General features: G+C 71.9%; 36 protein-coding genes, 4 pseudogenes and 2 CRISPR repeat arrays. Of the genes and pseudogenes, 12 read left to right on the forward strand and 28 right to left on the reverse strand.

Annotation, left to right across the window (positions count from 1 at the left end; genetic code table 11):
* The 6 genes from AB0R04_RS34140 to AB0R04_RS34165 form a co-directional block, all read right to left on the reverse strand.
* Positions 1-342: ricin-type beta-trefoil lectin domain protein (locus AB0R04_RS34140; RefSeq protein WP_363377475.1), on the reverse strand; the 342-nt coding region annotated here is incomplete at its 3' end.
* 365 nt (positions 343-707) lie between these two features.
* Positions 708-1010, reverse strand: coding sequence for a hypothetical protein (locus AB0R04_RS34145; RefSeq protein ID WP_363377476.1), 303 nt, complete (start codon positions 1008-1010; stop codon positions 708-710).
* A gap of 139 nt (positions 1011-1149) precedes the next feature.
* Entirely contained in the window at positions 1150-2568 is a 1419-nt protein-coding gene (locus AB0R04_RS34150) for a hypothetical protein (protein ID WP_363377478.1), read from the reverse strand.
* 65 nt (positions 2569-2633) lie between these two features.
* Complete coding sequence (locus tag AB0R04_RS34155) at positions 2634-6134, reverse strand: hypothetical protein (RefSeq protein ID WP_363377479.1); 3501 nt, start codon at positions 6132-6134, stop codon at positions 2634-2636.
* A 31-nt stretch (positions 6135-6165) separates the two neighbouring features.
* On the reverse strand, positions 6166-8436 hold the full coding sequence (locus AB0R04_RS34160; RefSeq protein WP_363377480.1) for a hypothetical protein: 2271 nt from the start codon (positions 8434-8436) through the stop codon (positions 6166-6168).
* 7 nt (positions 8437-8443) lie between these two features.
* Positions 8444-11635 carry a DUF6603 domain-containing protein gene (locus tag AB0R04_RS34165; protein WP_363377481.1) on the reverse strand — a complete coding sequence of 1064 codons (3192 nt, stop codon included), beginning with the start codon at positions 11633-11635 and terminating at the stop codon, positions 8444-8446.
* Between the two features lie 393 nt (positions 11636-12028).
* On the opposite strand from AB0R04_RS34165, the gene AB0R04_RS34170 reads away from it, so the two are divergent.
* On the forward strand, positions 12029-13498 hold the full coding sequence (locus tag AB0R04_RS34170; protein WP_363377482.1) for a carboxylesterase family protein: 1470 nt from the start codon (positions 12029-12031) through the stop codon (positions 13496-13498).
* A gap of 124 nt (positions 13499-13622) precedes the next feature.
* On the opposite strand, the gene AB0R04_RS34175 is transcribed toward AB0R04_RS34170, so the two are convergent.
* Positions 13623-14354: a cupin domain-containing protein gene (locus AB0R04_RS34175; protein ID WP_363377483.1), complete on the reverse strand. Its 732-nt coding sequence runs from the start codon at positions 14352-14354 to the stop codon at positions 13623-13625.
* A 266-nt stretch (positions 14355-14620) separates the two neighbouring features.
* Here AB0R04_RS34175 and AB0R04_RS34180 point away from each other — a divergent pair, with 266 nt between their 5' ends.
* Complete coding sequence (locus AB0R04_RS34180; RefSeq protein WP_363377484.1) at positions 14621-15871, forward strand: NAD(P)/FAD-dependent oxidoreductase; 1251 nt, start codon at positions 14621-14623, stop codon at positions 15869-15871.
* A gap of 77 nt (positions 15872-15948) precedes the next feature.
* On the opposite strand, the gene AB0R04_RS34185 is transcribed toward AB0R04_RS34180, so the two are convergent.
* The 3 genes from AB0R04_RS34185 to AB0R04_RS34195 form a co-directional block, all read right to left on the reverse strand.
* Entirely contained in the window at positions 15949-16167 is a 219-nt protein-coding gene (locus AB0R04_RS34185) for a hypothetical protein (RefSeq protein WP_063352329.1), read from the reverse strand.
* 67 nt (positions 16168-16234) lie between these two features.
* The gene (locus AB0R04_RS34190) at positions 16235-17662 is read right to left on the reverse strand and encodes an NUDIX hydrolase (protein WP_363377485.1); all 1428 of its coding nucleotides are present in this window, start codon (positions 17660-17662) and stop codon (positions 16235-16237) included.
* 431 nt (positions 17663-18093) lie between these two features.
* Complete coding sequence (locus AB0R04_RS34195; RefSeq protein ID WP_363377486.1) at positions 18094-18837, reverse strand: hypothetical protein; 744 nt, start codon at positions 18835-18837, stop codon at positions 18094-18096.
* Between the two features lie 307 nt (positions 18838-19144).
* Between AB0R04_RS34195 and AB0R04_RS34200 the strand changes: the two genes are divergently transcribed.
* Entirely contained in the window at positions 19145-19450 is a 306-nt protein-coding gene (locus tag AB0R04_RS34200; protein WP_159398696.1) for a hypothetical protein, read from the forward strand.
* A gap of 280 nt (positions 19451-19730) precedes the next feature.
* On the opposite strand, the gene AB0R04_RS34205 is transcribed toward AB0R04_RS34200, so the two are convergent.
* The 4 genes and pseudogenes from AB0R04_RS34205 to AB0R04_RS34220 form a co-directional block, all read right to left on the reverse strand.
* Positions 19731-20219 carry a GNAT family N-acetyltransferase gene (locus AB0R04_RS34205; protein ID WP_363377487.1) on the reverse strand — a complete coding sequence of 163 codons (489 nt, stop codon included), beginning with the start codon at positions 20217-20219 and terminating at the stop codon, positions 19731-19733.
* Between the two features lie 179 nt (positions 20220-20398).
* Positions 20399-20587: pseudogene (locus tag AB0R04_RS34210) on the reverse strand (transposase); the annotation flags it as partial.
* Positions 20588-20713: 126 nt separating this feature from the next.
* Positions 20714-21154, reverse strand: coding sequence for a hypothetical protein (locus AB0R04_RS34215; RefSeq protein WP_363377488.1), 441 nt, complete (start codon positions 21152-21154; stop codon positions 20714-20716).
* Between the two features lie 127 nt (positions 21155-21281).
* Entirely contained in the window at positions 21282-21899 is a 618-nt protein-coding gene (locus AB0R04_RS34220) for a helix-turn-helix domain-containing protein (RefSeq protein WP_363377489.1), read from the reverse strand.
* Between the two features lie 79 nt (positions 21900-21978).
* Between AB0R04_RS34220 and AB0R04_RS34225 the strand changes: the two genes are divergently transcribed.
* Positions 21979-22872 (forward strand): NADP-dependent oxidoreductase, encoded by an 894-nt coding sequence (locus tag AB0R04_RS34225; protein ID WP_363377506.1) that lies wholly within the window; start codon positions 21979-21981, stop codon positions 22870-22872.
* 69 nt (positions 22873-22941) lie between these two features.
* Here AB0R04_RS34225 and AB0R04_RS34230 read toward each other — a convergent pair whose 3' ends face one another.
* On the reverse strand, positions 22942-23592 hold the full coding sequence (locus AB0R04_RS34230) for a tetratricopeptide repeat protein (protein WP_363377490.1): 651 nt from the start codon (positions 23590-23592) through the stop codon (positions 22942-22944).
* Positions 23593-23921: 329 nt separating this feature from the next.
* On the opposite strand from AB0R04_RS34230, the gene AB0R04_RS34235 reads away from it, so the two are divergent.
* Together AB0R04_RS34235 and AB0R04_RS34240 are read left to right on the forward strand one after the other, a co-directional pair.
* Positions 23922-24164 (forward strand): hypothetical protein, encoded by a 243-nt coding sequence (locus AB0R04_RS34235; RefSeq protein WP_363377509.1) that lies wholly within the window; start codon positions 23922-23924, stop codon positions 24162-24164.
* Positions 24089-24699 (forward strand): annotated as a pseudogene (locus AB0R04_RS34240) (TetR family transcriptional regulator). The gene AB0R04_RS34235 and the pseudogene AB0R04_RS34240 overlap by 76 nt, the downstream one beginning before the upstream one ends.
* Here the strand turns inward: AB0R04_RS34240 and AB0R04_RS34245 are convergent.
* The 3 genes from AB0R04_RS34245 to AB0R04_RS34255 all read right to left on the reverse strand — a co-directional run bounded on the left by AB0R04_RS34245 (position 24689) and on the right by AB0R04_RS34255 (position 27381).
* Positions 24689-25069, reverse strand: coding sequence for a CBS domain-containing protein (locus tag AB0R04_RS34245; RefSeq protein WP_363377491.1), 381 nt, complete (start codon positions 25067-25069; stop codon positions 24689-24691). The pseudogene AB0R04_RS34240 and the gene AB0R04_RS34245 sit on opposite strands and share 11 nt — an antisense overlap.
* A 182-nt stretch (positions 25070-25251) precedes the next feature.
* Positions 25252-26805, reverse strand: a complete 1554-nt coding sequence (locus tag AB0R04_RS34250; protein WP_363377492.1) for a DEAD/DEAH box helicase — start codon at positions 26803-26805, stop codon at positions 25252-25254.
* Between the two features lie 372 nt (positions 26806-27177).
* Positions 27178-27381, reverse strand: coding sequence for a cold-shock protein (locus tag AB0R04_RS34255; protein WP_030918248.1), 204 nt, complete (start codon positions 27379-27381; stop codon positions 27178-27180).
* Between the two features lie 462 nt (positions 27382-27843).
* Here AB0R04_RS34255 and AB0R04_RS34260 point away from each other — a divergent pair, with 462 nt between their 5' ends.
* On the forward strand, positions 27844-29898 hold the full coding sequence (locus AB0R04_RS34260) for a transglycosylase domain-containing protein (RefSeq protein WP_363377493.1): 2055 nt from the start codon (positions 27844-27846) through the stop codon (positions 29896-29898).
* A 92-nt stretch (positions 29899-29990) separates the two neighbouring features.
* Here AB0R04_RS34260 and AB0R04_RS34265 read toward each other — a convergent pair whose 3' ends face one another.
* The 4 genes from AB0R04_RS34265 to AB0R04_RS34280 form a co-directional block, all read right to left on the reverse strand.
* On the reverse strand, positions 29991-30806 hold the full coding sequence (locus tag AB0R04_RS34265; RefSeq protein WP_363377494.1) for an ABC transporter permease: 816 nt from the start codon (positions 30804-30806) through the stop codon (positions 29991-29993).
* A 13-nt stretch (positions 30807-30819) separates the two neighbouring features.
* Positions 30820-31674: an ABC transporter permease gene (locus tag AB0R04_RS34270; RefSeq protein ID WP_363377507.1), complete on the reverse strand. Its 855-nt coding sequence runs from the start codon at positions 31672-31674 to the stop codon at positions 30820-30822.
* Positions 31675-31736: 62 nt separating this feature from the next.
* Positions 31737-32996, reverse strand: coding sequence for an ABC transporter substrate-binding protein (locus AB0R04_RS34275; RefSeq protein ID WP_363377495.1), 1260 nt, complete (start codon positions 32994-32996; stop codon positions 31737-31739).
* A 10-nt stretch (positions 32997-33006) separates the two neighbouring features.
* Entirely contained in the window at positions 33007-34062 is a 1056-nt protein-coding gene (locus AB0R04_RS34280; protein WP_363377496.1) for an ABC transporter ATP-binding protein, read from the reverse strand.
* A gap of 432 nt (positions 34063-34494) precedes the next feature.
* Here AB0R04_RS34280 and AB0R04_RS34285 point away from each other — a divergent pair, with 432 nt between their 5' ends.
* Together AB0R04_RS34285 and AB0R04_RS34290 are read left to right on the forward strand one after the other, a co-directional pair.
* Positions 34495-35157 (forward strand): GDSL-type esterase/lipase family protein, encoded by a 663-nt coding sequence (locus tag AB0R04_RS34285; RefSeq protein ID WP_363377497.1) that lies wholly within the window; start codon positions 34495-34497, stop codon positions 35155-35157.
* A 219-nt stretch (positions 35158-35376) separates the two neighbouring features.
* The gene (locus AB0R04_RS34290) at positions 35377-35553 is read left to right on the forward strand and encodes a hypothetical protein (protein ID WP_363377498.1); all 177 of its coding nucleotides are present in this window, start codon (positions 35377-35379) and stop codon (positions 35551-35553) included.
* A gap of 139 nt (positions 35554-35692) precedes the next feature.
* Here AB0R04_RS34290 and AB0R04_RS34295 read toward each other — a convergent pair whose 3' ends face one another.
* Complete coding sequence (locus tag AB0R04_RS34295) at positions 35693-37132, reverse strand: carboxylesterase family protein (RefSeq protein WP_363377499.1); 1440 nt, start codon at positions 37130-37132, stop codon at positions 35693-35695.
* Positions 37133-37212: 80 nt separating this feature from the next.
* Positions 37213-38130 carry an MBL fold metallo-hydrolase gene (locus AB0R04_RS34300; protein ID WP_363377508.1) on the reverse strand — a complete coding sequence of 306 codons (918 nt, stop codon included), beginning with the start codon at positions 38128-38130 and terminating at the stop codon, positions 37213-37215.
* A 198-nt stretch (positions 38131-38328) separates the two neighbouring features.
* On the opposite strand from AB0R04_RS34300, the gene AB0R04_RS34305 reads away from it, so the two are divergent.
* Positions 38329-39222: a helix-turn-helix transcriptional regulator gene (locus AB0R04_RS34305; RefSeq protein WP_363377501.1), complete on the forward strand. Its 894-nt coding sequence runs from the start codon at positions 38329-38331 to the stop codon at positions 39220-39222.
* 316 nt (positions 39223-39538) lie between these two features.
* Positions 39539-40665: a CRISPR direct-repeat array (repeat unit 29 nt; unit sequence GGAGCAACCCCCGCGAGCGCGGGGCCGAT).
* A gap of 65 nt (positions 40666-40730) precedes the next feature.
* Positions 40731-41735: direct repeats of the CRISPR family, unit length 28 nt; unit sequence GAGCAACCCCCGCGAGCGCGGGGCCGAT.
* 327 nt (positions 41736-42062) lie between these two features.
* Here the strand turns inward: AB0R04_RS34305 and hemC (AB0R04_RS34310) are convergent.
* Positions 42063-43001: a hydroxymethylbilane synthase gene (gene hemC, locus AB0R04_RS34310; protein WP_363377502.1), complete on the reverse strand. Its 939-nt coding sequence runs from the start codon at positions 42999-43001 to the stop codon at positions 42063-42065.
* 101 nt (positions 43002-43102) lie between these two features.
* On the opposite strand from hemC (AB0R04_RS34310), the gene hemC (AB0R04_RS34315) reads away from it, so the two are divergent.
* Positions 43103-44065 (forward strand): hydroxymethylbilane synthase, encoded by a 963-nt coding sequence (hemC, locus tag AB0R04_RS34315; protein ID WP_363377503.1) that lies wholly within the window; start codon positions 43103-43105, stop codon positions 44063-44065.
* Here the strand turns inward: hemC (AB0R04_RS34315) and AB0R04_RS34320 are convergent.
* Entirely contained in the window at positions 44026-44676 is a 651-nt protein-coding gene (locus AB0R04_RS34320; protein WP_363377504.1) for a hypothetical protein, read from the reverse strand. The genes hemC (AB0R04_RS34315) and AB0R04_RS34320 overlap by 40 nt on opposite strands.
* Between AB0R04_RS34320 and AB0R04_RS34325 the strand changes: the two are divergent.
* Positions 44611-44955 (forward strand): annotated as a pseudogene (locus AB0R04_RS34325) (transposase); the annotation flags it as partial. The gene AB0R04_RS34320 and the pseudogene AB0R04_RS34325 overlap by 66 nt on opposite strands.
* 66 nt (positions 44956-45021) lie before the next feature.
* Here AB0R04_RS34325 and AB0R04_RS34330 read toward each other — a convergent pair.
* Together AB0R04_RS34330 and AB0R04_RS34335 are read right to left on the reverse strand one after the other, a co-directional pair.
* A pseudogene (locus AB0R04_RS34330) lies at positions 45022-45279 on the reverse strand (transposase family protein); the annotation flags it as partial.
* Positions 45280-45444: 165 nt separating this feature from the next.
* Complete coding sequence (locus AB0R04_RS34335; RefSeq protein WP_363377505.1) at positions 45445-46083, reverse strand: DUF6461 domain-containing protein; 639 nt, start codon at positions 46081-46083, stop codon at positions 45445-45447.
* Positions 46084-46252: the final 169 nt, after the last annotated feature.

Here is a 46252-nt window from a genome sequence, read left to right on the forward strand (position 1 = left end):
GATGACGAAGTTCTGGTTGCCGAAGCCGGGGTTCTGGCACTGCCAGATCTTGACGTGGTCGCCGTTGTTGCGGGAACCGCCCACGTCCAGGCACATCTCTCGGCCGGTTCCGATGGTGTCCTTGACCTTGATCTGGCCGCTGTCGATGACGAAGTTCTGGTTGCCGAAGCCGGGGTTCTGGCACTGCCAGATCTTGACGTGGTCGCCGTTGTTGCGGGAACCGCCCACGTCCAGGCACATGGTGTTGGTGGCCACGCGGGGCGCGGCGACGGCAGCCGTGGGCGCCGTCAGGGCGATCAGGCCGGCGGCCAGGGCAGCGAGCGCGGTGGTGGAACGGGACATGATGTACCTCCGCAGGTGCACCGACGGGTGTCGGCTCTCGGTGGGGTGGTCGGACGTGGGCAGGCCTGCCGGAAGGTGTAGCCGGCAGGTCCTGCCTGGTATGAGCAAGGCTCTCAGCGGTCAGTTGCGACACGCCCGGGTACGAACCACAGTCATTCCATAGGGCGACATATGGTTTGAAACCCGGTCACCACTTGGGCAGAGACCGGAGCGCGACGGCTGAGCGATCCTTCATGGGTGCCGTGGCCTGCGACGGCCGTAACGGAACGTCAGGCCTTCGGCCTGCTCGGTGAAGGTCCGGCGCGGGCGCGCCGGGGTCGAAGCCAAGGCGCGGAGCGGGTGGTGTGCGCCGCGCCGGGGCGCGGCTACGCCGCTTCGGGCCGGCGGGTGTCAAGCCAGGCGCGGTAGCGGCGCAGGGCCTTGCGCTGCTGGAGCTGTTCGACGAGCAGGGCCACGGCCGGGCGGGTGCCGGGGGCGGGAGCCCGGCCGGAGGCGAGGCGGCGCGACTGGTGGCGGACCTGGGCCATGCCGGCGGCGGAGGCGAGCGCCTTGTCGGACCAGGTCACCGGGCGCAGGGCACGGTTGGCCGGTGAGCCGCCCCAGGCATCGGTGCGGGTGTTCACCAGCGGGGAGAGGAACTGGGAGAGCAGCCACCTGACCGGGCCCAACGGCGCGGCGCCCGGCCCCTGGTGGGCCGGGCGCCGCGCGGTTCGTTGCCGCAGGCTATTGCGGCGCCGGCTCAGGAGAGTTCCAGGGACTGTCCGATCGGGAGACAGTCCAGCTGGCTCAACCCGCCCGGCCGTCGGACTACTCGAAAACGAATCGGAACGTCTGCCCCTGGTGTCCCACACCCGGGCTGCCGAAGTCGGCCGTCACGTTGCGGTGGTCGCCCTTACCGTCGTAGACGAAGACGACCGCCTCCTTGCTCTCGTTGTTGTACATGGTGTTCCAGATCTGGAACTTGGCCTGGCCATCGCTGAAGTTCTTGAGCTTGGGCCAGTCGCCCTGGTTGATGGTGCACTTGTTGAAGACGACTAGGCCGGGGAACTTCACGCCGCCGGTGACGCCGGACGTCGTCAGCTTCTGCTGGTTGTTGTCCCTGTACCAGACATCGAGGTCCCCGTTGGCCGTCAGGAGTCCGTTGACGGTGAGGGTGTCAGCGATGGTGACGCTGTTTCCGGTGAGGATCTCGGTGTTGCTGTTGATGCTGAGCTTCACGTTGGAGGGGCCGCGCAGGTCCCGGATCCGGACGATGGCGTCGGCGCCGATGGCGCTGAGGTTGCCGTCGACGGTGAGGTCGCTGGTGACATGGGCGCCGTACAGGGTCACGGACTGGGTGTGGTCGCCGCCGTACACGGTCCCCGCGGCGTGGATCTCACCGCCGACCTCCAGCGTCTGCGCGCAGTGCAGGCCTTGGACGTTGCTCTGCCCGGACACCTGGGCGTCCCCGTTCACCGTCAGGGTGCCGAGTGTGAGGTCGGGCTTGTCCACGGTGACGTTGGTGTGCAGGTAGTGGGTGACGGTGTGGCCGTCGGTGGTGAGGCTGGCCCGCAGGTGGAAGGTGGCGTCGCGGGTGAGCTTCGGGGAGGTCCAGGTGCGGGTGTTGGTGACGTCGTAGGACTTGTTCTCGTGGAGCATGGTGTAGGCGGCGCCGTGGGAGGCGGTCCAGGTCAGGGTGGCGGTGTCGCCGTTGGTCACGGTGGTGCGGCCGTCGTCGAGGAACGCGGGTGTGAGGTCGCTGAACTGGAAACCCGGGAAGCACTTGCCGAGCTGGAACTCGGCCGTTCCCTTGGAGGTGTCGCCCTCGTCGTCCTGGGTCCTCTCCAGGATGTCGAGGGTGGTGACGCCGATCTCGCCGTTGACGGCGATGTTGGTGAGCTCGAACAGTACGGCCTTGTCGGTGACTTCGACGTAGCCCTGGTCGCCGGTGGGAATGGCGAGGAAGGTGCCGTCCTCCCCGTTGGTGAAGGTCCAGTCGGCGCCGGGGGTCACCGTGGCGTGGATCTGGTCCGGGTGTTCCGTGAGGGCGCCGGCGCCGGTGCCTGCGGGGAGGGTGAACTTGACGGAGACGACGCGGACCGGGTCGGGGCCGGGGTTGGCGGCGGTGACGGAGATCGTGGCCGGGGTGAACGTGGTGTCCGCCGGGGTGATCTCCAGGGGCGAAGGTGCGGTGGTGACGAGGTAGTTCAGGGCGGTGGAGGCGCTGGCTCCGGCGCGGACGAACACTGCTGCTCCTGGGTCGGTAATCCGTGGGTCTGTGGTTCGTGGATCGGTGCTGCGTGGGTCGGTGGTCACTGCTCGTCGGCGACCGCGCCGCGCAGGCGCAGGCGCAGGCGGCCGGTGCGGGCGCTGAGCGGGGCGGCCGGGGCCGGGATGTGGCCGGGGGTGCCGGCGGGTGCCAGCGGGCTGTCCTGCCAGCCGGTGGTGGTGGTGGGTTCGGCCCAGCTCCAGGCGCCGTGGCGGGCCGGGGGGCGGGGCAGGACCCAGCCGGTGGCGGGGCTGCCGTCGGCGCCGGTGACGCTTTGCGGGCTGGTCAGGACCGGGCCGAGGCGGAAGGAGACCTCCATCCGGGAGAGCGCGGGGCTGACGAACTCGGCGGGGACGGTGAAGACGGAGACCGGCAGGATGTCGCTGACCGCGTGGACGGCGCCCCGGGGGTCGGCGAGCAGGGTGAGGTACTGCGGGGTGCCGGCGGTGGTGAGCGGGAACCCGGTGCCGATGCCGGCCAGGTAGGACGGGGCGTCCGACGGCGGCTGGACGGTGTGCAGGGTGGTGTAGTCGTCGCCGCTGGTGTAGCCGATCAGGCCGTCGGCGAGGTTTTCCAGCGCGCCGAGCCGCACGCCCCACCGGTAGTCCAGGGAGACCGGCCGGGGCGCGGTGCTGTTCGGGTGCAGGACGTACTGCCACTGTTCCCAGCTGGGGTCCATGACCGGCGGTCCGTCGAGTTCGAGGGCCAGTCGGGTGCGCAGCAGGGCCAGGGGCCGCCCGGCGAGCACGGTCATGGTGGTGTCGTCCCAGCCGCCGAGCGGGTTGACGGTGTAGAGGGTCTCGTCGACGGCCTTCAGGGTGGCGGCCAGGGCCGACGGGCCGGCGTCGCGCAGGCCGGTCAGGAAGGAGGCCAGGTGTGGGAGTCCGGGGGCGAGGCTGTCGAGGGTGGGGTGGCTGGAGCCCGGTGCCGGGTCCCAGACGACCTGCTGCTGGCCGCCGTCGGTGTAGACCGTCCGGCACTGGCCGAGCGCACCGCCGTCGGGGTCGAAGGCCGCGAGGGCGGCGTCCAGGTGGTTGGGCAGCAGCCAGCCGCAGACCGGGTTGACGCCCGCGTGCAGGTCGAGCACCTGGCTGTCGTCGGTGGCGCTGACGGCGTCGAAGCGGAGCCGGGCTCCTTGCAGGAGGCGGGGGCGCAGTTCGGCGTAGCGGTAGGGGAACTCCGGCAGGATCGTCGCGCCGTCGTCCGGTCGCACGCTCTCGGCCAGCACCAGGTGCTTCTTGTCGGTGTCGGTGGAGCTGCCGCTGCCCTGCGGGTTGATGGGGTCGGTGACCTGGCCGAACTGGTCGACGACCGCGATCCGGTTGAAGGAGAACTGGCCGGCGCGCAGGTGCGGGAAGTCCGAGGCGGGCCACTTGCCGCTGCGGGAGGGCAGGGCGCCGGGGACGGGGGTGGTCTGGTACTGGGAGCCGATCAGGGTGGCCAGGCCCTTGGCGTCGTCGGGGTGGGCGGCGAGGGCCGGGTCGCGCAGGGTGATGCGCGGGGTGAGTCCGTCGAGGGCCTGGCTGAGCAGGTCCCAGCCGGCCACCTGGTCGGCGAGTTGCTGGAGCTCGTCCTGGGGCGCGTCGGGGTGGGTGTCCCGGTACTGCTTGATCTGGGCGGCGAGGTTGAAGGTGGCGTGCGGGGTGAGGTAGATCCGCCCCGTGTAGGACTGGTAGGCCGGCGGGTCGGCCGGGCCGGTCTTCGTCCAGTGGTAGCGGGTGCCGTCGAACTGCCAGCAGTCGCCGTCGGCGGTGTCGTGCGGGATGGGGTAGTAGGACAGCTCGTAGAGCAGGTAGAGCGGCTTCCAGGGCTGGCGCCAGCTGCTGGTGCCGAGGGCGGGGAGGGTGCCGGTGACCCGCTGGTCGGGGTGGGCCACGGCGTCGGCGAGGGTGCCGGCGGCCTGGGCCTGGTCGAGCAGCCAGAACTCGCCGAGCAGGGTGGCGACGGTGGCGGCCTCGGGCAGGTGGGTCAGGGGCGGCCCGGGCACGGTGGCCGGGGCGGGGACGGGGCCGCTGTCCAGGTCGATGCCGGTCAGCAGTTGGTCCGGCGTGCGGCAGGGCAGTGCGGCCGTGAGGTCGGCCGGGGTCGGGGTCTTGATCCCGTTCAGCAGCACCACCGGGTCCTGCGCGTGGTGGAACTCGCCCAGCGGGGAGCGCTTGAGCGTGCAGGTCGCGGGGTCGGCGCCGTGCGCGGTCAGGTAGGCCTGGGCGGCGGCGGCGAGGTCCTCGTCGGTGGCGCCCCAGGGGATCGGCTGCGGGTGCCCGGAGCCGGGGGCGCGGCGGGCGGCGATGTCGGCGGCCAGCGCCGTGACCCGGGCGGCGAGGCTGTCCTGCTCGGCGGGCTTGAGGGTGGCGGGCAGCGTGTCGGCGTAGGCGTCGGGGACGTCGTCGAGCCGGTTGAGCCACCAGGCGCCGTACAACTTCCATTGGGCATCGGTAAGTTGTCGCACCTGGGCGTCGTGGGCGGCCTGGTCGGTGTTGAGCTGGGCGCAGAGTTCGGCGCCCGCGGTGCCGTCCACCAGGTCCCAGGTGTAGCCGCCGTGGGTGGAGCCGAACCAGGCGCGGTGGATGGACTGGTCGACGGACTCGGTGCCCGCGTCGTCCAGGCCGTCGAGCAGGCCGTGCGCCAGCGCCTCCAGCCGGGCGGCGTCGTCGGCGTCGGTGCCCTTGGCCACCAGCAGGGCGGTGAGCGCGTCGACGGAGCTGTTGCCCACGGCGACGTCCACGTCCACGCCCTGGGGGCGGTCCGAGGCGGGCACGCTGCCGGTCTTGTCCCAGCTCAGGCCCAGCACCTGACCGGTGTAGAGGGTGCGGTCGGTGGGCGGGGTGTCGGCGGTGGGGTCGGCGGCCAGGGCCCAGCCGAGGGCGGCCAGGCTGGTCGCCTCGTGCAGCGGGTCGGCGCCGGGTGCGGAGTACCAGCCGGTGACCAGGTAGCCGAGGGTGTCCTGGTCCGCGACGCCCGCGAGGTCGTCGTGCAGGGAGAGCACGTTCTCGTTGAAGGGCTGGAAGGCGGAGAAGGTGAGCAGGCCCGGCCCGGCGGCGGTGACGTACGGGTCCTGCGTGTCGCTCTCGCCCGGCCAGTCGGCGGCGGCGGTGCGCCGTCCGATGTGGACGCTCCTGGCGGTGCCGGGGCGCAGGTAGGGGGTGGTGCCGGTGGCGGTGTCGCCGTCGGCGGGCAGCCAGTCGCTCTCGATCACCCAGGAGTGGGCGGTGCGGCTGGCGGCCGGGCCGCTGTAGCGGACGACCAGCCACCGGTTGGGCACCAGCGGGAAGGTGGTGTCGCCGGTGTCCGGGTCGTGTGCGCCGTTGCGCAGGGCCTGGGGCAGCTGCCACTGGAGGTAGACGCCGCCCGCGGTGGTGTCGGTGTTCCAGTGCGCGGCCTGGTTGTTGTCGAAGGGCCCGCCCTCGGGCGGGAGGTTCTGCGCCAGCAGGTTGAAGTTGGCCTGCCACCGGATGAACGGGACGCTGAAGCGGACTTCGTCGTTGACCGCCAGGGCGTCGACCTGGACCGGGACGATCAGCGGTCCCTTGTCGTCGTTCGGCATGGTGCTCGCTTTCGTCAGGATCGCTGGAGGGTCATCGCTGGAAGGTCATCTGCTGGGCCGCCTTGACCATCTGGATCGCCCAGCCGGCCGCGCTGAGGCCGCCCTCCTGGGCGTGGTCGCCGAGGGCGGCGGTGATGGCGTCGCCGATCCGGGTGACGTCCAGGACCCGGGTGTCCGGGTTCAGGTAGCCGCTGACCTGCGGCAGCTGGACGCCCGGCAGCGTGGCGCCGATGTCGTCGCCCTTGAGGTTGCGCAGGTGCAGGACGTCGCCGTCCTGGATGCCGAAGTGCAGGCCCTGGGGCGGCTCCGCCACCACGAGCCGGTCCACGATGCCGTCGGCCAGGACCAGCAGCACGTCCTCGCCCAGCGTGTCGGCGCGCAGCACCGTCAGTTCCTTCTCGCCGGCGTACAGGTGCATGCGCAGGGCGGGCCAGCCGGGCACCAGGCAGGAGCGGACGAGGAAGCCCGAGAGGCGGGCGGGCAGGTCGGTGAGGGCGTCGTGCAGCAGTGTGCTGAGGTCGCTGTCCAGGCTGCCGGCGATGCCGATGCTCAGCGCCCCGTCGACGAGGGCCGTCTGCCAGGCCCGGTCGACGTAGCAGAAGCGCAGGCTCTCGTTGGGCAGCAGCTCCTGGCGGGGCACGAGCTGTTCCAGGGGGACCGGGTGGAGCAGGGCCAGGCGGTCCAGCCAGTCCAGCACCGGGTTCGCGGCGTCGGCGGTCGCCGTCCGCAGTGCCTCGCGGGCCTCGGGCCGGGCCAGTTGGCCGCGCAGCCAGGGCGCGGCGGCCTGGAGGGGCGGGGCCGGTCGCGCCTGGGCCAGCCGCCGGCCGGCGGCGGCCTGGTCCAGCGGGCTTGCCAGCGCGGTGGTGAGGGTGTGGGCGAGGCCGGCCAGGGCGCTCGCCTCGAACGCCTGCCGGGCCGGGCGGGCGCCGATCGCCGTGGGTGCGCCCAGGTGGTCGGTCGCGGCCCGGGCGCCGGCGAGGCTGCCGCTGCCGGCCCGGCCGCGGGCGGCGAGCATCCGGCCGGCGCCGGCCCGGGCCACCGTGCGCCAGGCCATCAGCGCGGGCGGGAACTGCGGGTCCGCGAGCGCGAGGGAGCGGCCCAGGGTCCACGCGGCGGCGTAGCTGACGTCGAAGAGGCCGTGCTCCTCCAGGTACACCAGCCGGGCGTCCGCGGTCGCGCTGTGCTCCACGGTCTGCGGGAGCGGCTGGGTGGGCAGCGGGGTGAGCGGGCCCCGGTACCAGGCGTAGCTCTGCTCGCCGGAGTCGAGCTGGTGGGCCAGCGGCGTGTAGCCCTGGGTGAGCCGGTCGCCGGCCTCGCCGGTGGCGCCGTTCGGCGGCAGCCGCAGCCCCAGCGCGGCGGCGTCCTGGCCGCCGGGTGCGGCCAGGTTCTCGACGAGGGTGCCGAAGTGCGCGCCGGAGTCCGGCAGGGAGCGGAACGACCAGGACCGCAGCGAGACCAGGCGCAGCGGCGCGTTCGCCACCTTGCTGCCGTCGAGGTACGCGGCGAAGCCCTCCAGGGAGACCAGGTGGGCCGTGTACTGGCCGCCGGTGGTGGTGGGGAAGCGGTTGCCCACGACCACCGCGTGCAGGCCCTCGTAGGACGCGTCGTCGCGCAGGGTGTGCCACCAGCGGGGCGGGGTGGCGCGGTGGACGCCGCGCAGCGAGCGGGCCCGGGTGCGGTCGCTGCGTGAGCGCGCCCCGCTGGGCTCGTCCTCGCCGCGCCGCAGGTGGACGAGCCGGCCCAGCTCCCCGGTCCGCGGGGCGATCGCGGCGAACAGCTGAGCGGGCACGTCGATCGTCCGGCACTCGGTGGCCTGGTCCGCCTGTTCGACGTCGGTCAGCACGGGGGCGATGGCCTCGGCGGCGGGGGTGGCCAGCAGGTCGGCGACGGTCATCGTCTCGGTGCGGCCGGTGGCGGACGGGTCGCCCGGCAGCTCGCCCTCGGCGAAGAGGAGCACCGCCAGCCACGGCACGGCCGGCTGCCCGGGGGCGGGCGGCGCCCCCGTGAGGGTGCGCTCCCAGGGCAGCGGCGGGGTGTCCAGGGTGATGTGCGGCAGCAGTTGGTCGAAGGTGCCGGTGGCGCCGTCGGTGGGGTACACCCCGTGCACCGCGCCGTCGGGCAGCGCGAACCGCGCGGCCTGCACCTCAAGGGTGCGTACCACCGGCGTGGCGAAGTAGTCGCCGGTGTCCAGGCCGTCGATGGCGTGCCCGGTGGAGATCTGGTAGGTCCCCGCCTCCAGGGCCGGGACGAGGCTGTCGTGGAACTCCAGGCCGCTGGCGGTTCCGGAATCTTGACTGAGCATCAGGTGGTCACTTTCCGGTCGGGACGAGAAGCGGCTCGGCGGCCAGGTCGCCGCGGGCGAGGTCGGCGTAGCCGCTCAGCGGGCCGACGGGGTCGAGCAGGTACCCGAGCCCGCCGAGCTGGGCGCGCAGGGCCTCGCGGGTCGCGGCGGTCGACGGGGCGGCGATGCCGGTGTCGGCGGCGGTGATGACCGCCACGGTCTGCGTGCTCGTCTGCGCCACAGGGCCGACGGCGGCCGCTCCCGCGTCCAGGGGCAGGGCGCCCTGGGGTAGCAGCGGGTCGAGGTCGAGGACGCCGGGTGCGACCGTCAGCTGTCCGCCGAAGGCCGGTGCCGGGACGGTGACCGTCAGGCCCGTCAGCCGGCCGGGCAGCAGACCGGTGCCGTTCAGCGAGCTCTCGCCCGGGCCCCACAGCGACTGCGGCACGTTGGAGCGCACCGGCTCGGCGCTCCAGCCGGAGTGGTCGACCTGCTGGCCGTCCTTGGTGATCGTGACGCTGTGGGTAGACGTCAGGTCGCCCTGCTGCATCGGGCGGATGTGCAGCGGGTCCTCGTCCGGTGTCACGGCGGCGCCGCCGAAGAGCACCTTGCTGGCCGGCACCGCCGAGGAGGTGACGAAGCTGAACCCGTGGGTGGAGGCGTACCAGGGGCCGGCGTCCGTTCCGTCGTCGCCCACCCGGGCGAGGGACGAGGGCGCGGTGGGCTTCCAGGACAGCCCGGCCACCGGATTGGCCTGCACAGCCTGCTGTTTGGGCGGCAGCTGGGACTGGAAGTCGGTCCAGGGGACGGGCGGCAGGTGGTCCGGGCGGCTCTTGCCGAAGCCGATGTGGAAGCTGATGAACCACAGGTGGACGGTGGCGTTGCCGCCGATGGGCGGGCCCCACAGCTCCACGTCCACCCCGAGTTCCAGGCTGATCGTGATGTGGACGAACCAGACGTGGAGGGAGAACCGCACCCCGATGCTGACGCCCATGGCGACGTCGAAGAAGAACGGCGACCACTGGATCAGCGCGTCCAGGTGCGCGGTGAACCAGGCCCGCAGCGGACCGGTGTCGAAGACCAGCGCCAGCGCACCGCCCAGCATCGCCGCGTGCGGGGTGATGGCCGCGTACGCCTCGGCCGTCAGCGTGAGGGTGTTGCTGATCGACCACTTGATCCCCAGCCGGGGTACGGCGGGGTAGTGGCCGGGCTTGACGAACGCCGGGTGGTAGCCGCCGACGGAGACCACGAAGTCCCCGGCGTGCGGGCTCGGGGGCACCCAGACGCAGAGCGCGAGGCCGCCGGTGGGCTTGCAGTTCTTGTCCAGGATGTAGGACTTGTCGGTCAGTTGGGCCGTCAGGGAGAGCAGCCCCTCGCTCTGCCGGTACAGCGCCTCGGCCGCGATCTGGATCCGTGCCACCTTCGGATCCTTGCCGGCCTTCTGCTCGGCCGCCGTCAGCTTGGGGAAGTCGAACTCCCCGAGCCCCAGCAGCGCGATCACCAGGGACTCGCCGAACTCGACCAGCGCCATGGAACGGAAGTCGGCCAGCTCGAACATCGTCCAGTGCAGGCCCGCCGCCACCCAGATCTCGCCGTCCTTGGGCGCGACCCAGGGCTTGAGCCCGCCGGTCAGCGTGTCCAGCACCTTCATCGGGGTCGAGTCGGCGCCGCCGGTCAGGTTGAGCAGGGGGAAGGTGTCGACCTCGGTCAGCGCCGGGACGCGGACCTCGCTGTGGTAGCCGAAGCCCAGGGAGACGTCCTTGACCCGGAAGGGCGGCGGGCCGAAGCCGGCCTCCGGGTTGGTGCCGGTGCCGAGTTGGCCGAAGAGGAAGAGCGAGAGCGTGCCGTCCGCCTTGCGGGCGTAGGAGCCGGCGATCCCGACGCTGATCACCGGCGCCGTCAGCATGCCGTCGCCGTCGTACCGCACCGGCCAGTCCGGAGTCGGGTTCGTGCGCAGCGCGCCGCCCAGTGCGATCGGGTCCGTCTTCGCGCTGATGCCCAGGCCCTTGAGCACGGGGGTCGCCTTGCCGGGGTCGGCCAGCGGAATGCTGACCCCGAAGCCGCTCGCCTCGAACGTCAGCGCGTGGGCGTTGATGCTGAAGTCCGCGGAGACCTGGATCGTGCCCTTGGCGTAGCCGAGGTTGAGCTTGCCCAGCCGGAACGGGCCGCTGGACTCCGCCTTCGCCGGCTGGTCGGCCTTGCCGCTGGGCCCCTTGTCCTGCGGCAGGGCGGCCCAGGTGCGAGAGGCCTCGCCGAGTCGGACCTTCACGGCCTCCCGGGGCGTGCCGCCGAGGTCGTAGGCCAGGGACGCCGTGACCCCGCTGTCCAGCGGGCCGGCCGGCAGCTCGGGCGCGTTTCCCACGGGGAAGTCGGCCTTGACCGCCTTGAGGGCCTTGTTGAGGTCCGCCACCTCGGTGTCGTCCAGCCCCTCCGTGATGAACAGCAGGGCCACGTGCTGCATCACCAGGTCGTCGGCCGGCGGCACCAGCGCCTTGATGATCGGCAGCCCGGACAGCGACAGCTTGACGGCCGCCTGCACCACGCCGAGGTAGCGCCTGCCCGCGTCGCCCCGGTCCTGGATCAGCAGCGCCCAGGCCACGCTGGAGGCCGGGGCTCCGCCGCTCAGGGCGGCGCCCCCGGACAGCACCAGGGTCTTCGTGCCCGGGTCGTAGCGGAGCCAGACGTCGGTGAGCTTGAAGCCCAGGTCTGCGGGCAGGGCGCAGCCGAAGGACTGCGTGACGTCCGGCAGCTCACCGCCGCCGTCGCCATCCGGCACCAGCGGGCCGTCGGCGTCGATCGGCAGGCGGTAGGCGGCGCCGTTGAGCGTGCAGCCCAGGACGGCGCCGACGTCGCCGCTGCGCAGGACGAACCTGGGCTGGGTGAAGCCGAACGTGGACAGGTAGGTGAAGTCCTCGCTCGCCGCTGCCGCCGTGGTGAAGGTCCAGAGACTCAGGGTGAACGCGATGTCGAAGCCGACGAGTTGCTTGCCGTCGGCGTCGGCCGTGAAGGCCACCGTGACCGGCAGGCCGGTCGCTGCCCCCAGTGCGGCGGTGCCGTGGACCGTCAGGGCGTCGCGGTCGGTGGTCGCCTTGCCGACCTTCAGCGAATCGCCGAGGTGGCGCGAGACCAGGTCGGCCGCCCCGAGTTCCTCGCCGGTGATCTCGAACGTCTTGCCCTGGCTGCTTGTCAGCCGCTGCCGCAGTTCGTCGATGCTCAGTGTCATCAGCCCGTCGGCCTCCCGCCCTGGTTGTGTTCCATCCGGTCCCGGCCCCCCGGCCTGCCCGACCGGCCGGGCGTCCCCGCCACTGGCCCGCTCCAAGCCGGGACATGACAATTGAGCCCCCCTGGATAGACCAGGGCGACAACGGCCGTGCGCACCAGGGGCCTTGACTCGCCAGGCCCGGAGTGCACGTCCGACACGGGACTGTCGCAGCGTATCCGACGCGTGCGCAGATAGTGACGGAACGATCCGATCTTGGCCGATACGCATCGCCTACGGCCGAGTTCGACAGGTGCCGTAGACCGCGCAGAGAGAGCCGAACCGTCGGCATCTTCCCGTCTCATGGCGATAGCGATAGACCGGAGTCATCCCACGTCTGCAAGGAAGGCGACACCGATGACCCTGATCGAGAGCCCCGTCGTGACCATCGAGTCCGGCAGCGTCCGAGGCACCGTCGAGGACGGCGTCGCCGCCTTCCGCGGCATCCCCTACGCTGCCTCGCCCGTGGGCGAGCGGCGCTTCGCCGCCCCCGTGCCGCACCCCGCCTGGCCGGGCGTCCGGAACGCCGACCGCCCGGGCCCGTCCGTCCCACAGGGCCCCTCCCGGCTCGAAGCGGTCATGGGGCCACGCACCCCCGACTGGGACGAGGACGGCTGCCTCACGCTGAACGTGTGGACCCCTCGTCCACCTGCGGACGGGTCCGCCCCGGACGCCCTGCCCGTCCTGGTGTGGTTCCACGGCGGCGGGTTCACCAGCGGGTCCGGCGGCTGGGACTGGTACGACGGCCGGCACCTGGCCGCCGCCGGCCGGGCCGTCGTCGTCACCGCCAACTACCGACTCGGCCCGCTCGGCTACCTCTACCTGCCGGACCTCGGCATCGAGAACCTCGGCGCGCAGGACCAGGCCGCCGTCCTCGCCTGGGTGCGGCGCAACATCGCGGCCTTCGGCGGCGACCCCGGCAGCCTCACCGTCGGCGGCCAGTCCGCCGGGGCGTTCTCCGCCCTCTACCTCGCCGTCTCCCCGACCACCGGCCCGCTCGTCAACCAGGTCATCACCCAGAGCGGTCCCTTCGGGCTCGCCCCGCAGGACCCCGAGGAGGCGAGCGACCACGCCCGGCGTTTCCTCGGCATCCTCGGCCTCCTCGGCCCGGACGGCACCCGGGACCGGGGTGCCGCGCTGCGTGCCGTCCCGGCCGACCGGCTCCTGGCCGCCTACCAGCAGCTCTCCCGCGACGCCGCCCGCCCGGGCAGCGTCGCCCCGCCCATGTACCCCGTCCTCGGCGCCTCCGGGATCCCCGCGACATGGCAGCAGGCGCTGGTCGACGGACGCCTCGACGGCAAAGGCCTGCTGACCGGCACCGCCAGGAACGAGATGGCCTCCTTCTTCGCCTTCGACCCCCGCATCCGGGAGATCACCGCCGACCGGGCCCGCTCGATCGCGGCCGGCCAGGCCGACGGCGGCGACGAGCGGTACGACCGCATCGCGGCCCGGCGGCAGAACGCGACCCCGGCCGACATCCTCACCGAGTTCGAGACCGGGCTCGTCTTCCGTGACGACACCCTCGCCATCGCCGACCGCCACGCCGCGGCCGGAAACCCGACCTACGTCTACCGGTTCGACCGCGCCCCGGTACCCGACCCCGCAGGCCTGGGCGCCGCGCACTGCGTCGAACTCCCCTTCTTCTTCGACACCTTCGACGCCTACCCCGACAGCCCCATGCTCGGCGAGGCCACCACCGCCGTCCGCTCGCTCGGCGACACCTTCTCCCGCGCGATCGCCGCATTCGTCGCCACCGGCCGCCCCGCCGCGGACCAGTGGCACCCCTACGAACCCGCCGATCCGGCGATTGTCCGGTGCTTCGGCTGACACCGGCCGTGCCCGTCCCGAGGGCGGGGAACAGCCACAGGCCGCAGGCCCTACCGCCCGGGCCCGGTCCAGGGGTCTCCCTGTCCCGGCCGACCCCCGGCCGACCCCCGGCCGGACGGGCCGGTCAGGGCAGGAAGTGGTCGTGCCGGCGGTAGAGTTCCGCCCAATCCGCCTCGCTCATCGGACGTCTTTCGGCCGCGATCTCCGAGATTTCCTCGAAGAACGATTCACGTGGCACGCCCGGTACGAAGAGCATCAGCATCGAGGCCGGCTCGTGGGACTCGTTGCGGAAGCCGTGCACAGCGCCCTCCGGCACGTGCAGGAAGTCACCCGCCTCGGCGTCGATCCACCGTTCGCCGTCGTACAGGCGCATGATCCCGGACAGGACGAAGAACGACTCGGACATGGTCCGGTGGAAGTGTGGAGCGGGGCCTGTCGGTCGGGGCCCCATGTCCAGTCGGTACAGGCCGAACGTCTTGTTCGCGGAGGGCGTGTCGACCAGGTAGTGGACGCTTGTTCCCCCCGCGCCGATCAACACGTCCGGCGCGGCGGCGCCGAATCGGAGATTTGCCGTATTCTCGCCCGATTCACCCCAGTAGTGAGCTATTGGGTAGGACATGGCGGATTTCCCTTTCGAGACATTCGCGTGATTGGTCGGTGGTCCGTCCCCTCGGTGACGAAAACGACGTGGGCCCGGCCGGCTGCCGACGTTGCCGGGCAGGGCGGCGGCGCTCGGCCCGGGGGCGCCGAGCAGGTCCGAAGCGCCCTGCGGGGCGGGGCCTGGCGGCTCCGCCGGCTCTTCGCGCCCCGAGATCACCCAGGCGTCCGCAGGCCCCGGCGGCCCGATGAGGGCCATGGGTCCACGGTGCGCCGAGGCGGCCGTCGGCGCACCCGCAGCGGCCTGGCGGGGGACTGCCACAGCCGAGCGGACCCCCGGCCTGCTGCCGAGGGCCCGCTCGGCGGTCCCCCACCTCGCGGCTCGCTGCTACTGTGGGCCCAGAATCAACGGAATGCGCGAAAAATCGCTCCTGAATGGTGTTTCTGAGCGGCGCCCCTCGCGGTGTTTGTTCCCTTCGCGGAACCCCAGTGCTTCCTTCGTGACCACAACGAAGGCAGAAGACTGTGCACCAGCACCGTGTCATCATCGCCGGCGCCGGACTCGGCGGCCTCACCCTCGCCCACGGGTTGCGCGCCCGCGGCCTCGACGTCGCCGTGTACGAGCGGGACCCGCACCCGGACGCGAGGCCGCAGGGCTACCGCGTCCAGCTCGACGAACCCGGGCTCGCGGGCCTGGAACACTGCCTGCCGGAGCACCTCTTCCGGCTGGGCCTGGCGACCGCGGCCTCGCCGCCCGCCCGGGTCTCCGTCCGTGACCGCCACCTGGGCGCGCTCGCGGACCGGCCCACCGCGCCGGGCCCCGATCCCACCGGCGGCGCGGCTCGCCCGTACCGCTCGTACGCGTTCAACCGGCCGACGCTGCGCCAGATCCTGCTCTCCGGCCTGGCGGACACCGTGCGCTACGGCGCGGAACTGCTGAGCTGGGAGAGGGAGCAGGACGGAACGGTCACCGCTCGGTTCGCCGACGGCCGCAGCGCGAGCGCCGACCTGCTGGTCGGCGCCGACGGGGTCGGATCGGCGGTACGCCGACAGCTGCTGCCGCACGCCCGGGTCGAGGACGCCGGACTGCGCCTGATCTACGGCAGGATTCCGCTGGATGGGCTGGGTACCGGGGTTGGAGAGGTCGAGGAGGCGGAGGCGGCCGCGCTGCCGCCGTGGGTGTTCGACAGCATCTTCACCGTGGTGACCGGTGGGCCGGGAAGTCCGCACGTCGGGTTCGGGCCCGTGCGGTTCGCCCGCCCTCCCGGTGCCGCCGGCCCGGCACACACACCGCCCGTCCCCCTCGCTCACGTCGGCGACTACGTCGCCTGCCTGGTGGGAGCGCCGGCGGACCACCCCGCCATGCCCTCGTTCGAGGCGCTGCGCGGTCTCGACGGCCCCGCCCTGCGCGAGCTGGCCGGACGCCTGGTGGGCGACGACTGGCACCCCGACGTGCACCGCCTCCTGGACCGCTGGGAGACCGACTCGCTGTTCCCGCTGCGCATCTCCACGGCGAGCCCCGTACCGCCGTGGGAGCCGGGCCCCGTCACCCTGCTCGGGGACGCGATCCACGCCATGAGTCCGGTGCTGGCGATGGGCGCGAACACCGCGATCCGTGACGCCGCCGAGCTGACGCGGGCCCTGGCCGGGGCCGCGGCCTCCGGCGCGCCGCTGGTGGACGGCGTACGCGCCTACGAGCTCCGGATGCGGGAGTACGCCTTCTCCGTCGTGGCCGCCTCCCGGCGAACCGGCCGACAGCGGGTCGGGCAGAGGTAACCGTTCGGGGCGGGGGCGAGTCCTGGATTGCGGTCCACCCGTGGTGACGGATCGTCAGGAACGGGCTGCCGAGCCGGTCACCCGGGTGGTCGTCGGGGCAGGTCGAGGCGGACGAGGTGCTGGTCGGTGCCGCCGTCGGGCCGGTGCACGGTGCGGTAGGCGTACGGGACGGTGCTGGCAGGGAAGGTGACGATGCCTTCCTCCACGACGGGCCGCTGGTCGGCGATGGCCCGCAGCCGGGCATCGGTGTCGGCCGGCAGCTGCGGCTCGGGCGGGCGGCGGTGGCGGCCGGCCATCGTCAGGCGGTCGGTTCCGACGGGGCCGGGCGGCCCGACCGGCCGGTTTCGCTGCGCCCGGGCTGGTTCACGAGGTCCTCCTCGCGGGCTGGCCGGCCCCGTCGGCGAGCAGCGGCAGGTAGTGCTGAAGGTACGGCGGGACGTTGAGGCCGAGCACCTCCGCCAGGGGGACCATACGGACGGCCAGGCCCTCGTCACCGAGCCGGAGGTCCGCCTCCGGGCCGTCCCAGGCGGCGTGCAGGACGCGGGTGAGCGGGGAGACCAGCTCGTGGTGCGGGCCGGGCAGGATCCGGAGCCCCGTGATCTCGATGCCGGCTTCCTCGCGGACCTCGCGCGCCGCGTTCTCCTGCGGGGTCTCGACGCCCTCGCGCCAGCCGCCGATGGGGGTCCAGTAGCCCGGCCAGGCGATGCCCGGCTTGTCGTCGCGGTGGTGCATCAGCAGCCGGCCGTGCCGGTCGGTGACGAGGACCATGATCCCTTCGAACTCGCCCTCCGGGGACGGGCGTTCCAGGTACAGCGGTGTGCCGCAGCGGTGGGCGCGCAGTACCTGGAGGAGCCGCTGGTAGCGGTCCGGTGACATCAGGTCGCACCAGTCGTGGGCGGTCTCGAAGCGCCACTCGGTGTGCTCGGCCGGGTCGAGCCGGATGCGGGCCTGCTGCTCGGGGGTCAGGACGCCGCCGTCGAAGACGTATCCGCACACCGGCACCGGGTACTCCGTGCCGGCCTGCTCGTGGACGACCGCGACCAGCCGCCGCCGGGCGATCACCTCGGGGTTCTCCGCGGCGAGGTCGAGGCCGAGTTCCTCCTGAGCCTCGCGCAACGCGGTGCCGAACGGGGTCTCGCCGTGCTCGACGTTGCCGCCGGGGAGGCTCCACACGGACGGGTTGATGGTCGAGCGCATCCCGAGGACGCGGCTGTCCGGGTCGGTGACCAGGAAGCACCCGTAGACCGTGGGCCGCGCGACGGTGGTGAGGTAGCCGCCGACCGGCCGCCAGCCCGGGATCGCCAGGCGACGGGTGAGCCACCTGATCACCTCGCGCGCTCCGTCGCCGGTCTGCGGCAGTTGGTCGGGACGGGCCCACTGCTGGTCGTCGTGCTCGGCCGACAGGGTGACCGGGGTGCCGTCCGGCACGACGGCGGTGAACACGAACTGCCGTACCCGCCGGCCGTTCGGGTCGGTGAGGTCCAGGCTCCGCGCGTACTCCAGCGGCAGCCCGGCGAGCCCGGTCTGCTCGGCCAGTTCCCGGGCCGCGCCCGCCTCGATCCCCTCGCCGCTCTCCCGGCCGCCGATCCCCTCGCCGTCCTCCCGGCCGCCGATCCCCTCGCCGTCCTCCCGGCCGCCGCCTGGGTACTCCCACAGGCCGGGGAGGGCGCCGTGCGCGGCCCGGCGGACCATCAGGATCCGGCCGGAGGCGTCGCGGACCACCACGCCGACGCCGATCCGCTCGATGTCCTCGCGGGCGGCCAGTGCGGTCAGCACCTTGAAATCGATCACTGCGCGGACTCCTCGTTCCCTCGGGCCGACGGGGCTGTTGAGCGGGGGCGCCGGGACGCTCCTCCTGCCGGCGCGCCGAGGCAGGCCGAATCAGCCTCAGCGAAGCTGAGCCGGGGTGACCATGTGGTCGGCAGGGGACAGATGATGGCGCTGTTCGCACGCGGGGTTCAAGCAGGTCATCTCCGGGCGCGCCCGGGGCGAACGGGGAGTTTTCGAGCACCGCGCCGCCGTGGTGGGTATGCCCTCCGGCCGGTCGCGAACGGCCGTCGGGCAGGCTTCGAGCCTGCTGCTGACGCCCGCGTGGGCGGCGAGGCCGCGCGGGGAGCAGTCGCCGCCGGCCTCACTCGTTCGGCTGGCCAGGCGGTCCAGGAGGTTTCCGCCGGCGGCCCGCCGGCGGGTTCCTGGGCGTTCGTAGCACGATCTTGTCATGTTCACATTTTGGCGCTGATCTCGCCGCCGGTGCTGAGCACCATGTACACGCCGTTGGCGACGGCTCCGGCGTCCTGCTGGTTCGCCTCCAGCGTGCCGTTCACCGCGCCGTCGTTGCCGAGGATCTGCGCGCGGTAGTGGAGTTCGCCGATCTTCGTGACCTTGGCGGTCCAGCCGCCCGCGAGCTTGAACGTGCCCGGTCCCTGGTGCCCGCCGCCCATCCAGGAGTGGGCCGTGCCATCCAGCGAGAGCACGATGAACATGTCGTTGAAGTCGACCCCGGCGTCGGAGTCGTGCGTCTCCAACGTGCCGTACTCCGTACCGTTGTTGACGATCTTCGCGGTGTAGTTCTGGTTGCCGGTCGCGCGGATCTCGGCCGTGCTGCCGTCCACCAGCTTCTGGGTGCGGACCGGGGACGTCCCCTTGGGCGGGGCAGCCGGCGGCGTGGTGGTGGTGTGGCGCGCGGTGGGCGTGGCGGCCGGAGCGGCGGTGCCGGGCGCGGGAGGCGCGGCCGGAGTGCTGGCCGGAGCGGCGGCGTCGGGCGTGGTGGGAGCGCTGGGCGCGGCGGCCGGCGGGGTAGTGCCCTGTGCGCTGGGCGCGGCGGGTGCGGCGGTCGGCGCGGCGGTGCCGGGCGCGGGGGACGGGCTGGAGCAAGCTGTCGCGGTGGACACCAGCAGAGCGGCCGCCAGGGCGGAGCCGGCCAGCGTACGGACGGCGGACGAGCGACGGTTCGTTAAGGTCGACATGCGGTGCTCCTGAGCGAAGTACGGGTGAGGAACAGCTCGTTGCCCGTGGCCTCTCCTGCGGGGACCAGGAGCAACGTGGCTGCGTACAGGAACGAAGTTAGTGTGAGCAGTCGACGAAACAGACCCTGCTATGTCACCAGACTGCTACGCCCTCCCCGAGCCCTCACCTGCACCGCAGGCCGGCGCGCCACGGGACCGAAGCGGAAGGGTCGGTTTCGGCCAGTTGTGCTGTTCATGTATACACGCATTCACATCTTCGGAATGCTGACCGCACATGCTGTGTCGGATCTACGACAAGGAGAAGGTCATGCGTCGAATCGCAGCCATCGGCACCGGGGCGGCACTGCTCATGGGAGCGGGACTGATCGCCGCGCCGTCAGCCTCGGCGATCTCCTACTGTGTCACCAACCAGGGCCAGAACTGGGGCTCCGTCAACTGCCAGACCAGCGCCCCGAAGAACCACTGGCAACTCGTCCTGATCTGTGAAAGCGACAGCGTCAAGGGCATCCGGCAGACGATCAACGGCCGCTGGCACACCGGCGACGGCTCCGACACCCTGTACTGTTCCACGGGCTACAGCGCCGCCCTCACCAACGTCAACAGCGACAACTGATTGATGGGGATGCGTGCATGAGCGGTTTCTCGGACGGGGCCAGCCATCTGAGTAGCTGACTGATCATCAATTTGTCGACGAGGTATGGCGACTCCGTCCGAGAGCCGCTCGTGGTGAGACATTGACAGTGCTGACTCCCGCTCTGGGAGGATGTTCTGAGCCGCCTTGCCTGATTCGGCTATTGGCCCGGGTCAGGAGGGCTGGTGGGCCGGGGAGTTCGGGTGGGGCCGCATCGGTAGCACGTCCTCGCCCCAGGCGACGAACGCCGCGAAATCCAGCGTCACGCCAGGTCCTTGCGCATCAGCGTGCACATCGTCTCGTACCGCTGGAGCGAGCCGTCCTCGGCCTCCACGTCCCAGGAGTCGAGCGAGCGGCCGAAGGCCTGGTAGCCCAGGCGTTCGTAGAGGGCGCGGGCGCGCGGGTTGCTCTCCTCGACGCCGAGTTCGGCGCGGGTCAGGCCCCGGGCGCCGATCCGCTGCTCGGCGGAGCGGATCAGCAGCGTGCCGATCCCGCAGGACTGCAGGGCCGGGTGGACACCGAGTTGCCAGAGGGTGCCGGCGCCGGGCTTGACCGTGTAGTCGATGCCGCCGACCGCCACCGGGAGCCCGACCGGCGTGCACACCGCCAGGTAGTCGATCTCGCCCGCCTCGGCGCGGCGGATCTGGTGGACGAGCTCGCGCACGTGTTTGGGGGAACCGGCCCAGCTACAGGACGGCAGGTCCGCGTCGGTGAGGCCGCGTACCGACAGGTGCAGCCTGATCTCGGTCATCGCCGCATCCCTTCGACTCCAACAGCGGCCGTCTCCTATTCCAGCAAGCCGGTCCCGTTGCCGTCCAAGGGGTTTCGGGCCGGCCCCGACGTAAGCCGGAAGGCCTTGCGCTCGCGACTGGGGCCGGGCGTCGGCGAGGTTCGGGGCGTCCCGGGGCAGCACGGTGACGTCCGTGGGCGGGGGAGGTGCTCCCACTGGCAGCCGGTCCTGCCCCGGTGCAAGATCGTGTTGACGATCTCCCGTACCTCGTGGCGGCCCTGATGCCCCGTCGGAGACGGATGGTCGGCCTTCCACGCCGAGATCACCGGCTCGATCAATGCCCACCGCTCATCGGACAAGTCACTCTTGTACGGCTTGCGGTCACTCACCCGAACGGCCCAGCAGGACCAGGCCGCGCGACCGGCCTGAATCGCCCAAGCCCACACGATCAGGTGACTACAAGACAGTCTTACTGGCTCAGAGCGTCCTCTGAGTCGGGATTCCCGACAGGGTGATCAGCGATCGCGGGCCGGCGCGTCGCGCAGTCCCTCCTCGAAGGCCGAATACGGGTACTGGTCGGTGCCGAATCCGGGCATTTCGAGCTTCTTGAGCTGCCCGCCGATGACGTGGGACACCAGCGGCACGGGCAGGGCGTCCGGCCAGAGGCCGGTCCGCTTGCCCTCGGAGAGGACGCGGCGGAACGCGCCGGTGGATCCCCGCAGGCTGCGGCCGTTCGCCTTCAGCTCCTCTGCGGCGCACTCGCCGTCGCCTTCGACGACCTGAAGCAGGATCTGCTGCGCCCGGGGCGGCAGGCGGTCGTAGTACGAGCGGGCCCGCTCCGGTGTCCAGCGGTCGTCGGGCAGCGCGGTCACGACGGCGTCCGGCATGGTGGCGAAGGCGAGCAGCTTCTCCAGCGCCTCGGGGGTCGGATTCTCCACGGTGATCGTGATCCTCATGGCGCAACACCCTTGCAGCCCCGGATCCTGAACACAAATAACCGCAGTAGATGTGTTGCAGACAAGAAGGCCGCTCCGAGTTGCCTAAGGGACCTTCAGTGCGATTGCAGAGCTGCTCCGCGATGCTTCACACGTGTCGAGCGGAGCCGGGTCGAGCAGGGCCAGGTCGAGTAGGTCCGGCGACCTCCCAGGCCGCCTCGATCATCCGGAAGACCTCGTCCACCGCGGCCTCCGGATCGGCCGCCTCACGGGCCAGCGCATAGGCGTCGATCGTGAACCTCGCGATCGCCCGGCAGGCCGTCGTGGTCTGCGGCAGGCCGAGGTCGGTGGCGATGGCCGTTGCCAGCGAGTCCGCATGGCGCAACCTCATCGAATCCTCGTACTCCCGCAGGGCGGGGGATTCCTCGATCATGCGCCAGATCGGGGCGGCGGCGTCCGCCGTGCAATGGCGCACCAGGGCGTGGATCTCGCGGCGCAGCGCGGGGATGAGCGGCTCGTGCGACGCCCGGCCGGTGGCCGCCTGGGTGAGGCGTTGCTCGAAGTCGTCGTCCCGCTCGAACACCAGGGCCTCTTTCGAGGCGAAGTGGGAGAAGAGCGTGGTGACGGCCACGTCGGCCTCGGCGGCCACGTCCCGGATTCCCACCGCGTCGTACCCGCGCTCCAGGAAGAGCCGCAGGGCGGTGTCGGCGATCTTCTGGCGGGTCGCGGCCTTCTTGCGTTCGCGGCGTCCGGGCGGCACGGTCATGCCCTCACGCTAGCAGATACGAAGGTGGAACAGTTCTGAAACGCTAACCGTTAGTGCTACGGTCGACCGCATGAAGAACATGAAGAAGGTGAGCTTCGCCGAGTTCGGCGGGCCGGACGTTCTACAGCTCGTCGACGCCGAGCGGCCCCACCCGGGTCCCGGTCAGATCCGCATCGCCGTACGGGCGGCGGGCGTCAACCCCGTCGACTGGAGGATCCGCGAAGGCCAGTTCCTCCAGGCCCACCCGATCGAGTTGCCCTCCGGCGTCGGGCAGGACGCCTCGGGGGTGGTCGACGAGGTCGGCGAGGGCGTCGACGGGATCGAGGCCGGCGACCACGTGTTCGGCGAGGGCTCAAGCACCTACGCCGAGTTCGCCGTGCTGTCGGCCTGGGCCCGGATGCCCGAAGGGCTGACGTTCGAAGAGGCGGCCGGCTACCCCTCCGTGGTGGAGACCGCGCTGCGCATCATCCGTCAGGTCGGCGTGCGGCCCGGGCAGACGCTGCTGGCCAGCGGCGCGTCCGGGGGAGTCGGCTCGGCGGTGCTGCAGATCGCCCGCGACCGCGGCATCACGGTGATCGGCACGGCCGGCGCCGCGAACCAGGACTACCTGCGCAGCCTGGGTGCCGTCGCCACGACGTACGGCGAGGGCTGGGTCGAACGGGTGCGGCAGCTCGGCCAGGTCGACGCGGCGCTCGACCTGGCCGGTTCGGGCGTGATCCGCGAACTCGTCGAGCTGACCGGGGATCCGCAGAAGGTGGTCTCCATCGCCGATCTCGGGGCGCCGCAGTTCGGCGTCCGGTTCTCCGGCGTGGCCGGGAGCATGCCGGAGGCGCTCGCCGAGGCCGTCGACCTCATCGCGCGGGGCAGGCTCCACATCCCGGTCGAGAAGTCGTACACGCTCGCCGAGGCCGCGGCGGCGCACATCGACAGCCACGCCGGCCACACCCGGGGGCGCCGGGTCGTGCTCGTCTGAGCCGTCTTGCTTCTTGACCTGTAGAAACAGGCCGAGGTGGTGGGTGCCACGACCCCGGCGTGGCCCCTTCTACCTCCCCGCGGCGCGTGTTCTCAGGGCATCGTCTTCCGCCCTGCGGCAGCGGGGGCAGTCGCAGGGCGGAGGCGGGGCCGCCGCTGTGGGGTTGAGGGCGGCGGGGGCCTGGCCGAGCAGCAGCTCGATCCGGTCGAGGGCGGTTTGCGTGGACTCGACCAGCCCGGAGTCCCCCTTGGCGATCCGCAGGCGCAGCGCTTCTTGCAGATGGGCCTGGGCGCCTGCGAGGTCGCCGCGTTCCATGAGGTGCTTGCCGGTGTGCTGGAGCGCGAAGTCAAGGAGCTCCGGGTGCTGGCTTCGCGCGGTGTCCAGCGCGCTGCGGTAGAGCGCGTCCGCAGCCTGCACGTCACCGGCGTAGCGGTGCGCGTCGCCGAGGTTGAGCCCGGTGGCGAGGACGGCCCGGGTGTTGCCGATCGCTGCGGCCAGGTCGAGCGACTGCCGGAGGAACGTACGGGCGTCCGCGTGGTGGCCCAGGCACATCTGGCCGATGCCGATCCATCTGGTCAGGACCCGAGTACGAGCGGGGTCGGTCCCCTCGGGCAAGGCCCGCAGTTCCTCGTGGAGTTGGCCGACCGCGGTGGTCAGCTCGTTCCGGTCGGTGGGGACCATCCGCAGGTTGTCGTCGTGAGTGATGAGGTGATCAAGCACTTGACCCTCCGTGGTTCGGTTCTGCCCAGCGTGGCACTACAGCTGGTCGGTCTGGTGGCGCAGGCCGGCCAGCTTGAGTGGGTGTGTGTGCGATGCCGAGTGGCGGGTCGGCTCGGATGGCCACCCGCGCCTACCCGCCCATGCCGTCAACTAGCCGGCATCAGTTGGGGACTGCGGTCAGACCTCGGTCGGTGCTCACGCTTGGGGGTGCGTCGCGCCATCGGTCTGTCCTCCTTCGCCGAGGGCGGCTGTGGGGCGGGTCGGCCCTCGGAACTCCTGCGACACCTGGGGCTTGCGCGCTTCGGTGTCTCGATCGCTACTCTGCGTTCATGTCCGCCGAGCCGTTCATCAACGACGACGACGATCACGATGCGTGCTGGATCTGCCCCAGCCTCCGGCTCCCTGCTGGGGCGTTCGATGTGCTCGAACGCCCCAGCAGGGGTTACCCGTTCAACCCGGACGACGGCTTCCGGTACAGCCGGGAGGGAATCCCGGCCTGTGTGCACGGAGACCGCATCGGGCTGCCTCCCGGCCGGTACGCGAGTGCCGGCCGGGAGCTGCCCGAGGGCTAGAAGGTGATGGCGTGCTCTCGCCCGCTGCGACCGAAGCCGATGGAGCCGTACTTCTCGGCGAGGATGGCCAGGCGGCGGTCCACCTCGGCGTCGGTCTCGCTGCCGGTCAGCTCGTAGGCCGCCGCCTCGAACGCCGAGAACTCGGGGTCCGCGGTGATGGCGGCCAGGATCTCGCGGGCGCGCTCGCCGACCTTGTCGGCCAGATCCTGGGCCTGGCCCGCTTCATCGTCGAGGGGCTGCCGGCGATCTCGCACCGGGGCTGTTCGTTCATCAACTCCATCGCCGAACCGCCCGACCGCTCCGACCCGGCACGGCAGGTGATCGAGGAGCACAAGGCGCGCCAGTTGCGCAGGCTGGTCGCCATGTGCGCCGAGGCCCGGTTGCCCGACCCGGCGCAGGCCGCGGCCGAGATCACTTTCGTGCTCGAAGGGCGCAGGTCTGCGCGCAGAACGGAAGCGTCGACCAGGCGGGGGAGCGCCTGATGAGGATCGTCGAGGGGATCGTGTCCAGACCGAAGTTCGGGTCTAGAAGCTGAACAGGCCGATGGCGCGGCCGTCGTGGTCCACCACCGGCCACACGTCCAGGTCGCGGGAGCGCATGGCGGCGGCCGCCGTGGTGGCGGGCATGTCGGCGGTGGCGAACGGGGCTCGGTCGAGGACGATGTCGCGCACCGGGGTGCGCTCGGTGTACCAGGAGCGGGCCTGGAACGGCGCGAGGTGCAGGCGGGTCAGCAGCCCGGCGCAGCGGCCGTCGTCGTCGCGGACGAGCAGGTGGTCGCTGCCCGAGCTCTGCAGGATGTCCATCGCGGTGTCGACCATGACATCGTCGCTGATCTGCAGTTCCGGGCGTTTCATGAGGTCGCCGACCGTGGTGGTGCTTGCGGGGTGTCCGGGGGCGATGGTCATGGGCGGACTCCTTCGTGTCGCTTCCGCCGGGGTCGGCGGTGATCGGGGCACTGGCGGAGGGGCGGCTGGGGCTGACGGCGTACGTCGGAGCGGACCGCGGGGCCGCGGGGCCGCGGAGGCCTCCCAGGCCTGGGAGGGCTGCGCGGGCCCGGTCCGCACCGTGAGCCGGGCCCGCTGGGGTGCTACGCGGCGACGGCGACGCGCCTGGGCGCCCGGCGACGGCCCGAGGAGCCCTGGTTGTCGCGCCCGGAGGCCGCGCGGGTGTCGCCTCCGGTGGAGGCGGGGCGTCCGCGGCGGCCGCGGTTCGTGGCCGCGCTGCGGCGCGGACGCTCGACGACGGGGTCGGCGATGACCACGGGCACACCGGTGGGGACGCGGGCGCCGGTGATGCGGGTCAGGTCCTCGTCGCCGGCGAGGACCCTGGTGGTGACGGGGGTGATGCCGGCGGTGGTCATCATCCGGGCCATCTGGCGGCGCTGGCTGGGCAGGACGAGGGTGACGACGGTGCCGGACTCGCCGGCCCGGGCGGTGCGGCCGCCCCGGTGGAGGTAGTCCTTGTGGTCGCTCGGCGGGTCGAGGTTGACGACCAGGTCGAGGCCGTCGATGTGGATGCCCCGGGCGGCGACGTTGGTGGCGATCAGCGCGGTGACCTGGCCGGTGCGGAACTGCTCCAGGGTGCGGTTGCGCTGGGGCTGGGACTTGCCGCCGTGCAGGGCCGCGGCCTTGACCCCGTTGGCGAGCAGGTCCTCGACCAGCGCGTCGGCGCGGTCCCGGGTGTCGGTGAACATGATCACCCCGCCGTCGCGGGAGGCGATGTGGGCGATCGTGGCGTTCTTGTCGTGGTTCTGCACGTGCAGCACGTGGTGCTCCATGGTGCTGACCGCTGCTGCGGACGGGTCCACCGAGTGGGTGACCGGGTCGTTCAGGAAATGCCGCACGAGGCGGTCGACGTTGCGGTCCAGGGTGGCGGAGAACAGCATGGTCTGGCAGCCTTCGGCGACCTGTTCGAGGAGCTCGGTGACCTGGGGCAGGAAGCCCATGTCGGCCATCTGGTCGGCCTCGTCGAGGACGGTGACGCCGACCCCGTCCAGCTGGCAGTCGCCGCGCTGGATCAGGTCCTTGAGCCGGCCGGGGGTGGCCACCACGACCTCCGCCCCGCGGTTCAGCACCTGCGCCTGGCGGCCGATCGACATCCCGCCGACCACGGTCGCCATCCGCAGGCGCACGGAGTGGGCGTAGGGGGTGAGCGCCTCGGTGACCTGCTGCGCGAGCTCCCGGGTGGGGACCAGCACCAGGGCCAACGGGCGGCGGGGTTCGGCCCGCTGCCCCGCGGTGCGGGCCAGGACGGCGAGACCGAAGGCGATGGTCTTGCCGGAGCCGGTGCGGCCCCGGCCGAGCACGTCGCGGCCGGCCAGCGAGTTGGGCAGCGTCGCGGCCTGGATGGGGAACGGCGAGGTGACGCCCTGGCGGGTCAGCGTCTTCAACAGGGCTGCGGGCATGTCCAGTTCGGCGAAGGACTCGACGGCCGGCAGGGCGGGAGTGGTGCTCACCGGCATCGCGAACTCGCCCTGCGGGGAGGAGTCCTGGCGGCGGCCCCGGTCGGAGGAGCGCCGGCCGCCGGCCGGACGGGAGCCGTAGAAGGAACTGCCGCCGGAGCGGGAGCCTGCGCCGGAGCGGGAGCCTGCGCCGGAGCGGGAGTTGGCGTTCTGGTACGAGGAGCGACTGGAGCGGTTCACGTGGAGACCTTCCTCAAGGCGGCGCGTCACGAGGAAGGCCCCGTGGCGCGGGGCGCCGACGGAGACCGCAAGGGAACGGGCCGGAAGTGTGACGGGCGGAGCGTGGACGGTAGAACCGTGCGGCACGTCACCTACGGTCGGCGCTCACCCGGGAGGGGCGGGAGCGAACGACCTCGAACCGTGAGCTGTCACGGCAGGGCGCCGATCCGGACGCGGAGCTGTGGGTCTCGCGTGGGGATGGCCGCCGGTGGCGGAGCCAGGGGGCCTGATCGGCCGGGAATGCGTCCGTGACGCAATGCCGAGGGGCCCGCACCGGGCAACATGTACGCGGTGCGGGCCCCTCGCTGCTAGGCGGGTGCCGTGGCAGAAAAACTACAGCGGGCGAATGTTCTCGGCCTGCGGGCCCTTCTGGCCCTGCGTGACGTCGAACTCGACCTTCTGGCCCTCGAGCAGCTCACGGAAGCCGTTGGCGTTGATGTTCGAGTAGTGGGCGAAGACGTCCGGGCCGCCACCCTCCTGCTCGATGAAGCCGAAGCCCTTTTCCGCGTTGAACCACTTCACGGTGCCATTAGCCATAAAAATAATCTCCTTCAAGGGCTGTCCGAAGCCCGCACCATGCAGGCTCCGAGTCGCCGCGATGAGCACCCACCCGGGGAAGAGCCGGGAAACAAAAATGCGCCTGCAAAACATCAGCAGGCGCACACAAAGTCCATGGGAACCACTACTGCAACTCGTACGACTCTAGCAGGCTCGGGCCCGCCACGGGCGAATATGTCGCCCCGGGTTTCGCGGGAGCCTCCCCCGGGCTGCCGGATTTCGGAAAGACCGCCCTTGCGCTCTCCGGCGCCAACGGCAGGAAGTGTCAATTCCGCCGCCTCGGATGACGGACTTCGCGGAGTTCGCCGGAGCCGGGCTGGACGGGGTGTCGCGACAACCGCCAGAACCCGAGGCGAGCGGCGGACTGTCACAGGGCTGTGACACGGCGGGGCCCACCTCCCAAGGAGTTCCTCATGACGCGCACGTAACGTCGCGCACGACATGGCGGAGAAGCGGGAGGCGATGGAGATGCGGAAACTGGGGCACGGAACGCGGCTGATCGGGGTGAGCGTGATCGCCGGGATCGTGGCGGCGGGCATAGCCCTGCCCGCAGTGGCGGCCGCCGGGCTCGGCGCCCGGTCGGCGGCCGACGACTTCCAGAGCCTGCCCGACGACTTCAAGACCCCGGCGCTCTCACAGGCCTCGACGATCCTCGACGCGCAGGGCGGCACGATCGCCACCGTGTACGACCGCGACCGCACCGTCGTCCCGGCGGAGCAGATATCCCCGCTGGTGAAGACCGCACTCGTCGACATCGAGGACAACCGCTTCTACGAGCACGGCGCGATCGACCTCAAGGGCGTGCTGCGCGCCCTGGACAAGAACGCCACCTCCGGCGGCACCGCGCAGGGCGCGTCCACCCTGACCCAGCAGTACGTGAAGAACGTCTTCGTCGACGAGGCGGGCGACGACCCGCAGAAGGTGGCCGAGGCGCAGCGCCAGACCGTCGGCCGCAAGATCCAGGAACTGAAGTACGCGATCAAGGTCGAGGAGACCCTGAGCAAGGACCAGATCCTCACCAACTACCTGAACATCACCTTCTTCGGCGAGAAGGCCTACGGCATCGAGTCGGCAGCGCGGCGCTACTTCGGCGTGCACGCCAAGGACCTCACCCTGCCGCAGGCCGCGCTGCTCGCCGGCCTGGTGCAGTCGCCCACCGGCTACGACCCGACGGTCAACCCGACCGCGGCGAAGGACCGGCGCGACACCGTGCTGCGCAAGATGGCCGAGTACGGGCACATCACCAAGGAGCAGGCCCAGCAGGCCATCGCGACCCCGCTCGGGCTCAACGTCCAGGCGCCGCAGCAGGGCTGCATCCTGGCCAAGCAGGGCGAGGGCTTCTTCTGCGACTACGTGCGCCAGACCGTGCTCACCGATCCGGCCTTCGGCAAGTCGGCGGCCGAACGGCAGGCGGTGTGGAAGCGCGGCGGCCTCCAGATCCACACCACGCTCGACCCCAAGGCCCAGGCCTCGCTCTACGCCTCCGTCACCGCCCACGTGAACGCCGGCGACCAGGCCGCGACCGCGATGAGCATCGTCGAGCCGGGCACCGGCAAGATCCTCGCGATGGGCCAGAGCCGCCCGTACGGCGTCGACGGCAAGCAGCACCAGACCCAGATCAACTACAACGTCGGCAAGGCCATGGGCGGCGGGCTCGGCTTCCCGACCGGCTCGACGTTCAAACCGATCGTCGCCGCGGCGGCCCTGGAGAACGGCATCTCGCCGAGCCAGAGCTACACCACCGACTACAGCATCCCGTGGCCGGCGATGACGGACTGCTCCGGCGGCCGGTTCCCCTCCGCCGGGCAGGTGCACAACGACAGCCAGAGCCTCACCGGCCAGTTCGACATGAAGACGGCCATGGCGCAGTCCGTCAACACCTACTTCGCCAAGCTGGAGGGCGACGCCGGGCTCTGCAACGTCGCCCAGATGACCAACAAGCTCGGCATCACCCAGCAGGCGGGCGGCGAGAAGCTCCAGGTCGTCCCGTCGATGACGCTCGGCAGCAACGACCTGACCCCGCTGGAGATGGCCGGCGTCTACGCGGCCTTCGCCGCCCACGGCACCTACTGCGCGCCGACCGCCATCGCCTCGGTGACCGGCCCCGACGGCAAGCAGCTCGCGGTGCCGCAGGCGAACTGCTCCGCCGTGATGTCGACCACCACCGCCGACACCGTCACCGCTATGCTCAAGGGCGTCGTCGAGGACGGCACCGGTCAGACCGCCGGCCTCAGCAGCCGCGACAGCGCCGGCAAGACCGGCACCACCGACGCGAGCCGCCAGGTCTGGTTCGTCGGCTACACCCCCGAGATGGCCGGCGCCACCGTCGTCAGCGACACCGACAACCCCAAGCCCCTGGACGGCCAGCGCATCGGCGGCACCGTCGTGGGCCAGGCCTTCGGCGGCACCCTGGCCGGCCCGATCTGGCGCGACGCCATGAACGGAGCCCTCGCCGACACGCCAGCGGGCACCTTCACCCCGGTACAGCTGCCGTAGCGTGCTCGTCCCGAGCGTGCTCGTTCTGGGCGGGGTCGCGCCGACGGAATCCGGCGCGACCCCCCCCGCGAGCGCCTGCGGCCGGGGGCCGCTCAGGGGCCGTGCCCCTCCAGCTGCTCGCCGGACAGGCGCTGCGCCAGGTAGACCGGCAGGACGGCCAGGACGATCAGCACCGAGGCCACGACATCCACCACCGGGCCCTGGTTGGGCCGGGCCAGGTTCTCGAAGATCCACAGCGGCAGCGTCCGGGTGCCGGGGCCCGCGGTGAAGGTGGTCACCACGATCTCGTCGAAGGAGAGCGCGAAGGCCAGCAGCGCCCCGGCGAGCAGCGCGCCGCGCACGGCCGGCAGCGTGACGTGCCAGAAGGTCTGGAAGGTGTCCGCCCCGAGGTCCGCCGACGCCTCCTCGACCGACGGCGCGATGCGCCGCAGCCGCGCCGACACGTTGTTGAACACCACCACGATGCAGAAGGTGGCGTGCCCGACGACCACGGTGAACAGGCCGAAACCCACCCCGAGCGGGGTCAGCACGGTGCGGAACGCGGCGTTGAGCGCGATGCCGGTGACGATGCCGGGCAGGGCGATCGGCAGGATCAGCAGGAAGGAGACCGACTGCCGGCCGAAGAACCGGTACCGGGTCGCGGCGAAGGCCGCCATGGTGCCCAGGACCAGCGCCACCCCGGTGGCCCCGAGCCCGGCCTTCAGCGACGTGGCCAGTGCCTCGCGCAGCCCGGTCTCCTGCCAGGCGGCCGTCCACCAGCGGGTGCTGAAGCCGGACGGCGGCCAGGCGAAGGAGCGCGAGGCGTTGAAGGAGTTCACCAGGACCAGCAGCAGCGGGGCGTAGATGACGGCGAACCCCAGGGCCGTCGCCGTCCGGAGCAGGATCCGGGCACCGCGGGAGAGTTGCATCAGGGCCTCGGCCTCACAGACTGTCCAGCGCGCCGGTGCGGCGCACGGCGAGCAGGTAGCCCACGATCAGCAGCACCGGGACGCAGGACACTGCGGCCGCCAGGGGCAGGTTCAGCGTCACGTTGGACGCGATGACGTTGCCGAGCATGGACGTGGTGCCGCCGACGATCTGCACCGTCAGGTAGTCGCCCAGGCTCAGCGAGAAGGTGAAGACCGACCCGGCGATGAGCGCCGGCCTGGCCAGCGGCAGCACCACCGTGCGCAGGGTCCGCCAGGGGCCGGCGCCGAGGTCCGCCGCGGCGGCGAGCAGGCTGTCGGGCAGCTGCCCGAACGCGGTGCACAGCGGCAGCACCATGTAGGGCAGCCACAGGTACGCGAGCACCATGACCACCGCCGGCACGCCGAAACCGGGGGAGTGCCCGCCGAAGGGGGCGGTGACCCAGTCCAGGACACCGCCGTGGCTGAGCATCACCCACCAGGCGTAGGCCTTGACCAGGTAGCCGGCCCACAGCGGCGTCAGCACCGCCACCAGCAGCAGGCGCCGGCTCCCGGGCCGAGCGACGCGGGCGATGAAGAAGGCCATCGGGAGGGCGACCACCGCGTCGATCACCGTCACCGACACCGCGATGCCCAGCGTGCGCACGGCGACCGTCCGGTACTGCGGATCGGTCAGCAGCGACCGGAAGTTGTCGAGGGTCCAGCGCTGCTCGACGGCGGAGGTGAACGCGTTGGTGGTCCAGAACGCGGACAGCAGGAGGATCGCCAGCGAGCCGAGGTACGCCAGCACCAGCCAGGTCATCGGCGCCGCCAGCAGCGCCGCGAGCCGCAGACCGGGGCGCCGGTCCAGCAGCCCGGCCAGCCGGCGCATCGGGGTGCGTGTCGGGGTGCGCGCGGGGGTGTGCGCCGGGGTGCGTGCCGTGGCGGGGGCGCTCAAGAGCTCTTGATCCCGTTCCAGGCGGTGACCCACTGGGCGTACGCGGTGCAGTCGCCGCGGCCGCTGCCGTCGGCGCACTGCGCGGTGGGCGTGGTCCAGTAGTAGACGTCCTTCCACCAGTTCTCGTCGGTGGCGTGGTAGTCGGCGCAGAAGCCCGGGTTGTCGGTGATCTGCGCGCAGGCCTTGGAGTTGGCCGGGGCCTCGCCGAAGTACTCGGCGACCTGCGCGTTGGCCGACGGCGAGACGATGTAATCCATCCACGCGTAGGCGCAGTTGGGGTGCTGGGCGTGCGCCGAGACCATCCAGGTGTCGGACCAGCCGGTGGAACCCTCGACGGGCAGGACCGCCTGCGTCCGCACCCTGCCGTCGGCGGCGACCGCCTGCTGGATCACCTCCCAGGTGGTGCCGATCAGGGCGTCGCCGGAGTCGAACGCCGCCTGCTCCTTGGTGTAGTCGCTCCAGTAGGAGCCGACCTGCTTCTTCTGGACCTTGAGCAGCGCCACCGCGGCGTCCAGTTGGGAGGAGGTCAGGGCATAGGGGTTCCTGATGCCGAGCTCGGGCTTGGTCCTCATCAGGTACAGCGCGGCATCGGCGATGTAGATCGGACTGTCGTACGCGGTGAGGTGCCCGGCGTAGGGCGAGTCCGGGGTGAAGACCGCACCCCAGGAGGTCGGCGCGGGGGTGACCTTGTCGGTGTTGTACATCAGCAGGTTGGCGCCGCGCCCGTGCGGGATTCCGTACGGCACGTCCTTGACCGAGTTCCACGGGCGGTTCTTCAACCCGGGGTAGACGTCGGCGTAGTTGGGGACGAGCGCGGTGTTGACGGGCGCGACGTCGCCGCCCGCGATCAGGCGCAGCGTCGCGTCACCGGAAGCCGAGACGGTGTCGTACTGGCCGGTCTTCATCAGCGCGACCATCTCGTCCGAGGTGCCCGCCACCTTGAGGTTCACCTTGCAGCCGGTCTGCCGGATGAACGGGGTGACCCAGTCGACGGCCTTGTTGTCCTGCCCGTACTCGACGTAGCCGGCCCAGGCGACGATGTTGACGGTGCCCTCGCCCGGGCCGAGGGACTTCTGCGCGGGGATGTCCGGTGCGGTGAACCCGGTGCCCGTGCCGCCGCCACCACCGGAGTTCGACGCGCACGCCACGGGAAGCAGCAGGGCGGCTGCGGCTGCCAGGGCGCTCAGGGGGCGGCGGCGCAGGGTTCGGCGGCGTCGGGGGCGCGTGGTGCTCATGAACTCGATCGCTTTCGTCAAGGGTTGAGGGTCAGGAGTTGTCGATACGGACGGTGTGGTGTCGCCGCCAGGCCAGGAGGACGCTCGCCCCCCGGCGGCGGGAGTCGTCGGCACCAGAGTCGTCGAGACCGGAGCCGTCGAGGCCGGAGCCATCGAGACCGGAGCCGTCGAGGTTCTGCCGGACGGCCACCAGCCGCCCGCCCGCCGCCAGGTCGACCAGGAAGCGGGTCTGCGCGCCGGCGTAGACGACCTCGCCGATCGTCCCGGTGACGCCGTACTCGTCGGGCCCCGTCGGGTCCTCCGGACGGGCGATGCGGATCTTCTCGGGACGCACCGAGTACGTCCCGGGCCGGCCGAAGACCTGCTCGGCGCAGGCGCCCCGGAGCAGGTTCGAGGTGCCGACGAAGCCCGCCACGAACGCGGTGGCCGGCCGCTCGTACACCTCGGCGGGAGTGCCGACCTGCTCGATCCGGCCGGCGTTGAGGACTGCGATCCGGTCGCTCATCGTGAGCGCCTCGTCCTGGTCGTGGGTCACGAGGACGAAGGTGATCCCGGCCTCGCGCTGGATCTGCTGGAGTTCGAGCTGCATCTCCAGCCGGAGCTTCAGGTCGAGGGCGCCGAGCGGCTCGTCGAGCAGCAGCACGGACGGGCGGTTGACCAGCGCGCGGGCCAGCGCGACCCGCTGGCGCTGCCCGCCGGACAGTTCGGCCGGGCGCCGGTCACCGAAGGAGGGCAACTGCACGCTCGCCAGCGCCTCGGCCACCCGTGCGGCCCGCTCCGCCCGCGGCACCCGCTTGACCTTCAGCCCGTACTCGACGTTCTGCCACACCGACAGATGCGGAAAGAGGGCGTAATCCTGGAACACCGTGTTGACGTCGCGGTCGAACGCGGGCAAGCCGGTGACGTCGACCCCGCCCAGCAGCACCCGGCCGGCGCTCGGCGCCTCGAAGCCCGCGATCATGCGCAGCACCGTGGTCTTGCCCGACCCGGACGGCCCGAGCATCGAGAAGAACTCGCCCGGCCTGACCTCCAGATCGATCCCGTCCACGGCGCTGACCACGCCGAACGCCTTGCTGACCCCGGACAACGCGACCGCACCGGGCACGAGCGGACGGCCGGCCGAGCAGCCCGACGCACGCTCCGGCGGGCTGGGAGAAGGGCTGGCGGATGGACTGGGAACTGGGCTGGACGTCATCCGCACCTCGGTCTCGCGGCTTCTGCTGTCGGATCCGCGGGGCTGCCGAATCCTCTGAATCTTCGACTGAAGCAGAAAAGCCACCGGCCCGGTTGGCGGCGGCCCACCGGCCTCGGGGGCCGTCAGCGCGATGACGGTGGCATGGCGGTGACATGGCGGCGCTTGTCAGCCCGATGACGGCGAGGTCCGGCACCTTCGAGAGGTCCGGCCTTGCCCCTCCTCGCCCGAATTCACGTTCACGTCAACCGAATTCACGTCCACGTCCACGTTCATGCCCACGTCCACGTTCATGCCCACGTCCATATTCATGTTCAAGGAGCGCACATGACGATCACCATCCGACCGGGAAGCACCGTGATGTTCACCGGCGACTCGATCACCGACTGCCAACGGCAGCAGAGCGAAGACGGCCTCGGGTACGGCTACCCGCTGCGCATCGCGGGCGAGTGGGGCTTCCGGCACCCGGACCGGCCCGTGACCTGGCTGAACACCGGGAACGCGGGCGACAAGGTGATGAACCTCGAAACCCGCTGGCAGGCCGACGTGCTCGACGCCCGCCCGGATGTGGTGTCGATCCTCGTCGGAGTCAACGACATGGGCTGGCACACGCTGGACCCGGCGGGGCGCGTGATCGCCGCGGAGGAGTTCGAAGCGGGCTACGACCGCCTGCTCGCGCCCCTCGCCGAGACGGGCGCGCAGCTGATCCTCATCGAGCCGTTCCTCCTGCCGATCCACGGCGTCATCGAGGCCGGCGCCGCCTTCATCGGAGAGCATCAGCGGCAGCAATGGCGCACCGACCTGGACCCCAAGATCCAGGCCGTGCGCAAGCTCGCCCGCACCTACGGCGCGCACCTGCTCGCCGCCGACGGCATGTTCGCCGAACTCGCCGCCGCGGCCGGCCCGGAACACTGGTCCGCGGACGGTGTCCACCCGACGCCCGCCGGCCACGCCGCACTCGCGGCAGCCTGGCTGCGCCTGGTCGCCTGACCGGGCCCTGCGCTCACCGGCGCCCCGGCGACCGGGAGGACGGACGGTTCGGGGAGAGCCGATGAGCTTTCCGCACCCTGTAGTTGGAGGCCGCCGAGCTGGTGTGCCTGGTCGGCTACGGCTGCTGATGACCATGGCTCGTAATCGACTGGCTGTTCCAGGACTGCGGAAGGCAAGATCGACTACGCCTGATCGGAGCACACCAGAAGGAGACCGCCCATGTCCGACGACCAGCCCGACGAGACCACCACCGGCGAGGCCCCCGCCCAGTCTGTCGCCGCCAAGCCCGTTGCCAAGCCCGCTGCCAAGCAGGTCGGTCAGCAGACTCTCGGGACCAAGACCATCCAGGGGCAGATCATCACCCACACGATCGTCAAACCGCTGAGGGGCGAGTGACCTTTTCGGCGTTGGGCGAGGCGAGGCCCGAACGGCGGGCCGTGGATCCCGAAGTAGCCAGGTCCGCGTCCCCCGTCCGGCCTCGGGGGAGCCATGTCTCGGGCGGCCGCCGGCAGCCCCTGGTGGTTGCTGGCGGCGCTCAGCTGCCGAAGGCCTCCACCACGGGGCGCCGCAGGTCGTAGGCCTCCCAGCCCGGGTCCCCGGTGCCGGCGAACGCGACCCAGGCACTGTGGACCCGGGCTGCGAGTCCCGCCGGGGCGGGTTCGGGCCCGAGCAGCCCGGTGTCCCCGTGCAGCCACGGTTCGTCGGCGACGTCGAACACGAAGGGCAGTTCGACGGTGTGGGCGGCGCCGAGCCGCCCGCCCAGAGCCGTCGAGCGGTACCCGAACGAGTAACGGTGCGTACGGCCGCCCGAGACCCGCGCGTGGGCCTGCGCCAGACGCGCCGTACCGGCCTCGAACAGGGCCTGCCTGAGCACGGCAGAGCGCAGCTCGCCCGGTGTCGCGCCCGGCCGGGCCGCGCGGTGCGCGGCGAGGGCGGCCTCCGGGTCCGTGTGCACCCGGGCGGCGACGGCGAGCACGTCGGCGTCCGTGGTGGACTCCAGACCGCCCTGCGGGACGACGTAGAGGCGCCCCTCCTCGGTGGTGGTGCCGATGAGCAGATCGACGTCGGCGGCCGGGCCGTCGGCGAGGGCGTCGGCGGGCTGCGCCGGCAGGACCAGGCTGAACGGGCTGAGCCCGGCCAGCGGGTCCGAAGCGGTGCCGGTCCGCAGATCCAGGCCGGCCAGCGCGGGCAGGACCGCCACGAAACGCTCGTCCGGGACCAGGGCGAACGCCTCCACGGTCGGCTCGACGCCCAGCGCGGCCGCCACCGCGGCGGTGACCCGCTGCGCCTGCTCCGGCGTGAACGCGCCGCAGCCGTTGCCGCTCTGGACGATCGCCCGCCGGAACAGACCGGCGGCCGCCGGAGTCGCGAGCAGCGCGCCGACGAGCGTGGCACCCGCGGACTGGCCGAAGACCGTGACGTTCCCCGGGTCGCCACCGAAGGCCGCCACCGAGCCCCGCACCCACCTGAGCGCGGCGAGCACGTCGAGCAGCCCGCGGTTGGCCGGAGCACCCGCCAGCTCCAGGAACCCCGGCACGCCGAGGCGGTAGTTCACCGTCACCAGGACGACGCCGTCGCGGGCGAACGCGCCGCCGCCGTAGAGCGCCGCGCGGTTCGAACCGGTGACGAACCCGCCGCCGTGCACGAAGACCATGACGGGGCGCCCGCCCCCGTCGGCAGCCGACGTGTGGACGTCGACGGTCAGGTACTCCTCGCCGGGCACCCAGCCCGGCCCGAAGTAGGGGCTCATGTCGAGCCGGCCGAAGTCCCGGGCCGGCTGGGGAGCGGTCGGCGAGGGCCTGCTGCCGTCACGGACACCCGACCAGCCCGGGTGCGGCGCGGGCGCGGCGAACCGGCCGGCACCGACCGGCGCCGCCGCGTACGGGAGGGCGCGGAAGCGCTTGCCGGACTCGTCACGGACGCCGCGCACGGCGCCCGCCGGGGTTTCGACGACCGGATCTGCCTGTCGGGACACGGGATGACTTCCTCTCTGGAAGGGAACGAAGGGGACATCGCTTGAGGGATCTCCGGACGGGACGTCAGGAGATCAGGACGTCAGGAGATCCGGGAGAAACCCGCCCACTCCTTGATCGCGAACTTCGACCCGCTGCGCGCGACCTCCATCGCCCCCCTGCCGCCGAAGTGCGCAGGGAGGACGAGCGCGTTGTTCTCGGCGGCGCGGCCGAGCAGCCTGCGCCGGGTCGCGCGGGACTCCGCCGGGTCCTCGCAGAAACAGGAATTGGTCTCCGGCTCCGCGATCTGCAACGCGGTGTGCACCAGATCCCCGACGAACAAGGCCTGGTCGCCGCCGGACTCCAGGATGAGCACGGACGAGCCGGGAGTGTGCCCGGGAGCGAGATCGAGACGCAGATTCCCGTCGATCCGGTACGTCCCCTCCCACAGGTGTGTCAGCCCCGCCGCGTGGACCGGTGCGACGCTGTCCTCGAACACGTTCTGGTTCCCCCGGCCCAGCACGCTCCTGTGTTCGTTGGCCGGGTCCCAGAACTCGAAGTCCCGCCGGGGCATCAGATACGTGGCGTTCGGGAAGGTCGGCACCCAGTCCCGGCCGTCCAGGCGGGTGTTCCAGCCCACGTGATCGATGTGCAGATGGGTGTTGACCACGACGTCGACGTCCTCGGGCCGCACGCCGGCAGCGGCGAGGTTGTCGAGGTAGCCCGTGTCCAGGCGGCTCCACACCGGCGCGTAAGGACGGTCCTTGTGATTGCCCACGCCGGTGTCCACGAGGATCGTGCGTCCCTCGCTGCGCAGCAGCCAGGACTGGATCGCCGTACGGCACTCGTCCGTCTCCGGGTCCCAGAAGTCGGGCACCAGCCAGTCGCGGTGCTCGTCCCACGAACCGTCGGGGCTGCCGGGGAAGAACTGGCCAGGCGTCAGCCCGGTCGAGCCGTAGAACTCCTTGACGCGGGTGACGGTGACGTCGCCCAGGGTGATCTGGTCGGGGGCCTGATCCATGTGCTGATCCATGTGCTGATCCATGCTCTGGTTGATGTTCTGATCCATGCGGTCCGTCCTCGGGTCCGGGGTACGCGGCCGAACGGGCGGCCGAATGAGATCGATCCTGGACACCCGGACGGGCACCAACCACTCCCGGCTTGTCCTACCCCTCGCAGGGTGTGGCAGGGAGCGGGCCGCCCACCGAATACTGGGGCGATGAACGGACCAGGCCCACTCGGTGCCTTCCTCCAAGCCCGACGGGCGCAGCTGCGGCCCGAGGACGTCGGCCTGCGCGACCTCGGGCCCCGCAGACGGGTGGCCGGGCTCCGGCGCGAAGAACTGGCCCAACTCGCGGGCGTCAGCGTCTCCTACTACACCCGGCTCGAACAGGGCCTGTCCCGCGGGGCCTCCGCCGAGGTACTCGACGCCATCGCCGGCGCCCTCCTGCTCGACACCCACGAGCGCGCCCACCTCGACCGGCTCGCCGACACCGCCCGCCACACACCCCGGCCACGCCGCCCACGGCCCGAGAAGCTCGCCGACGAAACCCGGGACCTCCTCCGCGCCGTCGACGGCGTCCCCGCGATCGTGCTCGGCCGCCGCACCGACGTCCTGGCCTGGAACACCCTCGGACACGCCCTGCTGGCCGGCCACCTCGACCTCCTCAGCCCGGACGACCCGGCACGACGACCGAACATGAGCCGGATGCTCTTCCTCGACCTGCACTGCCGAGACCTGTACGCGGACTGGGAACGCAAGGCACGCGCGGTGGTCGGCAACCTGCGCATCGCCGTCGGCAGACATCCGGAGGACGCGCTGCTCGCGGGTCTGATCGGCGAACTGACCATGAAAAGCCCGGAGTTCGTCACCCTGTGGGCAAACCACCGCGTAGTGCCGTGCGACGCCTCGTCCTACGCCCTGCACCACCCCGTCGTCGGCACGGTCACGGTGACCCAGCAGACCCTGTCAATCGCCCGCTCACCAGACCAGGCGCTCATCGTGTGCACCACCCCCGCCAACTCCCCCTCCGAACAGGCCCTCACCCTCCTCCGCCACGCGGCCGCCGGCCGGGCACCGTACGTGTGCGGCGTGGGCGCGCGCCAGGCGTAGGCACGGATAGCGCTGCGGCCCCTGGGCCCGCTGGAACGGCGCCGCCTGGCCTCTGCTGCGCGGGGCGTGGCAGGCCCCGCGGTCTTCCCCGAACCGCCCGTGATCCCCCGAGCCGCCAGCACCGACACGGCCAGGCGGACGCAGGCCCACAAGCGCCCGCGCAAGGCCAAGGGCACCAAGCGGATCCCGCAGACGCGCAACGGCCTGAAGCCCTCCCACGACCGGCGGCAAGAGCTCACCGGCCGCCACCCGGAGACAGCAAGGGACATCACCGGGAGGCTGACGACCTCATATGGACGTCGACCGTGAACAGAGTGGAGCAACCCCCGCGAGCGCGGGGCCGATCGGCAGGCCGGCGAACGCCCGACCGAACCCAGGGGAGCAATCCCCGCGAGCGCGGGGCCGATCCGCTGGTCGGGGCCTTCACCAAGCGGGACCTGGAGCAACCCCCGCGAGCGCGGGGCCGATTTGGCCTCGGTCTGGGCGTTCAGCGCGGCGATGGAGCAATCCCCGCGAGCGCGGGGTCGATGTTCCATGGACAGAGCCGAGCGGCCGATCTTGAGAGCAACCCCCGCGAGCATGGGGCCAATTCCAGGTGCTCGACCTTGAGTGCGGTGGAGAGGGAGCAACCCCCGCGAGCGCGGGGCCGATCTCCGCGCCGGCGCCATGATGCGGTCGGGGTCGGAGCAACCCCCGCGAGCGCGGGGCTGATGTCTATGACGACGGGTCCGCCCTGCTCCTGCCGGAGCAACCCCCGCGAGCGCGGGGCCGACAAGGGTGGCACGGGGAAGACGACGTCAACCCTGGAGCAACCCCCGCGAGCGCGGGGCCGACTGCGCGGCCGCCTGGACGAGCAGCCTGTAGATGGAGCAACCCCCGCGAGCGCGGGGCCGATAACAGGTCGCGGGCCGTCGACTGGCACATGTAGGAGCAACCCCCGCGAGCGCGGGGCCGATCGTCTGGGCCAAGAAGCACGGGGTGCGCCTGGGGAGCAACCCCCGCGAGCGCGGGGCCGATGGACGCCGGCATCGCGACCACCACCGTACGCAGGAGCAACCCCCGCGAGCGCGGGGCCGATTGGACGTCGGCCTGGTGGGTGGTGTCGCGGTCGGAGCAACCCCCGCGAGCGCGGGGCCGATGTGCAGGCGGGGAGGGGTGCACGGCTTGGCGGGGAGCAACCCCCGCGAGCGCGGGGCCGATGAGCCCTGGCCCACACCATCGCCCCGGGCGGTGGGGCAACCCCCGCGAGCGCGGGGCCGATGTCAGCCTGCCGGCGGCGGCGAGGAAGGCCATGGAGCAATCCCCGCGAGCGCGGGGCCGATTGCTTGCAGTCGGACGGCGTGGCCCCCGCTTGGAGCAACCCCCGCGAGCGCGGGGCCGATTCACCATGGCCCTCGCAGGCCTTCTGATCGGGAGAGCAACCCCCGCGAGCGCGGGGCCGATATGGACAGTGTCGGCAACGGGTGAAATGAGGACCACGGACGGCGGATCAAAAGCGGGCCGTCCACGGAGCAACCTCCGCGAGCGCGGGGCCGATGCCTGCTTGAGCTTCATCTCGGCCTTGTGCCGGGAGCAACCCCCGCGAGCGCGGGGCCGATACCTGGAGATCGAGCCGGGCGGCGAGGTGGTGGGAGCAACCCCCGCGAGCGCGGGGCCGATGTGTCGACCAGCAGCGTGGCCAAGGCCTGCGGCGAGCAACCCCCGCGAGCGCGGGGCCGATCCGCACTGGCAGCACGTCAGGCTTGCCGCTCAGGAGCAACCCCCGCGAGCGCGGGGCCGATCTTCGTCTACCCGCGGGAGGTGGCGCTGCTGGCGAGCAACCCCCGCGAGCGCGGGGCCGATCTGCCCACCATCGGCCAGCAGCTGAACGACGCGGAGCAACCCCCGCGAGCGCGGGGCCGATCCCGGTCCTCGCGGGCGTCCGGCAGTACCTGCGGAGCAACCCCCGCGAGCGCGGGGCCGATGACGAGCAGGACAAGGTCACGGCCTGGTCGCCGGAGCAACCCCCGCGAGCGCGGGGCCGATCGGCCTGCCTGGACGAGCGCACCGCCCGCGAGGGAGCAACCCCCGCGAGCGCGGGGCCGATCCCGCGTCCGTCCTCGGCGGCCTGATCCACTCGGAGCAACCCCCGCGAGCGCGGGGCCGATCGACCGAACCGAGAACCCAGACGATCACCAAGGGAGCAACCCCCGCGAGCGCGGGGCCGATACCACAAGGTCCGTGGTGGTGTAGCGGGCCGTGGAGCAACCCCCGCGAGCGCGGGGCCGATGGAGGCCGCCGTCGGCAGGCGGCGGGCGCCCAGGAGCAACCCCCGCGAGCGCGGGGCCGATCCGCCGAAGAACCAGGCCTTGACCTCCTTGCTGGAGCAACCCCCGCGAGCGCGGGGCCGATCAGGCCTGGGCGAGGCGGACGTCCTCGGTCTGGGAGCAACCCCCGCGAGCGCGGGGCCGATCGGAGCAGAGCTCACTTGCCGCCCGTCGCCAGGGAGCAACCCCCGCGAGCGCGGGGCCGATACTTCCTGACCTGCAGTGATTAGCGGGCGAGGGGCCTGATTGATTCAGTTCGATCGGTAGAGGCGCCGTCGAACAGCCGATGCGTCGCTGCCATCTCTCCTTGCCCCAGGGCTGGTTGTCAGTGTCGTTGCCTACGCTCTCGAAGCGTACTCGCACGTGGAGGTCAAGACGATGGCTGAGGATTGTTGGCAAGGGAAGATGATGCGAAAACAGAACCGCGACAGCCGACCGGCTCGCGGTAGCCCCCTCGGGGAGCCAAGCGGCATGGCCCTGCGACGGCCTCCCGGAGGCCGCCGGGCAGGGCCCCGGCGCCTCCGAGGGGCGAGGTCAGTGGTCGATCGAGTCGATCAGCTCGCGGGCGCCGTCGCGGATCAAGGTGGCGGCGACCCCCACGCCGAGCGCTTCCGGGCTGAGCTGGCCGGCCGATTGGCGGGCTTCCAGCACGGTGGCGCCGTCCGGGGAGAAGACCATCGCGCGAAGGCCCAGGTGCCCGTCCTCGAAGGCGCGGGCGAACCCGGCGATCGGGCTGTTGCAGTGCCCGCGCAGGGCGTTGAGCAGGGCCCGCTCGGCGGTGATCTCCCGCGTCGTGGCGCGGTCGCCGAGTGGGGTGAGGAGGTCGATCAGGTCGGCGTCATCCTCGCGGCACTGCAAGCCGAGCACGGCTGCCCCCAGTGGCGGGCACATCTGCTCGACGGTCAGGACCTGGCTGATCCGGTGTTGTTCACCGATGCGCTCCAGCCCGGAGGCGGCCAGCACCAGGGCATCGACCTCCCCGGCTTCCAGGACCGCCAGCCGCAGGTTCGCCGTCCCCCTGATCGGCACCAGGTCCAGGTGGGGGTGGCTGCGGGTGAGCTGGGCGACACGCCGCACCGCCGAGGTGGCGACCCGGGTGCCGGGCGGCAGCTGGTCGAGGGTGAGGCCGCCCGGGTGGATCAGGGCGTCACGAATGTTCGCCCGCTTGGGGTGGGCCGCGAAGACGGTGCCCGGGGTGACCAGCGGGTCGCCTGCCACGTCCTTCATACAGTGCACCGCGAGGTCACACACCCCGCTCAGCAGGGCTTCCTCGATGTCGCCGGTGAAGGCGCCCTTGTCGTGCAGTTCGGCCTGTTCGCCGGGCTCGCGGTCGCCGGCCGCGACGAACGGCACCAGCTTGGTGGTCACGTCGGGGTGGAGTGCGGCCAGGTCGGCCCGGACGCTTGCAACCTGGGCTAGCGACATGGCCGAGGCGCGGGCGCCGATGCGGATCGTGCGGCGGGTGGACGGCATTCGATCTCTCCAATCACGACTCCGACAAACCGTCGGAAAAAGGTAGGACCGTGTTCGAGTAGCATGCGGTCAACATCTCTTCAGGTGCCGGGAGTTCGGGAATGCGGACGCTGATTGTCGGATCGCGGGCCAGTCACCTCGCGCGAGCGCAGGTCAGGGAGTTCCTGGCGCCGTTGCGGGACCGCTTCCCCGACGTCGAGTTCCGGCACCAGGTGATCCTTGAAGGCGGTGACCGGGACCGGAAGACGGCCCTGTCGCAGGTGTCGGCCCACTCGGGCGGCTCCGCGTTCTCCACCGAGCAGGAAGCCGCGCTGGTGCGGGGCGAGGTGGACGTGATCGTCCACTCGTTGAAAGACCTGCCGACCAGCAACCCGCCCGGCCTGGTGCTGCTGCCCCCGCCCGGCCGCGAGGACGTGCGGGATGCGTTGTGCGGCTCGACGCTGGCCGACCTGCCGCAGGGTGGCCGGGTCGGCACGTCGGCGGCCCGCCGGATCGCCCAGCTGCTGCACGTCCGCCCGGACCTGGTCTTCGTGCCGATCCGCGGAAACGTGCCGCCCCGGCTGAACAAGCTCAAGACGATGAACCTCGACGGCGTCGTTCTGGCGGCGGCCGGGCTGGTGCGACTCGGCTTGGACGGCGCGATCGGCGAGTTGCTGCCGCTTGGCCAGTTCCCCCCGAGCCCCGGTCAGGGGGCGCTCGGAATCCAGATCCGCGAGGACAACGAGCTGGCCCGCGAAATTCTGGCCGACACCGGCGACCTGGTAGTGGACGCGGAGGTTCGGGCCGAGCGGGCAATGCTCGGCGAACTGCACGGCGGGTGCTCGGTTCCGGTCGGCGCCTACGCGAAGGCCGCCGGCGACACGCTGTCGCTGCACGCGCAGGTCACCTCCCTGGACGGGACGAACCAGGTCGAGGCCAGCTTCTCCGGCCCCGTCTCGGAGCCGGAGAAGCTGGGTATCCAGGTGGCCGGCCTTCTCCTGGACCAGGGCGCCGAGGCGATCCTGTCGGAGATCCGCCCGGCCGCTCAGCCGGCCAGCAGCCGCGCGAGGTCAGCAGCGGCATAGGTGATGATCCGCTCGGCACCCGAGCGCTTGAGCATCATGAACAGCTCCAGCAGCGGGCGGAAGTCCCGCCGCCCGGTGCCCGGATCGAGCGGGGCGAGCCGGGTGTACTCGCCGGAGACGGAGAACGGCATCAGCGGCGCCGCGGTCTTCTGCTTGAGGGTGGTGAGCACATCCACCGAGAGCATCCCTGGTTCCAGCAGCAGCATGTCGGCCCCCTCGCCGACGAAAGCCAGACCGGTGTCCACCGCGGTTTCCGGCTGGCGCGGGCTGATCTGGAACGGTCGGTGGGCACCGGAGGCCGGGGTGGCCCGCATGGTGGCCCGGTAGCCCTCGTAGAGGGCGGAGTCGAAGATCAGATGGGGCATGGTCGCCACGTCGCGGTGGCCGTTCTCGTCCAGGGCTTGGCGCACGCAGGAGGTGGTGCCCCGGACCATCGCGGCCGGTCCCACGATGTCGGCGCCGGCCTCGGCCTGGATGACGGCCTGGGCGGCGATCATCGCTGCTGTGCGGTCCAGGTCGATCCGGCCAGCGCTGGTCAGGTCGCCGCGAGCGCGCCCACCGTGACCAAGGCATGGGTCGACGCCGGATTCAAGAACGCCGTCGTCGCGCACGGCGCCCGCCTGGGCATCGATGTCGAGGTCGTCCAGCGCGCGCCCGGCACACGAGGGTTCACGCCCGAGCCGAAGCGGTGGGTGGTCGAGCAGACGTGGGGCACCTTGATGCTGCACCGCCGCCTGGCGCGGGACTACGAGGCACTGCCCGCCAGTTCGGTGGCGGTGGTCCACTGGTCGATGACCGACGTCATGCTCCACCGGCTGACCCGCACCGCCACTGCGAGCTGGCGCGACCCGCCCGCCGCGCGGGCCGACGACGGCGGGAGGACCCCATGAGGGACATGCTGGAGAAGATCAGCACCCGGCAGCGGCTGGTGCGCGAGACCATCGCGCAACTGCGCGAACAGGCTCGCGGAACGTCTGCCGTGGGCAGCCGAGCACCGGGCAGACCAGACGTCGGACCCGCACCGAGACGACGACCCGCCGCCCATCCACCGGGACATCCGCGACCACCCGGCCGTGGAACCCGTGCACCCGCCCCGTCGGCCGCCCACACACCGGGCACGGCACCGGATCATCCCGCGTCCGCGCCGACACCCGGATGACCTCGCCCTCGTCCGCCACCCCCTCGATGACGAGGGCCGACAGCCCCGAAAACACCACGCTCACAAGCTCGTTGACATCACGCACATCATGCCAACGACCGACGTCACCCTTCGTCACCACCGATTACGGGACAGAGCCTTTGACTGTACAGACCCCATTCTGGCGGGGTGGAGGTCGAGGCCGGTGGCGTCCCGAGCGGTGGCGTCCTGCGCCGGCGGGTTAGGGGTGCGGGGGAAGCCCTGGGAGGAGGCGGCCGAGCCCCTGTGAGGACGCGTCCTCCGGGGCTGCGGGGGCGCGGGAGGAGAGTGGCGCCCGTCGCTCCGGAGGCAGGTACGCGGTGGGCAGGGGGCCTTCCAGGACGTCGCCGTCGATGCGGACGCCCAGGTACGCCTGGACGCCCTCGGCCGCCTGCGTGGCCGTGGAGCGGTCCGGGAGCACCTGGACCGCGTCCCACAGCGGGTGGTCCGGGCCGCTGCGCAGCGTCGACGGGAAGCCCGCCTCGAAGGACTCGATCCGTACGCCGTCCCGGTAGCGTTCGAGGGTGGTCATGCCGTTGACGCTGTACAGCTGGACGGCCTCGGTGCCTGCCGACAGGTGTGAGAGCACGGCCTCCTTGAAGCCCTCGGGCTCGCCGCTCTCGTGGCAGAACGCCCACTCCCCGTCCCCGAGGACACCGGTGCGCAGGACGACGCCTCCCTCCGCGATCGGGAGGGTGGTGCGGGCCTGCTGCAGCGTCAGCTCCCGGACCGGTTCGGCGGCTGCCCCGTAGGCGGCGAGGACGTGTGCGGGGCCGCGGTGGCGGGCGAAGGTCAGGCACACGATGATGTCGTGCGCCCACCAGGGGTCCTGCGTGGTCATCGTCGCGATCCTCTTTCTGCTGGGCCGTTCGTTGTCGGGGCTCCGCGGCCGCGCCCGGGGGCCTGTCCCCCGGGCACCGTGGGGACGGTCGCGAGTTCGTCGCGGACGACGACCGCGTCGGCGGTCTCCAGCGCCAGGTCGGAGCCGGCCCGGCCCATCGCGATGCCGG

The sequence above is a fragment of the Kitasatospora sp. NPDC056731 genome, from assembly GCF_040687675.1.
GTDB lineage: Bacteria > Actinomycetota > Actinomycetes > Streptomycetales > Streptomycetaceae > Kitasatospora.

Excerpts from the sequence above, each read along its gene's own strand:
- AB0R04_RS34255 (WP_030918248.1), bottom strand. The coding sequence starts at position 27,381 with ATGGCTAATGGCACCGTGAAGTGGTTCAACGCGGAAAAGGGCTTCGGC.
- AB0R04_RS34195 (WP_363377486.1), bottom strand. The coding sequence starts at position 18,837 with ATGTCGACCTTAACGAACCGTCGCTCGTCCGCCGTCCGTACGCTGGCC.
- AB0R04_RS34225 (WP_363377506.1), top strand. The coding sequence starts at position 21,979 with ATGAAGAAGGTGAGCTTCGCCGAGTTCGGCGGGCCGGACGTTCTACAG.
- AB0R04_RS34305 (WP_363377501.1), top strand. The coding sequence starts at position 38,329 with ATGAACGGACCAGGCCCACTCGGTGCCTTCCTCCAAGCCCGACGGGCG.
- hemC (WP_363377503.1), top strand. The coding sequence starts at position 43,103 with ATGCGGACGCTGATTGTCGGATCGCGGGCCAGTCACCTCGCGCGAGCG.
- hemC (WP_363377502.1), bottom strand. The coding sequence starts at position 43,001 with ATGCCGTCCACCCGCCGCACGATCCGCATCGGCGCCCGCGCCTCGGCC.
- AB0R04_RS34245 (WP_363377491.1), bottom strand. The coding sequence starts at position 25,069 with ATGACCATCGCCCCCGGACACCCCGCAAGCACCACCACGGTCGGCGAC.
- AB0R04_RS34160 (WP_363377480.1), bottom strand. The coding sequence starts at position 8,436 with ATGCTCAGTCAAGATTCCGGAACCGCCAGCGGCCTGGAGTTCCACGAC.
- AB0R04_RS34285 (WP_363377497.1), top strand. The coding sequence starts at position 34,495 with ATGACGATCACCATCCGACCGGGAAGCACCGTGATGTTCACCGGCGAC.
- AB0R04_RS34215 (WP_363377488.1), bottom strand. The coding sequence starts at position 21,154 with ATGAGGATCACGATCACCGTGGAGAATCCGACCCCCGAGGCGCTGGAG.
- AB0R04_RS34300 (WP_363377508.1), bottom strand. The coding sequence starts at position 38,130 with ATGGATCAGGCCCCCGACCAGATCACCCTGGGCGACGTCACCGTCACC.
- AB0R04_RS34260 (WP_363377493.1), top strand. The coding sequence starts at position 27,844 with ATGGCGGAGAAGCGGGAGGCGATGGAGATGCGGAAACTGGGGCACGGA.
- AB0R04_RS34220 (WP_363377489.1), bottom strand. The coding sequence starts at position 21,899 with ATGACCGTGCCGCCCGGACGCCGCGAACGCAAGAAGGCCGCGACCCGC.
- AB0R04_RS34155 (WP_363377479.1), bottom strand. The coding sequence starts at position 6,134 with ATGCCGAACGACGACAAGGGACCGCTGATCGTCCCGGTCCAGGTCGAC.
- AB0R04_RS34290 (WP_363377498.1), top strand. The coding sequence starts at position 35,377 with ATGTCCGACGACCAGCCCGACGAGACCACCACCGGCGAGGCCCCCGCC.
- AB0R04_RS34175 (WP_363377483.1), bottom strand. The coding sequence starts at position 14,354 with ATGGCCCTCATCGGGCCGCCGGGGCCTGCGGACGCCTGGGTGATCTCG.
- AB0R04_RS34170 (WP_363377482.1), top strand. The coding sequence starts at position 12,029 with ATGACCCTGATCGAGAGCCCCGTCGTGACCATCGAGTCCGGCAGCGTC.
- AB0R04_RS34265 (WP_363377494.1), bottom strand. The coding sequence starts at position 30,806 with ATGCAACTCTCCCGCGGTGCCCGGATCCTGCTCCGGACGGCGACGGCC.
- AB0R04_RS34235 (WP_363377509.1), top strand. The coding sequence starts at position 23,922 with ATGTCCGCCGAGCCGTTCATCAACGACGACGACGATCACGATGCGTGC.
- AB0R04_RS34270 (WP_363377507.1), bottom strand. The coding sequence starts at position 31,674 with ATGCGCCGGCTGGCCGGGCTGCTGGACCGGCGCCCCGGTCTGCGGCTC.
- AB0R04_RS34165 (WP_363377481.1), bottom strand. The coding sequence starts at position 11,635 with ATGACACTGAGCATCGACGAACTGCGGCAGCGGCTGACAAGCAGCCAG.
- AB0R04_RS34185 (WP_063352329.1), bottom strand. The coding sequence starts at position 16,167 with ATGGCCGGCCGCCACCGCCGCCCGCCCGAGCCGCAGCTGCCGGCCGAC.
- AB0R04_RS34205 (WP_363377487.1), bottom strand. The coding sequence starts at position 20,219 with ATGACCGAGATCAGGCTGCACCTGTCGGTACGCGGCCTCACCGACGCG.
- AB0R04_RS34200 (WP_159398696.1), top strand. The coding sequence starts at position 19,145 with ATGCGTCGAATCGCAGCCATCGGCACCGGGGCGGCACTGCTCATGGGA.
- AB0R04_RS34335 (WP_363377505.1), bottom strand. The coding sequence starts at position 46,083 with ATGACCACGCAGGACCCCTGGTGGGCGCACGACATCATCGTGTGCCTG.